54 protein-coding genes (1 of these 54 running past the window's edge) are annotated in these 56,223 nt (G+C 73.1%); 11 read left to right on the top strand and 43 right to left on the bottom strand.

Annotation, left to right across the window (positions count from 1 at the left end; translation table 11 throughout):
* The first annotated feature begins 70 nt into the window (after positions 1-70).
* Entirely contained in the window at positions 71-379 is a 309-nt protein-coding gene (locus CP973_RS11475) for a hypothetical protein (protein ID WP_030373296.1), read from the top strand.
* Between the two features lie 87 nt (positions 380-466).
* On the opposite strand, the gene CP973_RS11470 is transcribed toward CP973_RS11475, so the two are convergent.
* The 7 genes from CP973_RS11470 to CP973_RS11440 all read right to left on the bottom strand — a co-directional run bounded on the left by CP973_RS11470 (position 467) and on the right by CP973_RS11440 (position 11,219).
* On the bottom strand, positions 467-5,221 hold the full coding sequence (locus CP973_RS11470; RefSeq protein ID WP_150239884.1) for an FtsK/SpoIIIE domain-containing protein: 4,755 nt from the start codon (positions 5,219-5,221) through the stop codon (positions 467-469).
* Entirely contained in the window at positions 5,218-7,035 is a 1,818-nt protein-coding gene (locus CP973_RS11465) for a hypothetical protein (protein ID WP_150239882.1), read from the bottom strand. The genes CP973_RS11470 and CP973_RS11465 overlap by 4 nt, the downstream gene beginning before the upstream one ends.
* Entirely contained in the window at positions 7,032-7,643 is a 612-nt protein-coding gene (locus tag CP973_RS11460) for a sigma-70 family RNA polymerase sigma factor (protein ID WP_150239880.1), read from the bottom strand. Before CP973_RS11460 ends, CP973_RS11465 begins: the two co-directional genes overlap by 4 nt.
* Positions 7,644-7,885: 242 nt before the next feature.
* Positions 7,886-8,581 carry an alpha/beta fold hydrolase gene (locus CP973_RS11455; protein WP_150239878.1) on the bottom strand — a complete coding sequence of 232 codons (696 nt, stop codon included), beginning with the start codon at positions 8,579-8,581 and terminating at the stop codon, positions 7,886-7,888.
* Between the two features lie 152 nt (positions 8,582-8,733).
* Complete coding sequence (locus CP973_RS11450; RefSeq protein WP_150239875.1) at positions 8,734-9,516, bottom strand: MBL fold metallo-hydrolase; 783 nt, start codon at positions 9,514-9,516, stop codon at positions 8,734-8,736.
* Between the two features lie 95 nt (positions 9,517-9,611).
* Positions 9,612-10,715: a hypothetical protein gene (locus tag CP973_RS11445; protein ID WP_150239873.1), complete on the bottom strand. Its 1,104-nt coding sequence runs from the start codon at positions 10,713-10,715 to the stop codon at positions 9,612-9,614.
* 183 nt (positions 10,716-10,898) lie between these two features.
* Entirely contained in the window at positions 10,899-11,219 is a 321-nt protein-coding gene (locus tag CP973_RS11440) for a hypothetical protein (protein ID WP_244409386.1), read from the bottom strand.
* A 146-nt stretch (positions 11,220-11,365) separates the two neighbouring features.
* Between CP973_RS11440 and CP973_RS11435 the strand changes: the two genes are divergently transcribed.
* The gene (locus CP973_RS11435; RefSeq protein WP_150239871.1) at positions 11,366-11,836 is read left to right on the top strand and encodes a PPOX class F420-dependent oxidoreductase; all 471 of its coding nucleotides are present in this window, start codon (positions 11,366-11,368) and stop codon (positions 11,834-11,836) included.
* 88 nt (positions 11,837-11,924) lie between these two features.
* On the opposite strand, the gene CP973_RS11430 is transcribed toward CP973_RS11435, so the two are convergent.
* Entirely contained in the window at positions 11,925-12,653 is a 729-nt protein-coding gene (locus CP973_RS11430) for an SDR family NAD(P)-dependent oxidoreductase (protein ID WP_150239869.1), read from the bottom strand.
* Positions 12,654-12,722: 69 nt separating this feature from the next.
* Here CP973_RS11430 and CP973_RS11425 point away from each other — a divergent pair, with 69 nt between their 5' ends.
* Positions 12,723-13,262: a MarR family winged helix-turn-helix transcriptional regulator gene (locus CP973_RS11425; RefSeq protein ID WP_150239867.1), complete on the top strand. Its 540-nt coding sequence runs from the start codon at positions 12,723-12,725 to the stop codon at positions 13,260-13,262.
* A 125-nt stretch (positions 13,263-13,387) separates the two neighbouring features.
* Here the strand turns inward: CP973_RS11425 and CP973_RS11420 are convergent, their stop codons facing one another.
* The 14 genes from CP973_RS11420 to hisI all read right to left on the bottom strand — a co-directional run bounded on the left by CP973_RS11420 (position 13,388) and on the right by hisI (position 31,167).
* Entirely contained in the window at positions 13,388-14,848 is a 1,461-nt protein-coding gene (locus CP973_RS11420; RefSeq protein ID WP_150239865.1) for a glutamate synthase subunit beta, read from the bottom strand.
* A complete protein-coding gene (gene gltB / locus CP973_RS11415; RefSeq protein WP_150239863.1) occupies positions 14,841-19,469 on the bottom strand; it encodes a glutamate synthase large subunit in 4,629 nt (1,542 codons plus the stop codon). The genes CP973_RS11420 and gltB overlap by 8 nt, the downstream gene beginning before the upstream one ends.
* Before the next feature lie 311 nt (positions 19,470-19,780).
* Positions 19,781-20,512: a VIT1/CCC1 transporter family protein gene (locus tag CP973_RS11410; RefSeq protein ID WP_150243449.1), complete on the bottom strand. Its 732-nt coding sequence runs from the start codon at positions 20,510-20,512 to the stop codon at positions 19,781-19,783.
* A gap of 733 nt (positions 20,513-21,245) precedes the next feature.
* Positions 21,246-22,280: a prolipoprotein diacylglyceryl transferase gene (gene lgt / locus CP973_RS11405; RefSeq protein WP_150239861.1), complete on the bottom strand. Its 1,035-nt coding sequence runs from the start codon at positions 22,278-22,280 to the stop codon at positions 21,246-21,248.
* Between the two features lie 326 nt (positions 22,281-22,606).
* Positions 22,607-23,650, bottom strand: coding sequence for a DsbA family protein (locus CP973_RS11400; protein WP_150239859.1), 1,044 nt, complete (start codon positions 23,648-23,650; stop codon positions 22,607-22,609).
* A gap of 74 nt (positions 23,651-23,724) precedes the next feature.
* Positions 23,725-24,543 (bottom strand): tryptophan synthase subunit alpha, encoded by an 819-nt coding sequence (trpA, locus tag CP973_RS11395; RefSeq protein ID WP_150239857.1) that lies wholly within the window; start codon positions 24,541-24,543, stop codon positions 23,725-23,727.
* A complete protein-coding gene (gene trpB / locus CP973_RS11390; RefSeq protein ID WP_150239855.1) occupies positions 24,543-25,847 on the bottom strand; it encodes a tryptophan synthase subunit beta in 1,305 nt (434 codons plus the stop codon). The genes trpA and trpB overlap by 1 nt, the downstream gene beginning before the upstream one ends.
* Positions 25,848-26,145: 298 nt before the next feature.
* On the bottom strand, positions 26,146-26,379 hold the full coding sequence (gene trpM, locus CP973_RS11385; protein ID WP_032914522.1) for a tryptophan biosynthesis modulator TrpM: 234 nt from the start codon (positions 26,377-26,379) through the stop codon (positions 26,146-26,148).
* A 9-nt stretch (positions 26,380-26,388) separates the two neighbouring features.
* The gene (trpC, locus tag CP973_RS11380; protein ID WP_150239853.1) at positions 26,389-27,198 is read right to left on the bottom strand and encodes an indole-3-glycerol phosphate synthase TrpC; all 810 of its coding nucleotides are present in this window, start codon (positions 27,196-27,198) and stop codon (positions 26,389-26,391) included.
* Positions 27,199-27,451: 253 nt separating this feature from the next.
* Positions 27,452-27,895, bottom strand: a complete 444-nt coding sequence (locus tag CP973_RS11375) for a DUF2752 domain-containing protein (protein ID WP_150239851.1) — start codon at positions 27,893-27,895, stop codon at positions 27,452-27,454.
* Positions 27,896-28,086: 191 nt separating this feature from the next.
* Positions 28,087-28,332, bottom strand: coding sequence for an HGxxPAAW family protein (locus CP973_RS11370; RefSeq protein WP_150239849.1), 246 nt, complete (start codon positions 28,330-28,332; stop codon positions 28,087-28,089).
* Positions 28,333-28,417: 85 nt separating this feature from the next.
* Positions 28,418-29,071, bottom strand: a complete 654-nt coding sequence (locus tag CP973_RS11365) for a TIGR02234 family membrane protein (protein ID WP_425281957.1) — start codon at positions 29,069-29,071, stop codon at positions 28,418-28,420.
* A 196-nt stretch (positions 29,072-29,267) separates the two neighbouring features.
* Complete coding sequence (locus CP973_RS11360) at positions 29,268-30,791, bottom strand: anthranilate synthase component I (RefSeq protein WP_150239845.1); 1,524 nt, start codon at positions 30,789-30,791, stop codon at positions 29,268-29,270.
* A gap of 10 nt (positions 30,792-30,801) precedes the next feature.
* Positions 30,802-31,167 carry a phosphoribosyl-AMP cyclohydrolase gene (gene hisI / locus CP973_RS11355; protein ID WP_030681867.1) on the bottom strand — a complete coding sequence of 122 codons (366 nt, stop codon included), beginning with the start codon at positions 31,165-31,167 and terminating at the stop codon, positions 30,802-30,804.
* A 343-nt stretch (positions 31,168-31,510) separates the two neighbouring features.
* Between hisI and CP973_RS11350 the strand changes: the two genes are divergently transcribed.
* Positions 31,511-32,143 carry a TIGR03085 family metal-binding protein gene (locus tag CP973_RS11350; protein ID WP_150239843.1) on the top strand — a complete coding sequence of 211 codons (633 nt, stop codon included), beginning with the start codon at positions 31,511-31,513 and terminating at the stop codon, positions 32,141-32,143.
* Positions 32,144-32,189: 46 nt separating this feature from the next.
* Here CP973_RS11350 and CP973_RS11345 read toward each other — a convergent pair whose 3' ends face one another.
* The 6 genes from CP973_RS11345 to CP973_RS11320 all read right to left on the bottom strand — a co-directional run bounded on the left by CP973_RS11345 (position 32,190) and on the right by CP973_RS11320 (position 37,944).
* Complete coding sequence (locus CP973_RS11345) at positions 32,190-33,446, bottom strand: ATP-grasp domain-containing protein (protein ID WP_150239841.1); 1,257 nt, start codon at positions 33,444-33,446, stop codon at positions 32,190-32,192.
* Positions 33,427-34,362: an EamA family transporter gene (locus CP973_RS11340; RefSeq protein ID WP_150239839.1), complete on the bottom strand. Its 936-nt coding sequence runs from the start codon at positions 34,360-34,362 to the stop codon at positions 33,427-33,429. The genes CP973_RS11345 and CP973_RS11340 overlap by 20 nt, the downstream gene beginning before the upstream one ends.
* Before the next feature lie 9 nt (positions 34,363-34,371).
* On the bottom strand, positions 34,372-35,124 hold the full coding sequence (locus CP973_RS11335) for a YggS family pyridoxal phosphate-dependent enzyme (RefSeq protein ID WP_150239837.1): 753 nt from the start codon (positions 35,122-35,124) through the stop codon (positions 34,372-34,374).
* Positions 35,121-36,089: a cysteine synthase family protein gene (locus CP973_RS11330; RefSeq protein ID WP_150239835.1), complete on the bottom strand. Its 969-nt coding sequence runs from the start codon at positions 36,087-36,089 to the stop codon at positions 35,121-35,123. The genes CP973_RS11335 and CP973_RS11330 overlap by 4 nt, the downstream gene beginning before the upstream one ends.
* 109 nt (positions 36,090-36,198) lie before the next feature.
* Positions 36,199-36,771: a phosphoribosyltransferase family protein gene (locus CP973_RS11325; protein WP_150239833.1), complete on the bottom strand. Its 573-nt coding sequence runs from the start codon at positions 36,769-36,771 to the stop codon at positions 36,199-36,201.
* A gap of 270 nt (positions 36,772-37,041) precedes the next feature.
* Positions 37,042-37,944 carry a LysR family transcriptional regulator gene (locus tag CP973_RS11320; protein ID WP_150239831.1) on the bottom strand — a complete coding sequence of 301 codons (903 nt, stop codon included), beginning with the start codon at positions 37,942-37,944 and terminating at the stop codon, positions 37,042-37,044.
* A gap of 95 nt (positions 37,945-38,039) precedes the next feature.
* Here CP973_RS11320 and CP973_RS11315 point away from each other — a divergent pair, with 95 nt between their 5' ends.
* The 3 genes from CP973_RS11315 to CP973_RS11305 are packed head-to-tail and all read left to right on the top strand — an operon-like array spanning position 38,040 to position 41,439.
* On the top strand, positions 38,040-38,744 hold the full coding sequence (locus CP973_RS11315) for a succinate dehydrogenase cytochrome b subunit (RefSeq protein ID WP_150239829.1): 705 nt from the start codon (positions 38,040-38,042) through the stop codon (positions 38,742-38,744).
* Positions 38,745-38,746: 2 nt separating this feature from the next.
* Positions 38,747-40,696 carry a fumarate reductase/succinate dehydrogenase flavoprotein subunit gene (locus CP973_RS11310; protein WP_150239827.1) on the top strand — a complete coding sequence of 650 codons (1,950 nt, stop codon included), beginning with the start codon at positions 38,747-38,749 and terminating at the stop codon, positions 40,694-40,696.
* Positions 40,693-41,439, top strand: coding sequence for a succinate dehydrogenase/fumarate reductase iron-sulfur subunit (locus CP973_RS11305; RefSeq protein ID WP_150239825.1), 747 nt, complete (start codon positions 40,693-40,695; stop codon positions 41,437-41,439). Before CP973_RS11310 ends, CP973_RS11305 begins: the two co-directional genes overlap by 4 nt.
* Before the next feature lie 15 nt (positions 41,440-41,454).
* Here the strand turns inward: CP973_RS11305 and CP973_RS11300 are convergent, their stop codons facing one another.
* From CP973_RS11300 to hisD, 11 genes are all read right to left on the bottom strand, one after another.
* Positions 41,455-42,222: a M23 family metallopeptidase gene (locus CP973_RS11300; protein WP_208853169.1), complete on the bottom strand. Its 768-nt coding sequence runs from the start codon at positions 42,220-42,222 to the stop codon at positions 41,455-41,457.
* A gap of 162 nt (positions 42,223-42,384) precedes the next feature.
* Positions 42,385-42,759, bottom strand: a complete 375-nt coding sequence (locus tag CP973_RS11295) for a hypothetical protein (protein ID WP_150239823.1) — start codon at positions 42,757-42,759, stop codon at positions 42,385-42,387.
* Positions 42,756-42,974 (bottom strand): hypothetical protein, encoded by a 219-nt coding sequence (locus CP973_RS11290; RefSeq protein ID WP_150239821.1) that lies wholly within the window; start codon positions 42,972-42,974, stop codon positions 42,756-42,758. Before CP973_RS11290 ends, CP973_RS11295 begins: the two co-directional genes overlap by 4 nt.
* Positions 42,975-43,073: 99 nt before the next feature.
* Positions 43,074-43,829 (bottom strand): imidazole glycerol phosphate synthase subunit HisF, encoded by a 756-nt coding sequence (hisF, locus tag CP973_RS11285; RefSeq protein ID WP_150239819.1) that lies wholly within the window; start codon positions 43,827-43,829, stop codon positions 43,074-43,076.
* Positions 43,826-44,221, bottom strand: coding sequence for a Rid family hydrolase (locus tag CP973_RS11280; protein ID WP_150239817.1), 396 nt, complete (start codon positions 44,219-44,221; stop codon positions 43,826-43,828). Before CP973_RS11280 ends, hisF begins: the two co-directional genes overlap by 4 nt.
* Entirely contained in the window at positions 44,218-44,943 is a 726-nt protein-coding gene (gene priA / locus CP973_RS11275) for a bifunctional 1-(5-phosphoribosyl)-5-((5-phosphoribosylamino)methylideneamino)imidazole-4-carboxamide isomerase/phosphoribosylanthranilate isomerase PriA (protein ID WP_150239815.1), read from the bottom strand. The genes CP973_RS11280 and priA overlap by 4 nt, the downstream gene beginning before the upstream one ends.
* 11 nt (positions 44,944-44,954) lie before the next feature.
* Positions 44,955-45,608 carry an imidazole glycerol phosphate synthase subunit HisH gene (gene hisH, locus CP973_RS11270; RefSeq protein ID WP_150239812.1) on the bottom strand — a complete coding sequence of 218 codons (654 nt, stop codon included), beginning with the start codon at positions 45,606-45,608 and terminating at the stop codon, positions 44,955-44,957.
* Entirely contained in the window at positions 45,599-45,763 is a 165-nt protein-coding gene (locus CP973_RS39955) for a hypothetical protein (protein ID WP_003984417.1), read from the bottom strand. The genes hisH and CP973_RS39955 overlap by 10 nt, the downstream gene beginning before the upstream one ends.
* Positions 45,760-46,353, bottom strand: coding sequence for an imidazoleglycerol-phosphate dehydratase HisB (hisB, locus tag CP973_RS11265; RefSeq protein WP_003984418.1), 594 nt, complete (start codon positions 46,351-46,353; stop codon positions 45,760-45,762). Before hisB ends, CP973_RS39955 begins: the two co-directional genes overlap by 4 nt.
* On the bottom strand, positions 46,350-47,465 hold the full coding sequence (locus CP973_RS11260) for a histidinol-phosphate transaminase (RefSeq protein WP_150239810.1): 1,116 nt from the start codon (positions 47,463-47,465) through the stop codon (positions 46,350-46,352). The genes hisB and CP973_RS11260 overlap by 4 nt, the downstream gene beginning before the upstream one ends.
* A gap of 8 nt (positions 47,466-47,473) precedes the next feature.
* Complete coding sequence (gene hisD / locus CP973_RS11255; RefSeq protein ID WP_150239808.1) at positions 47,474-48,796, bottom strand: histidinol dehydrogenase; 1,323 nt, start codon at positions 48,794-48,796, stop codon at positions 47,474-47,476.
* 366 nt (positions 48,797-49,162) lie between these two features.
* Between hisD and CP973_RS11250 the strand changes: the two genes are divergently transcribed.
* The 4 genes from CP973_RS11250 (at position 49,163) to CP973_RS41925 (ending at position 52,614) form a co-directional block, all read left to right on the top strand.
* Positions 49,163-50,728: an oxidoreductase gene (locus CP973_RS11250; RefSeq protein ID WP_244409816.1), complete on the top strand. Its 1,566-nt coding sequence runs from the start codon at positions 49,163-49,165 to the stop codon at positions 50,726-50,728.
* A 234-nt stretch (positions 50,729-50,962) separates the two neighbouring features.
* Positions 50,963-51,781, top strand: coding sequence for an LON peptidase substrate-binding domain-containing protein (locus tag CP973_RS11245; protein ID WP_150239804.1), 819 nt, complete (start codon positions 50,963-50,965; stop codon positions 51,779-51,781).
* Between the two features lie 79 nt (positions 51,782-51,860).
* Complete coding sequence (ybaK, locus tag CP973_RS11240) at positions 51,861-52,391, top strand: Cys-tRNA(Pro) deacylase (RefSeq protein ID WP_150239802.1); 531 nt, start codon at positions 51,861-51,863, stop codon at positions 52,389-52,391.
* 148 nt (positions 52,392-52,539) lie between these two features.
* Complete coding sequence (locus tag CP973_RS41925) at positions 52,540-52,614, top strand: hypothetical protein (protein WP_465270599.1); 75 nt, start codon at positions 52,540-52,542, stop codon at positions 52,612-52,614.
* A 107-nt stretch (positions 52,615-52,721) separates the two neighbouring features.
* Here CP973_RS41925 and CP973_RS11235 read toward each other — a convergent pair whose 3' ends face one another.
* The 4 genes from CP973_RS11235 to CP973_RS11220 form a co-directional block, all read right to left on the bottom strand.
* Positions 52,722-53,459 (bottom strand): ABC transporter permease family protein, encoded by a 738-nt coding sequence (locus CP973_RS11235; protein ID WP_150239801.1) that lies wholly within the window; start codon positions 53,457-53,459, stop codon positions 52,722-52,724.
* 113 nt (positions 53,460-53,572) lie between these two features.
* Positions 53,573-54,412 (bottom strand): ABC transporter permease, encoded by an 840-nt coding sequence (locus tag CP973_RS11230; RefSeq protein WP_150243443.1) that lies wholly within the window; start codon positions 54,410-54,412, stop codon positions 53,573-53,575.
* 50 nt (positions 54,413-54,462) lie between these two features.
* Complete coding sequence (locus CP973_RS11225) at positions 54,463-55,470, bottom strand: ABC transporter ATP-binding protein (RefSeq protein WP_150243441.1); 1,008 nt, start codon at positions 55,468-55,470, stop codon at positions 54,463-54,465.
* Positions 55,471-56,104: 634 nt separating this feature from the next.
* Positions 56,105-56,223 carry the 3' portion of an NYN domain-containing protein gene (locus CP973_RS11220; protein ID WP_150239799.1) on the bottom strand. Its footprint extends 1,207 nt past the window's final position, so 119 of the gene's 1,326 nt are visible here — the last part of the coding sequence; its start codon lies beyond the right edge, outside the window — the gene reads right to left on this strand; its stop codon occupies positions 56,105-56,107.

Genomic DNA, 56,223 nt, shown 5'->3' with positions numbered 1-56,223 from the left:
ACGGCCCGGCGCGCCCCGGACCCCGTCCGGAACCCCATCCATCCCCACACCGACCCAGGGAGACAGCACCATGCCCGCAGGCAACATCAACCTCGACTACAACGAGATCCAGCGCGTCTCCGGCGTGATGAACCAGGCCGTCAACGACATCAACCCGCTGCTGCTGAGCACCAAGACCACGGTCGAGGGCCTGCTGGACAACGGCATGTTCATGCAGCAGAGCAGCCCGGCGCTGAAGGAGTCGTACAACAACCTCACCGCGTCGCTGCAGAAGGCCGTGGAGTCCATCAACTCCTTCGCCAACCAGTTCAACCAGATCAAGAACAACATCGAGAAGATCGACGCGGACATCGCGGCCGGCGCCAAGAAGGCCGGCTGACCCTCGGCCTTCCGCACCACGCGACGGTGCCCCGCCACCGGACTTCCGTCCGGTGGCGGGGCACCGTCGTTCGTACGGGCCGGCCGGTCAGCCCGCGTCCCCGTCGCGCAGCACCGTCTCCGGCACCAGCACCGACACCAGCGCGCCGCTGACCGGGTCGACGGTCAGGCCGCGCCCGGGGGTCGGGCGGCCGCGCAGCAGGTCGTACGGGACCCGTACGCCGAGGATGTCGCCCTCGCCCGGTGACTGCGGCGAGAGCAGCATGCCCTTGCGGACGCGCCGCACCAGGCCGAGCCAGCCGATGCCGACCGAGGTCAGCGTCTCGGCGGTGGCGGCGGCGACCAGGCCGATGCCGCGGTCCCGGCCGGTGGTGGCGACCTCGCGCAGCGCCGCGTCGGCGGCGGGCAGCTGGGCGAGCAGGTCGGCGTCGTCCACCAGGACCACGGCGGGCCCCGGTTCGGCGTTCAGCGCCGCGGTGACCTCGTCGGCCAGCGGGTCGGGGTCCTGGACGACCACGGCCCGCGGGTGCCGGGCCAGGCCGCGCAGCGGCGATTCGCGCGGGGTGAGCGCGACCACCCGGGTGCCGCCGGCCAGCAGGGACACCGCGAGCGTGGTCAGCGCGGTGGACCGGCCGCTGCCGGGCGGGCCGCTGACCAGGAAGGACGGCGCGTCGGCCGCGAAGTCCACGCCGATCGCGCCCAGTTCGTCGCCGCCGACGCCGAGCAGGCCCCACAGGGGACGCCGGTCGGCCGCCGGGACCTTCTCGTACGCGTCGGTGAAGGAGACCTGGCGCGGCAGGCTCATGACGCGCGCGGGGCGGCGGGCCGCGGGCAGGTCGCGGTCGCGCCGGGCGGCCCGCTCCCCGATCCGCTTGAGCGCCTCGGCCTGATCGCGGCCGGTGACCGGCCCCTCCGTCGGCTCGCCGAGCAGCGCCACCTGTATTTCGGTGCCGCTGCCGCCGCGCCAGCCGCGGCCCTGCGGGACGACGGCCGGCACCTGCTTGGGCGAGATGCCCGCCAGGCTGTACTCGTTGCGGTCGGACATCCGCAGCAGCAGCCGCTCGTCGTTGAGCGAGGCGACCTTGCCGGTCATCAGGGCCCGCTCGGACGTGGCGATGACGTGCAGGCCCATCGGCGCGCCCTCGCGGATCAGCGCGGTCAGCTCCTGGACCGGCCGGCCGTTGTCGTGGTCGCCGAGGAGGGCGGCCAGCGAGTCCCAGCCGTCGATCAGGACGACGATGTGGGCGGGGCGTTCGGCGGGCTTCAGGAGGGCGCGCAGTTCGGTGAGGTTGGCCGCGCCGTGCGAGGTGAGCAGTTCCTGGCGGGCGCTCATCTCGGCGGTAAGGCGGGTCAGCAGGCGGCCGAGCCGTTCCAGGTCGGCGCGCGGTACGACGGCGCCGCAGTGCGGCAGTTCGGACAGCGCCGCCAGCGCGCCGCCAGCCGCGTCGATGCCGTACAGGTGCACGTCCGCGCTGGAGTGCCGCTGGGCCAGGGCGCCGCCGATGGTGCGCAGGACCTGGGAGCGGCCGGAGCGCGGGGTGCCCAGGACGTACAGGTGCCCGAAGCGGGCCAGGTCCAGCTCCAGGGGCTCCTGGCGCTGGGCGCCCGGCAGGTCGGCCACGCCCCAGACGACCGGCGCGAGGCGCCCGTCGCCCGGGTCGGGCCGCTCGGGCAGTTCGGCCAGGCTGACCGCGGGCGGCAGCGCGGGCAGCCAGGGGCTGGGCTGCCGCTCGATCCCCAGCTGCCCGGCGGCCTCCTGGATCGCGTCGACCAGGGCCGTCAGGTCGGTGGCCGCGTCGCGTTCGTCCATCGCCTCCTGGATGGCGTCGAAGAGGTCCGCGGTCTCCTCGGCGGGCTCGGCCGCCGTACGGCCCAGCAGCGACCAGGTCAGTTCGCTGGTCCACACCTCCGCCTCGGGCTGCGGCCCGGCCGGGGTGTCCGCGTCGTCCGCGGGCGCGGCCTGCGCGCCGTCGCGTACGGCGCCGACGAAGGCGGTCTGGAACGGCAGCACCGAGCGGTGCCCGACCCGGGCCAGGGCACGGCCCGGGGTGTCGCTGGAGATGCTGACCGCGTCGTTGACCTCCAGCACGTCCTGGCTGTCGAGGGCGTCGGTGACGCGCAGCGAGATCCGCAGGTTGGTGTTGGCGCGGATGTCGGCGGTGACCACACCGGCCGGGCGCTGGGTGGCGAGCAGCAGGTGCAGGCCGAGCGACCGGCCACGCTGGGCGATGCCGACCAGGCCGGGCACGAACTCGGGCACGTCGCGGGCCAGGGTGGCGAACTCGTCGATGATGAGCAGCAGCCTGGGCAGCGGGGCCAGCGCGGGGTCGCGGCGGCGCATCGCCCGGTATTCGGTGTGGTCCTTGGCGCCCGCGTCGGCCAGGATGCGTTCGCGGCGGGTCAGTTCGGCGGTCAGCGAGGTCAGGGCCCGCTCGACCAGGTGACTGTCCAGGTCGGTGACCATGCCCAGCACGTGCGGCAGCCGCTCGCAGCCCGCGAAGGCGCTGCCGCCCTTGTAGTCGACGAGCACGAACGTCATCTCGTCCGGCCGGTTGACCGCCGCGAGGGAGGCCACCAGCGTCTGGAGGAGTTCGGACTTGCCGGCGCCGGTGGTGCCCGCGATCAGGCCGTGCGGGCCGTCCTTGACCAGGTCGAAGGTGACCGGGCCGGTGTAGCCGGTGCCGAGCAGGACACCGGTGGAGGCCGGGCGCTTGGTCCAGCGGGCGGCCAGTTCGTCGGCCCGCGGCGGCTCCAGGCCCAGCAGGTCCAGCAGCTTGACGCGGTCCGGCAGGCCGTCGGAGCCGTCCGGGGTGACGTCGCGTACGGGGGCCAGGGCGCGCCCGATCCGCTCGCACCAGCCGGTGTCCACCAGGTCGGGCCGGATGCCGGTGAGGTCGGCGCTGCCGGTACGGCGCAGCGTGACCTCGCGGGCGCCGACCGCGCATACGGTGACGCACTCTTCGGGGAGCATCCGCTCCTCCTGGTCGAGGCAGATCAGGAAGACCCGTACGGCCGGGCCCTCCTTGAGGACCTGCACCACGCCGGGCACGTCGCGCAGCCGCCGGGCGCCGTCGAGGACCACGACGAGGTCCGGTTCGGCGAGCAGCGCGCCGCCCATCGCGGACTCCCGCGAACGGGCCCGGGAGCGGATCGCGGAGACCAGTTCGGAGACCCGGTTGGCGACCGTCTCCGGGTCGTTGCCGACGGTGACGGTGGGGCCGCCGGAGGGCGGCGCGGCGACGCCGCCCTCGCCGGGGCGGGCGTGCGGCAGCCAGCGCACCCACTCCCAGGCCTGCGCGCCCGCCGCGTCGGTGAGCACGGTGATCCGTACGTCGCGCGGGCTGTGCAGGATCGCGGCCTGCGCCACGGTCCAGCGGGCCAGCGCGCGGGCCGCGTCGGTCTCGCCGGAGATGCCGACGACGCCGTCCCCGCACAGGTCCACGCCGATCGGCATGTCCGGTATCTGCCAGTTGACGGAGCGGTGGTTGTCCTCGCGGGAGGCGTCCTCGATCGTCAGCAGCGACGCCTGGCGGACCGTGCCGACGCGCAGCAGCAGGTGGTCCGGGTGGCCGCGGCGGCGCTCCCACAGCCGGGCGCCGGGGCCGACGGCCCACATGCCGGCGGCGGCCGGGTCGGGCCCGGCGGCGACCCGCAGGCCGCGCTCGCGCTCGACCATGCCCTTGACGTCCTCCTCCAGCGAGGTGCGCCGGGCGCGGTAGTTGGCGACCGAGGTCAGGAAGTCGCGCCAGCCGCTGCGCTTGGAGCTGATCCAGTTGCCGATGGCGAGCACCGGGCTGAAGAACGCGAACATCAGGTAGAAGTACGAGTGCAGGAAGACGACCATGCCGACGCCCATGAACATCGGCGCGACGACCACCAGCAGCGGGATGGTGCGCCGGGGCGGCGGCACCGGCGGCGAGGGCAGGGTGAACCGTTCCGGCACCAGCGGCGGCACGATCCGCGGCGGCCGGTTGAAGTCCAGGTAGGCGCCGTCCTCGGAGGTGGCCACGGCGGCGTCCGCCTCGGTCGGCTCGGCCACCCGCAGCAGGTATTCGCCCAGCCGCAGTTCACCGCCGAGCGGCCATTCCACCCAGCCCTCGGGAAGCGGCTCGTGGGTGTCGGCGTACGGGTCGGGCAGTTCGGGCGGCGGCGGGGGCGGCAGCGGGGTCGCGTCGGCGCGGGGCCGGGCGGGCGGCGGTTCGGGCACGGACAGGCACACGTCGGTGCGGTGGCCGGGCGTGGCGCCGGTGCCGCCGTCCGCGCCCGTACGGCTCGCGGGCCTGCGGGCCGCCGGGCCCGCGTCGAGCAGCACCGTGCCGTCCGCGCGCACCGTGACGCGCACGCCCGCCGCCGGCACGTCACGGCCGGTCAGACGTACGGAACTGCCCGCCGCCGGGCCGACGGTGTGCGTACCGACGTCCAGCGGCCAGACGCGGCCGGCGCCGCGCCCGCCGATCAGCTGGAGTTCCACGCGGGGCGCGCGGGGCAGCCGCTCGCCGTCGGCGGAGCGGGACGGCGGCGGCAGCTCGGCGCGCTCGGGCCCGTAGCCGCCGTCCGGGTCGGGCGGTACGGGGCCACCGAGGCCGAGCGTGGCGCCGTCGCGTATGCCGGTGGCGGATATCGGCAGGTTGGCGGGCAGTTCACGGTCGCCGAGGTAGAGCGCGGGCGGCGCGTCCTCGGTCGCGTCCTGGCCGGCCAGGCGCGCGGCCAGGGCGCCGACGGTGGTCGAGCCCGGGGTGTGCAGGACCAGGTCGCGCCGCTCCGGGGCGGCGTGCGGGGAGCCGGGCCGGGCCGGAGCGGAGGCTTCCGGGGCGGCCGGAGCGAGGGTGACGAAGAGTCTCACGGGGTTCGGGGAGTCCGTTCCTGGGGATCGCCGGGGGCGGGGTCGGAGTCGGCTTCGGAGGTGCCCGCGGCGGACACCCCGGCCAGGCCGGGCGGCGCGGCGGCGGACCCGGGCTCGGCCAGGTCCGGTTCCGCGAAGTCCGGCTCCGCGAAGTCGGCGCCGGGGGCGGGCGCGGTGCCGGAGGCGGACGCGGTGCCGGAGGCGGGCGCCGGGGAGGCTTCGGCCGGGCGGTGGGCGGGCGTGGTTGAGGGCTGCGCAGGGGCCGGGGACTGGGCCGGGGCCGGTGCGGAGGTGCCCGTGCCCATGCCCGGCTCGGGTTCGGGCTCGGCGAAGTCGGCGCTCAGTGCCGCGGATTCGCGCGGCGCGCCGTCCCTACGGGCTGCCTGCGGGGGCGCGGTGGGGCCGGTCTCCGGCTCGGGCGGGCGTACGGCGGCTGCCGGTTCCCGTACGGGCTCGGCGAAGTCCGGGGAGGACTGAGGACCGGTGGAGTCCAGGGAGGACTGAGGACCGGCGAAGTCCGGGGAGGACTGAGGACCGGTGGAGTCCGGGGCGGGTTCCGGTTTCCGCAGGTCCGGCGCGGGCTGTGCCTGCCGTACGGGGGCGGGCTCCGGCTCGGGTGCGGGCGCCGGCTTGCGCAGGTCCGCCTGCGCGGGTACAGGCCCAGTTGCCCCCGTACCAGTGTCTGTCCCCGGACCCGTAGCCATACCGGCCCCCGGCAGCACGCAGTACGGCGCGGGCTGCCGCCGCCGTACCGCGCGGGCCACGGCCGGGCCGAGCGCGGGCGACTCCACGTCCACCCGCGGCCCGGGGCCGAGCAGCCGCCCGTCCGGCTCGGCGTGCAGGACCCAGCAGGCGCCGGGCAGCCGGCCGCCGACGAGGGCGCGGGCGCGGCCCCGTGCGCACAGGTCCGCGAGCCGTGCCGCCTGTTCGGGTGCGGGCGCCCAGCAGACCACCACCGGCACCGCCGTCGCGTCCGGATCCTGAGCGTCCGGCCCCTGCGCTTCCGGCCTCTGGCCGGGGATTCCGGCGGCGAGTTCCGCGAGCACGTCGTCCAGCGGACGGCCCGGGAAGCGCGGGTGGACGCCCGCGGTGATCAGGACGGGCGGCCCGTCGGGCATCCGGTCCACCTGCGCGGCCAGCGCCTGGAGCACGCTGCGGGACACCTGGGGGTCGCCCTCGACGCCCAGCGCCGCGGGACCGCGCAGCCAGTCGACGAGCACCACGCCCGGCGTCCTGCGGTCCACGCCCAGCACGAGCGGCAGCCGTACGGCCCGGCCGTGGCCGGCGGGGCCCCGTACCGCGTCGGCCGGTGCGGACCAGGTCCACTCCCCCGGCTCGCCCGACGCGTCCGTCCAGGGCAGGGCCGGCCCGGCGGCACCGGCCGGGTCGCGGCCCGCCACGACGACGCGCACCCGGTCGCGGGTCTGCGCGAGCTGGACGGCCGGTGCGTAGCAGCCGTCGCCCGCGTCCGCGTCCGCGCGGTCCAGCGCGGCGCGCGAGGTGGCGTAGGCGGCCGGGTCGGCGAAGTACGCGGCGAGCGTGCGGGCGCAGCGCCGGTGGCGCCGGTAGGCGCGCAGCGGCGCGGTGAACGCGCGCGCGGTCATCCGGACCTCCCAGGCGATCCGGCGGCAGGCGCGGCGGAAGCCGCCCTGTTTGCGCACGGCACGGCCGATGAGCCAGAGGATCAGGACGAGCGCGACGAGGAAGCCGATGAGGATCAGCCAGGAGTTGCGGTCCGGCATGCCGAGGGCCAGCGGCAGCGGTGCGTGCGCCGCCGCCGGGCCCGGCGGCGCCGGGTGGCCGACGCCGCTCATCCGCGCTCCCCGGCCTCGGGCGCGGCCGCCCGCCGCAGGTGGTGCATGGCGTGGTGCAGCCGGGACTTCACCGTGCCGGGCGGTATGCCCAGCGCGTGCGCCGTGTCGGGGCCGGAACAGCCGAGCAGGTATGTGTACACCAGAACCTCTCGATGGGGGCGGGACAGTTGGGCGAGCAACTCGACGACGTGCGTCCGCTCCACGACGTGCGCGATCTCGTCCGCGGGGCCGGCCGTCTCCGGCGGCAGCCCGGTCGGCACGACCGGCCGGGAGCTGTCGCGCCGGCTCCAGTCGATCACGACGTTGCGGGCGACCCTGAACAGCCAGGGCAGTCCCGGTTCCCATCCGGCCTCGCGCCGGGTGTCCCGGACGCGCGAGATGTCGCTTTCCTGCCAGGCGCGCAGCAGCGTTTCCTGGACGACGTCCTCCGCGCGCTGCGGGTCGGCGGGCAGCAGGCCGGTGACGTACCGTAACAGCGGCTGACGGTAGGTCAGGACGAGGCTGGTGATGCGGTCCTCGGTGAACCGCCGCGCGGGCGGCGGAAGGGCCGGCCCGGGGCGCTCCGGCGCGGCGGCAGGGCCTCGGGCCGCAATCGCCGGTTCGGTCATCGTCGTGCTGCCTCAGGGGGATTCGGGACGCCGGTCCGCAGGCCGGGAGCGGGTGGTTGCTACTACCACGGACCACACCCTAATCAGCCGCCGTCGAGCGCGGCAAAACACCCCGGCGGCACACCCGCGCCCCGCACCGCGGGTGGCCGGACGACCAGTGGTACAACTTTGAACATTCGGCATCAATTCCGGCAAGCGCGCTCCGGGCCGGGCGACTTCCACCGGTTCCGGCCCTCCCACGACTAGATCCAGCCCTCCAGCGACTTCATGAAGCCGTCGAAGTCGTCCCGGTGGATGACGTGCCCGGCGCCCTCGACCGTGCGCACCTCGAAGCCGCGCGCCACCACCCGCTCCTTGTCCGCCTCCGTGAAGAGGAAGCCCTCCCCCGCCACCTGCACCAGGGAGGGCACGACCGCCCGCTCCGGTATGCGCTCTTCGCGGTGGCTGCCGGACAGGGCGTACGCGCTGGCCTCGTCCCAGGCGTCGATCGTCGCCAGTTCCAGCTGTACGTCGGCTTCCTCCCAGCACGGGTTGAAGCTGCGCACCATCTGCGGGGTGGCGCGCTTGAACTCCGCGAACAGCGCGGGATCCATCGGCAGCTGCGTGTTGCCGCGGGTCCAGGCCGGGTCCGAGTAGACCGCGCGCTTCGGGCGCAGCCGTTCCACGGCCAGCGACAGCGCCAACGCGCCGAGGGAGTGCCCCAGCGCCAGTTCCGCGCCCGCGGGCAGGGTCTCCACCAGGTCGTCGGCGAACAGCGCGTCACTGTAGGGGCCGCGCGGGCTCGCGCCGTGGCCGCGCAGGTCGACGGCGATGACCCGGTAACCGCGGTCGGCCAGCGCCGGGCCCACCCGGCGCCAGGTGCGGTGGTCCGACATGATGCCGTGGACCAGCACCGCGAGCCGGTCACCGGTCCCCCACTCGTGGGTGTGCAGCTGCATGACGGAACCTTTCTGTCACCTCCGGCACCGCGGTCGGGCGGCGCGCCGGCCTGTTCTCCCGTACGCGACATTCTGCCCGTACGCGACGGGCACGGACGGCCGGGAATCCGGCCCGCCGCCCGTGCCCGTTCGCGCGGGTCAGGTCACCCGCCTCACAGCCAGTCGGTCTCCGGCGCGGCCTCCTGGAGGGCGCGCGCCGCGCCGGTGCGGAGCGGTTCGCCGTGCGAGACGCACAGGGTGTCCACGCCGGGCAGCGCCGCGAGCCGCCGGAAGGAGGCGACGGCCTCGTCCCGGTCGACGTTGAACGGGCCGAGGACGAGGCGGCCGTCCGGCCCCAGGCCCATGGTGTCGCCGGTGAACAGCACGCCGGCGGCGGGCAGGTGGAGGACGATGCTGCCCGGCGTGTGACCCGGGACGTGCAGGACGCGGGTCCCCTCCGGCCAGCCGTCGAGGGTGTCGCCGTCGTGGAGTTCGGTGTCCACCCGGACGTGCCGGAGCGGCGGCGTGCCCGCCGCGGCGAGCCCCGCCAGGGCCTGTTCGTGCAGGGCCCGCTCCTTGGCGGTGAGGAGCGGCGTCGGCTCGGTGGCGGTGCCGCGGATGTACGGGGCGTCCGCCGCGCCCGCCAGGACCCGGGCGCCGGTGGCGGCCACCAGATCGGCGGCGGAGCCCATGTGGTCGATGTGGAAGTGGGTGATCACGATCTGCCGCAGCGCGTCCGGCCGGCCGCCGATGGCGGCCAGCGCGTCCAGGACGGCGGGGGCCGAGCCCGGCACGCCGGTGTCGACGGCCGCGAACCCGCCGTCGGAAAGCCGTACGAGGTAGACGTGTCCGACCGGGAACGGCACGTGCCAGATGCCGGGGGCCATCCGGCCGGGAGCGGCGGGGGCGGGCGCGGCAGTGGTTGTGGTGGGTGTGGTGTCCGAAGAGGCATCCATGATCGGGACGCTAACGGGCGGCCCTTCACGGGTCACCCGCTTTGCGCCCGGGGCGAATTGGGCCGACGGCGAACGTCCGCCGACCGCCGCCCCCGTTACCCCTGCCGCCCCCGCTCCTGGAAGGACGGCAGCGCGAACACCCGCTCCTTGGCGGGGTCGTCCATCAACTCCACCAGGGGCAGCACCGCGCCCCACAGGTCGCGCTTCTCCACGTCCAGCACCATCGCGTCCAGCTCCGCGTCCGGCAACTCCCCCGCCGCGTCCGCCACCGCCTTGCGCGACTCCGGCGGCAACACGCTCACCAGGGGCAGGAATTCCGCCCACAGCCCGGTCGCCACCACCGCCCGCACCACCCCGCCGAGCACCTGGGCGTCACGCAGCGACGGCAGCGCGGCCACCGCGCGCCGGTCCTCCTCGGACAGCAGCGCCACCAGCGGCAACAGCGCCTCCCACAGGCCCTGTTCGTGTGCGGTGCGCACCAGCCCGTCCAGCCGTACGGGGTCCTGGCGGGCGGCCAGCGCCGCCATCCGGGCGCGCCGCTCGGGCCCGGCCAGCCCGGCCACGGCCAGCGCCTCGGGCCAGAGCCCGTCACCGGCCGTGGCCACCACCGAGGTCAGCCGCTCCTCCCCCATCAGTTCCAGGATGGCGTCGAGGCGTTCGGGCATGTCGATGAAGAATCCGACGCGCAGCACCACATCGTCGTCGATGAGCTGGAGTATGCGCCGCAGGGCGCCCTCGCGCAGGTGGCCGACGAAACGGCCCATCGTCAGGTGGTCGCCGCGCTCGGCGAGGGCGACGGCGATACGGACCACCAGGTCCTCGTCCAGCCGGTCGACTATCGCGGCGATGCGGCGGGGGTCGAGGTGGCCGCAGGACTCGGCGGTGAAGGCGACCGGCAGCTTCTCGATGATGTCGGCGGCGCGCGCCGGTTCCAGCCGTCCGGCCACGGAGGCGGCGAGTCGCGGCCCGAGGGCCTTCTGCGAGATGGCGGCGGCGACCCCGGCCGGGACGAGCTTGGTGGCGGCGGCGATGCGGTCGAGCATGTCCGGCACGTCGTCGTGGAGCGCGTCGACGGTACGGGCGCGGAGCTGCCGCACGTCCTCGGCGGGCAGCCCGTGCAGGAAGTCCAGCTGTTCCGGCAGGACGTCGAGCAACTGGGCGATCTTCTGCGCCTCGGCGCGGTTGCTGAGCGTGTCCATGGGGGTCACCGTCCGGTCGGCGGGGTCAGCGGGATCGGCAGGGTCGATGGGTCAGTCGACGGACCAGCCGATGGATCAGTCGGTGGATCAGTCGGTGGATCAGTCGGTGGATCAGTCGGTGGATCAGTCGGTGGATCAGTCGGTGGATCGGTCGGCGGATCAGCCCTCAGGTCATTCCTCAGGTCAGCGGAAGAGAATGCGGCGTACGGGGCCGCGAGCGAGGGCGGGCACCAACTGCAAGGCCGCTTCGGCCGCGTCGTTGAGGCCGGCGGCGTGGCTCTCGCGGCGGGCGCGCACCGCGCGCGCCAGGAGGGCGAGTCCTTCGGGCGCGGCGGCGGCGAGGCCGGGCGGCGGCGGTGCGCCGAGCGCTTCGGCCAGTTCGCGCAGGGCAGCGGAGTCCGGACCCGCGCCGGCTTGTGCGTCCGTACCTGTATCGGAACCGGAACCTTTGCCGGCACCCGTTCCCGTTCCCGTTCCCGTGCCTGTGCCTATACCTGTACCCACCGGTCCTCCCGGGGTGCGGCTACGACGGCTGCCCAGCAGCGTCGTGCCACGCTGACTTTTAGTCAATAGCGTGGACGGCACGAACCGCCGCCCCCAGGAATGTCACACCCTCCTTGGAGCGCACTCCACCGCCTAGGCTCGCCCGTATGAGCCCTTCCATCGCCACCAACACCCGCGTGGATCTCGACGGCCTGCTGGACTTCGTCCGCTCCCGGCACCGCGCGGTCCTGCTCACCCGCCGCTCCGACGGCACCCCGCAGGCGTCCCCGCTGACCTGCGGCGTGGACGACTCCGGGCGCCTGGTGATGGCCACGTACCCGGAGCGGGCCAAGGTGCGCAACGCGCGCCGGAGCCCGTCGGTGAGCGTGCTCGTCCTGTCGGACGAGTGGAACGGCCCCTGGGTGCAGGTCGACGGCGAGGCGGAGATCCTGGACGCGCCGGACTCGGTCGAGCCGCTGGTCGAGTACTACCGCAACATCGCGGGCGAGCACCCGGACTGGCACGAATACCGTGCCGCGATGCTCACGCAGGGCAAGTCGCTGATCCGGGTGACGCCGTTGCGGTGGGGGCCGATCGCCAAGGGCGGCTTCCCGGCCCGCCTCGTCGAGGACTCGTAGAGGGCCCGCAGCGGAAGGAGAGAGGAAGGAGAGAGGGAGGGGCGAGGGAGGAGCGCGCGGGAACGGCTCCCCGGCCCGCCCCACTCGGTCAACGGCTCATGTACGCCCCTCCGTTGACGCCGATCACCTGTCCCGTGATGTGCCGCGCCCCCTCGGACGCCAGGAACGCCACCGTCGCCGCGATGTCCTCCGGACGGCCCGCGCGGCCGGTCGCGGTCTGCGCGATCAGCTGGGTGCGCCGCTCGTCGGCGAGGTGGTCCCGGAAGAACTCGGTGTCCTCGATGTAGCCGGGCGAGACGACGTTGGCGGTGATGCCGCGCGGGCCGAGCGTGTTCGCCAGGTCGAGGTTCCAGGTGGTCAGCCCGGCCTTGGCCGCGCCGTACGCGCCCAGGGAGCCGGCGCCCCGGTCCGCGGCGATCGAGCCGATGTGCACCACGGCGCCGCCGGGGGCGAGCCGGGCCTCGACGGCCTTGGTGGTGAGGGCGGCGGTGAGCAGGTTGGCGTCGAGATTGGCGCGGAAGGCGCGGGCGTACGAGGCCAGGTCGTCGCCCGGCGCGTCGTCCAGGTCGGTGTTGCCGCCGGCGTTGTTGACCAGGACGTTGATCGAGGCGGGCAGTTCGGCGAGCAGGCGGTCCAGCGCGGCGGGGTCGGTGTGGTCGCAGACGACCGCGCGGGCGCCGGTCTCCTCGGCGGCCTTCTCCAGGGGCGCGGGGCGGCGGCCGGTGACGGTGACCGCGTCGCCCTGCGCGGCGAAGTGGCGGGCGACGGCCAGGCCGATGCCGGTGGCGCCGCCGGTGACCAGGATGGTGCGTGACATAAGGTAGCTCCCGACGTCATTCATTCAGGTCTAAATTTAGGTCTGAACGTAACACCACCAGGAGGGCCCATGGCAAGTGCGGACACCCCGTACCCCGTCCAGGAGATCGCCGACGCCTGGGAACGCGAGCGCCCCGGGACCCCCGTCTCGGCCATCGGGATCGTCACGCCCGTCTGGCAGCTGGCGAAGCTGCTCGGCGACGACCGGCGCCGGGTGCTGGCCCGCGCCGGGGTGGACACCGCCACCCTCGACCTGCTCAGCGTGTTGCGCCGGGCCGGTGAGCCGTACACCCTCAGCACCCGCGACCTGGCGGCGCGCTCCATGGTGACGGCCGGCGCGATCTCCCAGCGCGTCGCGCGCGCGGAGCGGGAGGGGCTGGTGGTGCGCCGCGCGGGCGAGGGCCGCCCTCGTACGGTATGGGTGGAACTGACCCCGGCGGGTCATGAACTCGTCGAGCGGACCGTGGACCAGGTGCTGCACCGGGAGACGGAACTGGTCTGCTGTCTGACCCCGGACCAGCAGGAGCAGCTCGCCGGGTTGCTGAAGATCCTCCTCCAGGACGTGCAGGCGCGGCTGGGCGACGACCGGATCACGCAGGTGGGCGAGTAGCGCCCGGTCGGGAGAAGGAGTGCGGCCGGGGAAAAGAGTGCGGCGCCTGCGCTCCGGTCGGGGAGGGGGACAGGCGCCGCGGTGTTCCGCACGTCGTTGTGCGGGACATCTGGAGGCCGGGGCCGCTACACGGTCAGTGCGCGGTCCGTCGGCTTGATGGGGGCGGGCAGCGCGCTGGCGCCCGCGAGGTAGCGGTCCACGCCGCGCGCCGCGGAGCGGCCCTCGGCGATGGCCCAGACGATCAGCGACTGGCCGCGGCCCGCGTCACCGGCAACGTACACGCCGGGGACGTTGGTGGCGAAGTCCGCGTCGCGGGCGATGTTGCCGCGTGCGTCCAGCTCCAGGCCGAACTGCTCGACCAGGCCGTTCTCCTGGTCGGTGCCGGTGAAGCCCATGGCCAGGGTGACCAGCTGCGCGGGGATCTTCCGCTCGGTGCCCGGCTTCGGCTCCGGACGGCCGTCCTTGAACTCCACCTCGACCAGGTGCAGCCACTGGACGTTGCCGTCCTCGTCGCCCTCGAAGTGGGTGGTGGAGACGGAGTACAGCCGCTCGCCGCCCTCCTCGTGCGCGGAGGTGACCTTGTAGAGCATCGGGAAGGTCGGCCACGGCTGGTTCGGGTTCCGCTCGTCGCCGGGCCTGCCCATGATCTCCAGCTGGGTGACGGACTTCGCGCCCTGGCGGTGTGCCGTGCCGACGCAGTCCGCGCCGGTGTCGCCGCCGCCGATGACCACGACGTGCTTGCCCTCGGCGGTGATCGGGGAGACCGTCAGGTCGCCCTCCTGCACCTTGTTGGCGAGCGGCAGGTACTCCATCGCGAAGTGGATGCCGTTCAGCTCGCGGCCGGGGACCTTCAGGTCGCGGGAGGTGGTGGCGCCGGCGGCGATCACGACGGCGTCGTAGCGCTTGCGCAGCTTGGCGGCGTCGATGTCCCGGCCGATCTCCACCTCCGTACGGAACTTGGTGCCTTCCGCCCGCATCTGCTCGATGCGGCGGTTGATGTGGCGCTTTTCCATCTTGAACTCGGGGATGCCGTAGCGGAGGAGGCCGCCGATACGGTCCGCGCGCTCGTAGACGGCGACGGTGTGGCCCGCCCGGGTCAGCTGCTGGGCGGCGGCCAGGCCCGCCGGACCCGAGCCGATGACGGCGACCGTCTTGCCGGACAGCCGCTCCGGGGGCTGCGGGGTGACGTCCCCGTTGTCCCACGCCTTGTCGATGATGGTGACCTCGACGTTCTTGATGGTCACCGGCGGCTGGTTGATGCCCAGCACACACGCCGACTCGCACGGGGCGGGGCACAGGCGACCGGTGAACTCCGGGAAGTTGTTGGTCGCGTGCAGCCGCTCGCTGGCGGCCGTCCAGTCCTCGCGGTAGGCGTAGTCGTTCCACTCGGGGATGAGGTTGCCCAGCGGACAGCCGTTGTGGCAGAAGGGGATGCCGCAGTCCATGCAGCGCCCGGCCTGCTTGCTGATGATCGGCAGCAGCGAACCGGGGACGTAGACCTCGTTCCAGTCCTTGACGCGCTCGGCGACGGGCCGGGTCTTGGCGACCTCGCGGCCGGTGGTCAGGAAGCCCTTGGGGTCAGCCATTGATCGCCGCCTCCATCATCTTCTCGTGGGTCTCGGACTCGGAGAGCCCGGCTCGCTCGGCGGCGTCCTTGGCGGCGAGCACTGCCTGGTAGGTGGCCGGAATGACCTTGCTGAAGCGGGTCAGCGCGGCGTCCCAGTCGGCGAGCAGCTTCTCGGCGACGGTGGAGCCGGTCTCCTCCTGGTGGCGGCGCACGACGTCGTGCAGCCACGCGCGGTCGGCGGCGTCCAGCTCGGTGGTCACGGCGGCGGTCAGCTCACGGTTGACGTTGGCCGGGTCCAGGTCGATGACGTACGCGATGCCGCCGGACATGCCGGCCGCGAAGTTGCGCCCGGTCTCGCCCAGGACGACGGCGTGGCCGCCGGTCATGTACTCGCAGCCGTGGTCGCCGACGCCCTCGGAGACCACCGTGGCGCCGGAGTTGCGGACGCAGAACCGCTCGCCGACCCGGCCGCGCAGGAACAGCTCGCCGCCGGTGGCGCCGTAGGCGAGGGTGTTGCCCGCGATGGTCGAGTACTCCGCGAGGTGGTCGGCGCCGCGGTCCGGGCGGACCACGATCCGGCCGCCCGACAGGCCCTTGCCGACGTAGTCGTTGGCGTCGCCCTCCAGGCGCAGCGTGATGCCGCGCGGCAGGAACGCGCCGAAGGACTGGCCGGCCGAGCCGGTGAAGGTGATGTCGATGGTGTCGTCGGGCAGGCCCGCGCCGCCGAACTTCTTGGTCACCTCGTGGCCGAGCATGGTGCCGACGGTCCGGTTGATGTTGCGGATCGCCACCTGGGCCCGTACGGGCTGCGCGGCCTCGGCGGTGTCCGCGGACAGCGCGTCGGCGGCCAGCTTGATCAGCTCGTTGTCGAGCGCCTTCTCCAGGCCGTGGTCCTGGGCGGCGATCTGGTGGCGGACGGCGCCCTCGGGCAGCTCGGGCACGTGCAGCAGCGGGGCCAGGTCCAGGCCCTGCGCCTTCCAGTGGTGCACGGCGCGGCTGGTGTCGAGCAGGTCGGCGTGGCCGATCGCCTCGTCCAGCGAGCGGAAGCCCAGCTCGGCCAGCAGCTCGCGGACCTCCTCGGCGATGAACTCGAAGAAGTTGACGACGTACTCGGCCTTGCCGCTGAAGCGCTCGCGCAGCGTCGGGTTCTGGGTGGCGATGCCGACCGGGCAGGTGTCCAGGTGGCACACCCGCATCATGACGCAGCCGGAGACCACCAGCGGCGCGGTCGCGAAGCCGTACTCCTCGGCGCCCAGCAGGGCGGCGATGACCACGTCGCGGCCGGTCTTGAGCTGGCCGTCGGTCTGCACCACGATCCGGTCGCGCAGCCCGTTGAGCAGCAGCGTCTGCTGCGTCTCGGCCAGGCCCAGCTCCCAGGGGCCGCCCGCGTGCTTCAGGGAGGTCAGCGGGGAGGCGCCCGTACCGCCGTCGTGGCCGGAGATGAGGACCACGTCCGCGTGCGCCTTGGAGACGCCCGCGGCGACCGTGCCGACGCCGACCTCGGAGACCAGCTTCACGTGGATGCGGGCCTGCGGGTTGGCGTTCTTCAGGTCGTGGATGAGCTGGGCGAGGTCCTCGATGGAGTAGATGTCGTGGTGCGGCGGCGGGGAGATCAGGCCGACGCCGGGCGTCGAGTGCCGGGTCTTGGCCACCCACGGGTACACCTTGTGGCCGGGCAGCTGGCCGCCCTCGCCGGGCTTGGCGCCCTGCGCCATCTTGATCTGGATGTCATCGGAATTGACCAGGTACTCGCTGGTCACGCCGAACCGGCCGGAGGCCACCTGCTTGATCGCGGAGCGGCGCGCCGGGTCGTACAGGCGCTCCGGGTCCTCGCCGCCCTCACCGGTGTTGGACTTGCCGCCCAACTGGTTCATGGCGATGGCGAGGGTCTCGTGCGCCTCCTTGGAGATGGAGCCGTACGACATGGCGCCGGTGGAGAAGCGCTTGACGATCTCCGAGGCGGGCTCGACCTCCTCCAGCGGCACCGCCGGGCGGTCGGACTTGAACGAGAACAGGCCGCGCAGCGTCATCAGACGCTCGGACTGCTCGTTCACCCGGTCGGTGTACTGCTTGAAGATGTCGTACCGGCGCGAGCGGGTGGAGTGCTGGAGGCGGAAGACCGTGTCCGGGTCGAACAGGTGCGGCTCGCCCTCGCGGCGCCACTGGTACTCGCCGCCGATGTCCAGCGCGCGGTGCGCCGGGGCGATGCCGGTGGCCGGGTACGCCTTGGCGTGCCGGGCGGCGACCTCCTCGGCGATCACGTCGATGCCGGCGCCGCCGATCTTCGTGGTGGTGCCGTGGAAGTAGGCGTCCACGAAGGACTGGTCCAGGCCGACGGCCTCGAAGACCTGGGCGCCCCGGTAGGAGGCCACGGTGGAGATGCCCATCTTGGACATCACCTTCAGGACGCCCTTGCCGAGCGCCTTGATCAGGTTCCTGATCGCGGCCTCGGGGTCGGTGTCCTTCGGCAGGAACGTACCGGCCCGGACCAGGTCCTCGACGGACTCCATGGCCAGGTACGGGTTGACGGCGGCGGCCCCGTACCCGATGAGCAGCGCGACGTGGTGCACCTCGCGCACGTCACCGGCCTCGACGAGCAGGCCGACCTGGGTGCGCTGCTTGGTGCCGATCAGGTGGTGGTGCACCGCGGCGGTCAGCAGCAGGGACGGGATGGGCGCGTGCTCGGCGTCCGAATGGCGGTCGGAGAGCACGATCAGGCGGGCGCCGTCCTCGATGGCGGCGTCGGCCTCGGCGCAGATCCGGGCGATCCGGGCGGCCAGTGCCTCGCCACCGCCGGAGACCCGGTACAGGCCGGAGAGGGTGACCGCCTTCATGCCCGGCATGTCGCCGTCGGCGTTGATGTGGATGAGCTTGGCCAGCTCATCGTTGTCGATCACCGGGAAGGGCAGCGTGACGCTGCGGCAGGAGGCCGCGCTCGGCTCCAGCAGGTTGCCCTGCGGGCCCAGCGAGGAGATCAGCGAGGTGACCAGCTCCTCGCGGATGGCGTCCAGCGGCGGGTTGGTGACCTGCGCGAACAGCTGGGTGAAGTAGTCGAACAGCAGCCGCGGGCGCTCGGAGAGGGCGGCGATCGGCGAGTCCGTGCCCATGGAGCCGATCGGCTCGGCGCCGGCCTTGGCCATCGGCGCCAGGATGACGCGCAGCTCCTCCTCCGTGTAGCCGAAGGTCTGCTGGCGGCGGGTGACCGAGGCGTGGGTGTGCACGATGTGCTCGCGCTCGGGCAGGTCGGCCAGCTCGATCAGGCCCGCGTCCAGCCATTCCTGGTACGGGTGCTCGGCGGCGAGCTGCGCCTTGATCTCGTCGTCCTCGATGATGCGGTGCTCGGCGGTGTCCACCAGGAACATCCGGCCGGGCTGCAGGCGGCCCTTGCGGACGACCTTGGCCGGGTCGATGTCCAGGACGCCGACCTCGGAGGAGAGCACCACCAGGCCGTCGTCGGTGACCCAGTAGCGGCCCGGGCGCAGGCCGTTGCGGTCCAGGACCGCGCCGACCTGGGTGCCGTCGGTGAAGGTGACGCAGGCCGGGCCGTCCCAGGGCTCCATCATCGTGGAGTGGTACTGGTAGAAGGCCCGCCGCGCCGGGTCCATGGAGGTGCTGTTCTCCCACGCCTCCGGGACCATCATCAGCACCGAGTGCGGCAGCGAACGGCCGCCGAGGTGCAGCAGCTCCAGGACCTCGTCGAAGGAGGCCGAGTCGGAGGCGTCCGGGGTGCAGACCGGGAACAGGCGCTCCAGGTTGTCGGTGTTGCCGGTGGCGTCCGCGAAGAGCTTGCTGGCCAGCTGCGACTCGCGGGCCCGCATCCAGTTGCGGTTGCCCTGGACGGTGTTGATCTCACCGTTGTGGGCGACGAAGCGGTACGGGTGGGCCAGCGGCCAGCTCGGGAAGGTGTTGGTGGAGAACCGCGAGTGGACCAGCGCGATGGCCGTCGCGAAGCGGCGGTCGGACAGGTCCGGGAAGAACGGCTCCAGCTGCCCGGTGGTCAGCATGCCCTTGTAGACGATCGTGCGCGCGGACAGCGAGGGGAAGTAGACCCCCGCCTCGCGCTCGGCGCGCTTGCGCAGCACGAACGCCTTGCGGTCCAGCGCCAGGCCGGTGTCCTTGCCCTGCTTGTCGGCGACGAACAGCTGGGAGAACGCGGGCATCGTGGCGCGGGCGCCGTTGCCGAGCAGCTGCGGGGCGACCGGGACGACCCGCCAGCCGAGGACGTCCAGCCTCTCTTCGGACGCGATCGTCTCGATCCGCGAGACGGCGGCCGCGGCGTCCTCGGCCACGGAGGGCAGGAAGGCGATGCCGACGGCGTACGCGCCGGCCTCGGGGAGCGCGAAGGTGACGCTCTCGCGCAGGAAGGCGTCCGGGACCTGGAGGAGGATGCCGGCACCGTCACCGGAGTCGGGCTCGGAGCCGGTCGCGCCGCGGTGTTCCAGGTTGCGCAGGACGGTGAGGGCCTGCTCGACCAGCGCGTGGTCGGCCTCACCGGTCAGGGTCGCCACGAAGCCGACGCCGCAGGCGTCGTGTTCGTTGCGGGGGTCGTACATTCCCTGCGGGGCGGGACGCCCGTCCAAGGGCGACCAGGCGGCGCCGGCGCTGCCGGTGGTCGCGGAGTGCGTGGACGCGGAACGCATCGGCTCTCCCAACGTCGTCGTGGCATGTCATGTGCCGAGGGACGACGTTGGCCCTCCGCGAAATTTCGTGCAGGTTACAGGATGGCTCGCTTCTCGAAAAGCGGATGGAGCCTTCCAGCATGCGGACACCACTGGTGGCGGTGGACCGAGGACGCGGGCGGACGGATCGGCCTCCGCCGGCATCGTGAGCGTCGTTTTCGAGCAGGCGACATTGCCCGCAACGCTTGGGCCTTATGCCCGGCCCTCAGCGAAACGAAACCGCCAAGTAACGCGGTAATTATGCGCACGCCCGCATAGCGCCGCACGCGGCGTCACCCTACGGCCGTACCGAACAATGCGCCCAGGACGTACGTCACACCCGCCGCGGCGCCGCCGAGGGCCAGCTGCCGCAGCCCGCTGAACCACCAGGACCGCGCCGTCACACGGGCCACGACCGCCCCGCAGCCGAACAGCCCCACCAGCGCCAGCAGCACCGCGGGCCACAGCTGGGAGGCGCCCAGCAGGTACGGCAGCACCGGCAGCAGCGCGCCCAGCGCGAACGACCCGAAGGACGAGACGGCGGCGACCATCGGCGACGGCAGGTCGGACGGGTCGATGCCCAGCTCCTCGCGGGCGTGGATCTCCAGCGCCTGCTCGGGGTCCTTGGACAGCTGCTTGGCCACCTCACGGGCCAGCTTCGGCTCCACCCCGCGCGACTCGTACAGCGCCGCGAGTTCCTCCAGCTCGTCCTTGGGGTGCTTGCGCAGCTCGCGCCGCTCCACGTCCAGCTCGGCGAGGACCAGCTCGCGCTGGGAGGCCACCGAGGTGTACTCGCCGGCCGCCATCGAGAAGGCGCCGGCGGCCAGCCCCGCGAGGCCGGTGATGATGATGGTCTGCTGCGAGACCGCGCCGCCGGCGACACCGGTCATCAGAGCCAGGTTCGACACCAGCCCGTCCATCGCACCGAAGACGGCGGGGCGCAGCCAGCCGCCGTTCACGTCGCGGTGGGTGTGGTTGTCGCGGTGGGCTATGTGCGTGGGCGCCGAAGCGTCCATGGCTTCCATGACGGACATGTAGGGACCCGTTCCCTTCTCACGAGGTGTGGGCCGACTCCGGCGCTTCCCCCTCCAACACCTCGACGCTATGCGCCACTTGCCCGTTCGCGCTAGCAAGGAAGGCCGAACTTACCTCGCTGACCTGCGGCTTTGCGGAGCCGATGGCTGCGGGTGAGGGCCGGATCACAGAACGCGGACCGGCGGAATACGGAAAGCCGCAGACAAGACTGCGGGAAACCGCAATGCGGGTGGGGGTGTGGGGGCGGGAAGCTGTAAGCGGCTTCGGGGGCGGGGGTCGGGAGCTGGGAGCAGGACCGGAAGCCGGGGCCGGGGCGGGAACCGGGGTTAGGGCCGGGAACCAGGCCCCCGGGCTGGGGCCCGGAACCGGAAGCTGGGGGCTGGGGCCGGAAGCCGGGACCGAGCCGGGAATCGGGGCCGGGACGAGGGCCCGGGAGCAGGGCCCGGGAGCAGGGCCCGGGAGCGGGGAGCCGGGAGCAGGGCCGGAAGCCGGAAGCCTGGAGCCGGGGCGGGAAGGGGGTGGTGGGGCGGGGGGGGCGGGGCCCCCGGGGGCGGGGGGGAAGAGAGAAGCGCGGTGCCATCCCGCCGCCCCCGTACGGAACGGACCACCGGCCTCCGCCCGCGGCAGCGGCCACCCCGTCAGCCCGCCGGACGCGACGGAGGCCGCCCCGGCCCCGCTGGGTCAGGACGGCCTCCGTCGGGCCTGGGCGGCGTGCCGCCGGGGTCAGGACTCCTTGCCGCTCCGGGTTCCGCCGCCCGGGCTCCCGGATCCGGCGTCCTTCGTGAGCTTCGCGGCGCCGTTGGCCACGCTCTCCTTGCCGCTGCCCGCGGCCTTGGGGGCTCCGGCCTTCTCGGGAGTTCCGGCCTTCTTGGGGCTCTTGTCCCCGGCGCGCCCGGCGGCCTCGGTGTCCTTGTCCGCGCCGTCCGTGACCTCGTCCTGGGCCCCCGGCTCGACGACCTCCTCGCGGCCCGGCACCTTCTTCGCCGAGATGACGATGTAGAGGATGGAGAGCACAAGGCCGATGAGCGCGGTCCACACGTTCAGGCGCAGGCCCAGGATGTGGTGGGCCTCGTCGACCCGCATGTACTCGATCCAGGCGCGGCCGGCGCAGTAGGACGCCACGTACAGCGCGAAGGCCCGTCCGTGTCCGAGCTTGAAGCGCTTGTCGGCCCAGATGACGAGCAGCGCGACGCCGATGCACCACAGCGACTCGTACAGGAACGTGGGGTGGTAGGTGCCGCCGATCCGGCCGACGGACGGGTCGTCGCTGATCTTGAGCGCCCACGGGAGGTCGGTGGCACGGCCGTACAGCTCCTGGTTGAACCAGTTGCCCCAGCGGCCGATCGCCTGCCCCAGGGCGAGGCCCGGCGCCAGTGCGTCCATGTACGCGGGCAGCGGGATGCCGCGGCGGCGGCAGCCGATCCAGGCGCCCACCGCGCCGAGCGCGACGGCGCCCCAGATGCCGAGGCCGCCCTCCCAGACCTTGAAGGCGTTGAGGGGGTTGCCGCCCTTGCCGAAGTACGGCTCATACGTCGTGATGACGTGGTAGAGGCGGCCTCCGACGAGCCCGAAGGGCACGGCCCACACGGCGATGTCCGCGACCGTCCCGGAGCGGCCGCCGCGCTGGATCCAGCGCTTGTTGCCGAGCCAGACGCCGACGAACACGCCGATGATGATGCAGAAGGCGTAGCCGCGCAGGGGGATCGGGCCGAGGTGTACGACACCCGTCGAGGGGCTGGGAATGAATGCGAGGTCCATGGCAGGGATGACGCTACCGCGCCAGGTGGGCGCGGCGACAACCCACCCGGCTACGGCTGTGTAACGACCGTCACTGTCGACGGTCGGTTACGGGGATGGCTATGGGGACGGCCGTGGGAGCGGTCATGGGAGCGGTCATGGGAGCGACCACGGGAGCGGCCACGGGAACAACCACGGGAGCGGCTGCGCCGACGGCCACGCGATCTGCCGGAGCCGCCGCCGGACCGGGCCCGCCGGTCACGACCCCGCCCGTCATGGACGGGCCAGTCACGACCCCGCCCGCCATGGCCCCGCCGGTCACGGCCCCGCCATCTCGCCCCCACCCCTCACGGAGCCGGCGCCCGGCCGCCCGTACTCCCGTCCGCATCCCGCCCCGTGTGCCCGGCTCCCGAGTGCCCGGCCCCGGCACTGTGCCCCGTCCCGGCCCCATGCCCCGCCCCAGCAGCCGTCCCCGCGCCCGCGGAGTGCCCGGCCGCGTTGCCCGCCGAGGAACCCGCCGAGGAGCCCGCGGAAGCACCCGCCGAGCCGCCGCCGCTCTGCTCCGATCCGGCGGCCTTCGGTCCGGACGGCTTGTCCCCGGTGGCGCCGCCGCCCGCCTTCTTGTCCTTGGCCGCGTCCCGGACCTTCTGCTTCAGCCCGTCGGGGGTGAGGTTCTTGTCCTCCGCGAGGTTCTTGCCGTTCAGCAGGACCGTCGGGGTGCCGCGGTAGCCGGTGTTGGTGAAGGCGGAGTTGGACTTGTAGACGAAGTCCGTGTACGTGCCCTTTTCGACGCACTGGGTGAAGGTGTCGCTGACCAGTCCGTTCACCTTCCCGGCCAGCTGGATCAGGTACTTCTTGTCCGAGAACCGGTCCTGCTGCTCCGGCGGCTGGTTCTCGTAGAGCACGTCGTGGTATTCGCGGAAGCGGCCCGCGTCCTGGGCGCAGAGCGCGGCGTTGGCGGCGGTGACCGACCCCTTGCCGCCCATGCTGCCGTCGATGATCGTCGCGAGGTGGTAGTCGGTCTTGAGCTGCCCGGCGTCCTCCAGTTCGTGGATGGCGCCGCGGAAGCCCTTCTCGAACTGGGCGCACGCGGGGCAGCGGAAGTCCTCCCACACGGTGAGCGTGGACGGGGCCTCCTTCTTGCCGACCGGCACCGCGGGCTTGTCGCTGTCCTGCGCGCCCTTGGGCATGGCCACCTTGCCGCTGCCGCCGGAGTCGTCGCCCGAGGAGGCCGCCCATACGGCGATGCCACCGGCCACGGCCAGTACCGCCACCACCGCTCCCCCGACCTTCAGTTGCCGGCCGCGGCGCTCGCGCTGCTTCTCCTTCGCGCGCTGGGCCTGCAGCCGCTCACGGGCGCTGTTCTTTTTGTCTTGATTGTTCTGGCTCACGCCCCTGAACAACGAAGCGGAGGGGCGCCGCCGCACCCCTCCGCCGCGTTCTTCGTCCTAACGAGGGACGCGCGTCAGCCGCGCTTGCGCACGCCCGCCGCCAGTTCCCCCGCCAGCTCGCGGACGCCCGCGAGGCCGGCCGCCAGGTCGTCCCCGGCGTCCAGCAGCCGCTTGACGAAGGCCGAGCCGACGATGACGCCGTCCGCGAACTGCGCGACCTCGGCGGCCTGTTCGGCGTTCGAGACGCCGAGGCCGACACAGACCGGCAGTTCGGTGGTGGCGCGGGTGCGCCGCACCAGGTCCTGCGCCTCGCGGCCGACCGACTCACGGGTGCCCGTGACGCCCATCAGCGAGGCCGCGTACACGAATCCGCTGCCCGCCGCGGTGATCTTCGCCAGGCGTTCGTCCCGGCTGCTCGGCGCGACCACGAACACGGTGGCCAGACCGTGCTCTTCGGCCGCCGCGCGCCACACCCCGGACTCCTCGACCGGCAGGTCGGGCAGGATGCAGCCGGCGCCGCCCGCCGCGGCCAGGTCGGCGGCGAAGCGCTCCACGCCGTACGCGTCCACCGGGTTCCAGTACGTCATGCACAGCACCGGCGCGCCGGTCGCGGCGTGCACCTCGCCGACCGTGCGGATGACGTCCTTGATCTTGACGCCGCCGCGCAGCGCGATGTCGTCGGCGGTCTGGATGACCGGCCCGTCCAGGACCGGGTCGCTGTGCGGCAGCCCGATCTCGACGATGTCGCAGCCGCCCTCGATCATCGCGGTGACGGCCCGTACGCCGCCGTCCACGGTCGGGAAGCCGGCCGGCAGGTATCCGACCAGCGCGGCCCGGTTCTCCTCCTTGGCCGCGGCCAGGGTGCTGCCGAGCAGCCCGACGTTGCCCGCCATCACTTGCTCCCCTCGTGGTGCGCGCCGAGCGCGGTGTCCGTGGCGTCGGTGTCGTCGGCTTCCACCGTGTCGTCGGCGGGCGCCCCGTAGAGCCCGAAGTAGCGGGCGGCGGTGTCCATGTCCTTGTCGCCGCGCCCGGACAGGTTGACCAGGATCAGCCCGTCCTCGCCCAGTTCGCGGCCGATCTCCAGCGCGCCCGCCAGCGCGTGGGCGCTCTCGATGGCCGGGATGATGCCCTCGGTCCGCGACAGCAGCCGCAGCGCCTGCATGGCCGCGTCGTCGGTGACGGCGCGGTATTCGCCGCGTCCGGTGTCCTTGAGGTAGGAGTGCTCCGGGCCGATGCCGGGGTAGTCGAGCCCGGCGGAGATCGAGTACGGCTCGGTGATCTGGCCGTCCTCGTCCTGGAGGACGTAGGAGCGGGAGCCGTGCAGGATGCCGGGGGTGCCCTCGGTGAGGGTGGCGGCGTGTTCGCCGGTCTCGACGCCGTGGCCGCCGGGTTCGCAGCCGACCAGCCGTACGGAGGTGTCCTGGAGGAACGCGTGGAAGAGGCCGATGGCGTTGGAGCCGCCGCCGACGCAGGCCACCGCGGCGTCCGGGAGGCGCCCGGCGCGCTCCAGGATCTGCCGGCGCGCCTCGACGCCGATGACCCGGTGGAAGTCGCGGACCAGGGCCGGGAAGGGGTGCGGTCCGGCGACCGTGCCGAAGAGGTAGTGGGTGCGGTCGACGTTGGCGACCCAGTCGCGGAACGCCTCGTTGATGGCGTCCTTGAGGGTGCGGCTGCCGGACTTCACGGCGACGACCTCGGCGCCGAGCATCCGCATCCGGGCGACGTTCAGGGCCTGCCGCTCGGTGTCGATCTCGCCCATGTAGATGGTGCATTCGAGGCCGAACAGGGCGCAGGCGGTGGCGGTGGCCACGCCGTGCTGGCCCGCGCCGGTCTCGGCGATGACGCGGGTCTTGCCCATGCGCTTGGTGAGCAGCGCCTGCCCCAGCACGTTGTTGATCTTGTGTGAGCCGGTGTGGTTCAGGTCCTCGCGCTTGAGGAAGACCCGGGCGCCGCCGGCGTGTTCGGCGAACCGCGGCACCTCGGTCAGGGCGCTGGGCCGCCCGGTGTAGTTGACCATCAGGTCGTTGAGTTCGGCGGCGAAGGCCGGGTCCGCCTTGGCCTTCTCGTACTCGGCGGCCACCTCGTCCACCGCGGCGACCAGCGCCTCGGGGATGAACTTGCCGCCGAAGTCGCCGAAGTAGCCTCCGGCGTTCGGGACCTGACCCTCCGGGTCCGGGATGAAGAAGTCAGAAGACATCCGACGTACTCCTCGGTACGGGGCTCGCGCCCCGGAAGTGTGGACATACGGGCATCACGGTGTGCGGTGCGTCCCGCCGGCCCCGGGCGCCCGTCGCGCGCGTACGGCGAGACGGCGGCAGGGCGGGGACTGCGGAGCGCTGTGCGTGCCATGGCCTTGCGACGGTCCGTCCGGAACACCTGACCGCGTGGGCAGGGGCGGGACGGAACGGCACACGGGCCGACAAGACGCGAACGATCCGGCGCAAGGGGCGGAACCCCCGTACGGGGATCAATCACCCGCGCTCGGCAACGAGCGGCTACAGCGCGCCGTTACGACGCCATCGCCGGCCGTTGATCTGGCCCGGCTCCGCGCCGATGTGATACCTGACCCGCCGCCCGCGCACCCGGCGCGCCGGCGCGCGGCAGCCGCGCGGCCGGCACCCGCGCCCCAGCGCCGCGTGCGGGTCGCGCGCGGCACCGGCCGCGGCGAGCACGCCGGCCGGGCCCGGGAGCGGTCCCGGGCCGGGGCGGTGGAGGCGGGCGGTGGTCATGGGAGGAGGTCAGCCCCGTCCGTGCCGGATGGCGGGGTGCGAACCGGCCGCGACCAGGTCGGCGACGGCGGTCTTCGGGTCCTTGCCGGTGACCAGCGACTCGCCGACCAGGACGGCGTCGGCGCCTTCGTTGGCGTAGGCGATCAGGTCGTGCGGCCCGCGCACGCCGGACTCGGCGACCTTGACGATGTGGTCGGGGATCTCCGGCGCGATCCGCGCGAAGTTCCCGCGGTCCACTTCGAGGGTCTTCAGGTTGCGGGCGTTGACCCCGATGACGCGCGCACCGGCGTCCACGGCGCGCTGCGCCTCCTCCTCGTCGTGCACCTCGACGAGCGGCGTCAGGCCGATCGACTCGGCGCGCTCGATGAGCGAGACCAGCGCCTCCTGCTCCAGCGCGGCGACGATCAGCAGCGCCAGGTCGGCGCCGTACGCGCGGGCCTCCCACAGCTGGTAGGCGGTGACGATGAAGTCCTTGCGCAGGACGGGGATGTCGACCCGGGCCCGGACGGCCTCCAGGTCGGCGAGGGAGCCGCCGAACTTGCGCTGTTCGGTCAGTACGGAGATGACGGCCGCGCCGCCCGCCTCGTAGTCGGCGGCCAGGCCGGCCGGGTCGGCGATGGCGGCGAGCGCGCCCTTGGACGGGCTGGAGCGCTTGACCTCGCAGATCACCGTGACGCTGTCGCCCTTGAGGGCCGCGGCGCCGTCCTTGGCCGGGCGCGCCTTGAGGGCCCGCTCCTTGAGCTCGTCGAGGCCGACGCGCGCCTGCCGCTCGGCGAGGTCGGCGCGGACTCCCTCGATGATCTCGTCGAGCACACTCACGCGAGCGGCCTCCTTCTTGAGCGGTGGAGGGTGACAGCCTGCCTCGCGGCCGGTGTCGCCCTGTCAGGCTCTCCGATGGTATCCGGCAAGGGGCAAAGGTCTCACATCCGGTTGACGGCGGTCCCACCAGGTGGACGTCCCCGGCCCCGGAGCAGCCGTGAAGCAGCAGGTCAGAGGGGTTTCGACGGACATCAAAACCTCGCTCGTCACGCCCCGCGCACATGCCTCACCGCGCCCCCGTGCCGCCGTACCGCTACGGCGACAGTCCCGCCCCGAACGGAAGGTTGCGGACCGCCGTGAACACCAGCAGCAGCCCGCCCAGCGCCCACCAGTGGACCGCCCGGGGCCGGGGCCCCGCCGTCGGGAGGCCACGCGCGGCCCGTACGGTCCAGACCGCCCAGAAGAGCGCGCAGGCCGCGTAACCGGCGACCGCGAGGAGGTTCGCGCCCGCGGCCGTCCCCAGCTCGCCGTGTGCGACGGCGTGCGCGCTGCGCAGGCCGCCGCAGGCCGGGCAGTAAATGCCGGTCAGGTCGAGGAGCGGGCACACGGGGTAGTGGCCGGGTTCGTTGGGGTCGACGGCGCCCACGTAGGCGAAGGCGGCGACGACGGCCGCCAGCGTGCCGAGCGGCGCCCGCAGCCGCCGGACGGGGCGGGGGACGGAAACCGGCCCGCTGACCGGGCCCACCGGTTCACTCACGTGCCGATGGTGCTGCCGTACGGGAACCGGCGCAGCTTCGGGACGGCCGTCCGGGGGACGGCGCGGCCGCCGTACGCGAAACGGCGCGTCCCCCGGCCCCGTACGGATGGTGCCGCCGGCACCTGGCTCGTACGGGCCGGAAAGCCGCGCCGTCACAGGATCGCTGCCGCCGGGCCGGGCCCGGCGCGGGGTCAGCCCTCCTGGGGCCGGGCCTTGGCCTGGGCGCGCGCCGTCGCGCCCTTCTTGCCCGCCTGGCCCATGCCCATCGCGCTCATCACGCCGCCCGCCACAGCGCCGATGCCGATCAGCACGATGCCGGCCCAGAACCCGGTCACGTTCGCCAGCACGGTGAAGGCGCCGGCCACGCAGAAGCCGATGAACGAGATGATGACGCCGGTCCAGGCGGCGGGAGTGTGTCCGTGGCCACTGCTCGACATGAGTGCTCCTCGTAGCTTTTTCGCGCCCGGGTCGGGGCGCGGTGATCCCTCGGGTCCATTGTCCCCGATGGCCGGGGGGCGGCCACTACCGGGTCGGGTCCTCGCCCCGGTCCAGCGACTTCCACATCTCCTCCGGCCGGTCCGGGTCGGTGGCGGTCCGGCGGCGCGGGCCGCGGGGGGACGCGCCGGCGCGCTCGTAGCGCCCCGACATCGCGGGCCACCGGCGCCCGTACAGCAGCGCCAGCACCCCGGCGACCAGCAGCAGGAGGCCGCCGACGACCGCGGCCCAGGGCCAGAAGGTGTGCGAGACGTCCTGCACGCCGGCGTCGGACAGCCCGGTCGCGGTGGCGGCCTTCTCGCGCAGCGCCCCGGTGTCGGAGATGCCCAGGTACGCGCCGACGACGGTGCCCAGGCCGCTGAGGGCGAGCAGCGCGGCGACGGCGGTCCGGCCCGCCCCGCGCACCGCGAAGAGGGCGACCAGGGCGGCCAGGCCGACGATGGCGAGCGCGCCGGGCACGCCCGTCACGTCCTGGCCCGACGCGGTCTGCGGCAGCTCGCCCTGGGCGACGACGGCGGTGGCCCTGGCCCAGGTGCGGCCGGAGGCCAGCAGGACGACGGCTGCGCCGGCCGCGCCGGCGATCAGCGCGAGCGCCAGGCTCTTTCCGCTGCGCGCGGGCTTGGCCGGCGGAGCCGACGCGGAGGCGGTCGCGCCGGTACGGGGGTGGTCTACGGCAGTCACGCCTACCACTGTACGGAGACGGCGCGCCCGACCGCCGCGCGCGGTGCCCCCGCCGGGCAGCGTCCCGGCCCGGGCACCGGCCCGCGGGCTTCGGGAACCCGGCCCGGGCGCCAGCCCCACAGCACCACAGCGGCCCGGCCGCGAGCTTCGGGAACCCGGCCCGGGCGCCAGCCCCACAGCCTCGTAGCGGCCCGGCTCAGGCACCCAGCCCATTGGCCGTGTGCACCGCCCGCAGCACCGCCGCCGCCTTGTTGCGGCACTCCGTGTCCTCCGCCACCGGGTCGGAGTCCGCGACGACGCCCGCGCCCGCCTGGACGTACGCCGTGCCGTCGCGCAGCAGCGCGGTGCGGATCGCGATGGCGGTGTCGGAGTCCCCGGCGAAGTCCAGGTAGCCGACGCAGCCGCCGTACAGGCCGCGTCGGCTGGGCTCCAGTTCCTCGATGATCTGCATCGCGCGCGGCTTGGGGGCGCCGGAGAGGGTGCCCGCCGGGAAGCAGGCGGTGAGCACGTCGAAGGCGGTGCGGCCGGGCGCCAGCCGGCCGGTCACCGTGGAGACGATGTGCATGACGTGGCTGTAGCGCTCGATGGACATGAAGTCGACGACCTCGACGCTGCCGGGTTCGCAGACCCGGCCCAGGTCGTTGCGGCCGAGGTCGACGAGCATCAGATGCTCGGCGCGCTCCTTGGGGTCGGCCATCAGCTCGTCGGCCAGGGCCTGGTCCTCCGGGACGCTCGCGCCGCGCGGCCGGGTGCCGGCGATGGGGTGCAGCGTGGCCCGCCCGTCCTCCACCTTGACCAGCGCCTCCGGGCTGGAGCCGACCACGTCGACGCCGTCCTCGAAGCGCAGCAGGTACATGTACGGGCTGGGGTTGGTGGCGCGCAGCACCCGGTAGACGTCCAACGCCGAGGCGGTGCAGGCGGTTTCGAAGCGCTGGGACGGTACGACCTGGAAGGCGTCGCCCGCGCGGATGCGCTCCTTGATGTCCTCGACCGCCTCCTGGTACGACGCGCCGCCCCACTTCGCCGTGTACGGGGGCAGTTCGGACGGCGGCAGGGCCGCGGCGCTCGCGGGGGCCGGGCGGGCCAGGTCGTAGGCCATGGTGTCCAGGCGGGCCACGGCGTCCGCGTACGCCTCGTCCACGCCCGTTTCCAGGTCGTTGTGGTTGATGGCGTTGGCGATCAGCAGGACCGTGCCGTTCCAGTGGTCCAGTACGGCCAGGTCGGAGGTGAGCAGCATGGTCAGCTCGGGCAGCCCTAGGTCGTCCGCGGTACTGTCGCCGATCTTCTCCAGCCGGCGCACGATGTCGTAGCCGAGGTAGCCGACCATGCCGCCGGTGAACGGCGGCAGGCCCTGGCCCTCCATGAGGTCCCGGGGGGTGTGCAGGGCCTCGACGGTGGCGCGCAGCGCGGCCAGCGGGTCGCCGTCGGTGGGCACGCCGACCGGCGGGGTGCCCAGCCAGTGGGCCTGCCCGTCGCGCACGGTCAGGGTGGCGGCGCTGCGCACGCCGATGAAGGAGTAGCGGGACCAGGTGCGGCCGTTTTCGGCCGATTCGAGCAGGAAGGTGCCCGGCCGTTCGGCGGCCAGCTTGCGGTAGAGGCCCACCGGGGTGTCGCCGTCGGCGAGCAGGCGCCGGGTGACGGGAATGACCCGGCGGTCCTTCGCGAGCGTACGGAAGTTCTCCAGGTCCGGTGTGGCGGTGCCGGTGGTTCCCGAGGTCATGGCGCGGAGCCTACTGCCCTTCGCTGAGCACATCCTCATCGAAGCAGGTGCGGGCGCCGGTGTGGCAGGCCGCGCCGACCTGGTCGACCTTCACCAGGATCGTGTCCGCGTCGCAGTCCAGGGCGACGGACTTCACGTGCTGGACGTGGCCGGACGTGTCGCCCTTGACCCAGTACTCCTGACGGCTGCGGCTCCAGTACGTGCAGCGGCCGGTGGTGAGCGTGCGGTGCAGCGCCTCGTCGTCCATCCAGCCGAGCATCAGCACCTCGCCGGTGTCGTACTGCTGGGCGATGGCGGGGACCAGGCCGTCGGCGTCGCGCTTGAGGCGGGCGGCGACGGCGGGGTCGAGCTGGGAATCCAGGACGCGGCTGCTCATGGCCCCATTGTGCCGTGCGGCGGGCCACCCGTGCGCCGGGCCGCGTGCGCCGGGCAGTGTGCGCCGCCGGGGCTGTCCCGTCGGCGCACGCGAGCGGGCGGCGTACGGCATGCTGCACCCATGACCCGCCAGCCGCCGCCTCCGGACGCCGACCGCACGGCGAAGGTCGCGTCGGTGGTGCTGCTCGCGATCTTCGTCGCCGGGCTGGTGGTCGCCGCCGTCCTGCTGCTGCGGAGCTGAGGCGGTGCGGCCGCGGTGCCCGCGACGCGATCCGGACACATCCGGCGCGACAGGGCCGCGCGGCACCGTGGCACCGGTCGGCGCCCGCCCGTAGGCTGGCCCCATGTCGACCCATGCGAACCGTGAACGGCTGCTGCTGGCGGACCTGCTGGAGGGTGCCGGGCCCGACGCGCCGACACTGTGCGAGGGCTGGACGGCCCGCGACCTCGCCGCCCACGTGGTGGTGCGCGAGCGGCGCGCGGACGCGGCCGGCGGCCTGCTGATCAAGCCGCTGGCGGGCCGTCTGGAGCGGGTGCAGCGGGAGTTCGCCGCGAAGCCGTACGACGAGCTGGTGCGGCTGATCCGGACCGGCCCGCCCCGGATGTCGCCGTTCGCGCTCAAGCAGATCGACGAGGCGTCGAACACCGTCGAGTTCTATGTGCACGCCGAGGACGTACGGCGGGCGCAGCCGGACTGGACGCCGCGCGAGCTGGACCCGGTCTTCTCGGACGCGCTGTGGTCGCGCCTGGAGAAGATGGCGCGGGTGCTGGGCCGCAAGTCGCCGGTGGGGCTGGTGCTGCGCCGCCCGAACGGCCAGACCGCGGTGGCCCACCGCGGCACCCCGGTCGTCACGGCCACCGGCGGGCCGGGCGAGCTGGTGCTGTTCGTCTACGGGCGGCAGTCGGCGGCCGATGTCGAGCTGGACGGGGACAAGGACGCGGTGGCCAGGGTGCTGGAGGCCTCGCTGGGGCTGTGAGCCCGGGGCGCTGATCGCCGCACCCCGGGCCCTCCCCCCGGGTTGCTCACCTGGTCCGCGCGATCTCGTAAAGGCCGCCCGGCTCCTGGAGTTCCAGCGCGCGCAGCCGCCGGTAGTCCGCCTCGATCTGCCGCGCGTCCTCGTGCAGGAGGTAGCAGACGCCGGGCGAGGTCGTGGAGTCGACGGTGGGGCTGAGGTAGTCGCCCGCCCGGACGCCGAGGAAGTGATCGGCGTACGACGGCAGGTCGCGCAGCCGCTCGAACCCGTCCAGGGAGGTCAGCCGCCCGGTGAACGGGGAGATCAGCGAGACGTAGCGCAGCCCGGTGCGGGGCTCGGCCGGGACCGCGGTGCGGGCGGCGAAGGCGGCCGGGTCACTGGCGGCCAGGGCCGTCAGCTCCACGTGGTCGGTGCCGAAGCAGCGGCTGACCACGTGCGGCAGGATGCTGCCGGCCAGCCGGGCGCCGGTCTCGATCAGGACGGGCCCCTCGTCGGTCAGCATGACCTCGGAGTGGGCGGGCCCGTGCCGTACCCCGAGCGCGTCCAGGACGCCCAGGAGGTACGGCCTGAGGGCGGCGGCAGCGGGGTCGTCCGGGGTCAGCGGCTCCTCGTAGTCGTAGATCGCCGCCCCGCCGCGGCCGCGCCGCTTGTGGTAGCGCCAGATCTCCGCGATGTGGTGGCGTCCGTCGACGCTGACGGTGTTGGCGAAGTACTCGGTTCCGGCCAGGCGTTCCTGGAGGACGACGGTCTTGTTGCGGGCGCCCTGGACGTTGGGCGAACCGAGGATGTGGTTGAAGGCGGTGCACAGCTCGACCGGGTCGGCGCAGAAGAAGACGTTGTCGGTGCCCGCGCTGTCGGCGGGCTTGACCACCAGCGGCCACCGGCCGTGCGCCCGGGCCCAGGCGTAGGCGGTGTCGAAGCGGGAGGTGCGCAGGGTGTCGGGGGCACGCAGCCCGTGGGCCCGTACGGCCATGGCCATGTCGTACTTGTCGCGCCGTATCCGCCGCTCGTCCGGGACGTTGCCGGGCAGGCCGAGGCGGCGGGCGAGGGTGTCGGTGAGGTCGACGGCGGTCTCGTTGCCGGGGAGGACGAAGGCGGGGGCGGACGGGCGGACCGCCTCCAGCAGCGCCTCCAGGTCGCCGTCGTACATCAGGGTCTCGGTGAAGGCGCCCTGCGGGAAGGTGCGCCGGAGGAAGTCGGGGATGTCCGGCGAACTCTGCACATGGACGCACTTGACACCGCGTTCGGCGAGGGCGGCCGGCAGGAAGCGGCCGGTGGAGTAGGCGTCAACGATCAGACACTGCATGGGGTGTGCCTTCCTGGACCGCCGCGGCCGGGGGCGCGCCCCGCCGGGCCAGCAGCCCGAACGCGATGAAGACGGTGATCACGGCGATGCCGGCGGCCGACGGCACCGAGAACGTCAGCCGGTCGTCGGCCAGCTGGATCAGGAGGGTCAGGCCCGGGGCGAGCGAGCAGATCATGGCGGCGGTCATCGGGGTCACCTTCCGCACCCCGATCTGCACCAGGTACGCGGGGATCGAGACGCCGATGACGGCCACCACCGCGCCCGGCACCAGCGCCCGGCCCAGCTGCTCGGTGCCGGAGAACGCGGCCAGCGTCCAGCCGACGGCCGCCACCAGGGCGAACCGCAGGCCCATGACGGTGGGCACGTCCACCCCGGCGGCGCCCAGGCGGGCGGAGAAGACGACGTTGGCGGCCCCGCCGGCGCCGGAGGCGACCGCGGCGCACAGGCCCAGCGTCATGGCGAGCGCGGCGCGGTCCCCCACGCCGCTGCGGCCGTCCAGCGACGCCCAGACCAGGCCGGCCAGGGTGAGCAGGATGCCCAGCGCGGACAGGAGTTCGCCCGGCAGGACGCGGTCCCGCTTCCACCACAGGAACTGGAGGAGGACGGTGCAGGCCGGGCCGATGGCGATGGACACGACATTGGCGACGGCCGGTTCCATGAGCTTGAGGGCGTACAGCAGGGTCAGCCAGGTGACGGCGGTGGTGATGTTGAGGACGGCCAGGTCGGCGGCGTGCGCCCGGATGACGGCGCGGAGCCGGGCCGGACGCAGCCGTACGACGGTGAGCAGGCAGAAGAACGCCCCGGTGAGCGTGAAGGCGACCGCCGCCACGCTCCCCGGGTCCACGTGTTGCAGGCGCTCGGAGGCGAAGACGTCCACCAGCGCGGAGAAGAGACTGAAGACGAACAGCGCGGCCACGGTGGCTCCTCAGGGACGCGGGCGCGGCCCGAAGACCGCCTCGCCGACCCGGACCGTGGTCGCGCCCTCCGCCACCGCGGTCTCGAAGTCGGCGCTCATCCCCATACTGAGCTGCCGCAGGCCCTGTTCGGCGGCCAGGGCGCGCAGCAGCCGGAAGTGCGGACGGGGGTCGCCGCCGTAGGGCGGGATGCACATCAGGCCGACGACGGGCAGCCCGTACGTGCCCACGCACTCCTTGACGAACGCGTCCGCCTCGGCTGCCGGAACGCCGCTCTTGTGCGCTTCGCCGCCGGTGTTGACCTGCACGAAGCAGTCCGGGCGGCGGCCCGTGCGCTCCATGGCGGTGGCCAGGGCCGCGGCGAGGCGGGGGCGGTCCAGGCTGTGCAGGACGTCGAACGTCCCGACGGCCGCGGCGGCCTTGTTGGTCTGGAGCGGGCCGATGAGGTGGAGGCGGGTGCCGGGGTAGCGCTCCTGGAGCGGCGGCCACTTGCGCCGGGCCTCCTGTACGCGGCTCTCGCCGTAGTGGCGGTGGCCTGCTTCCAGGGCGGCGGTGAGCGCGGGCGTGCCGTGGAACTTGCTGACGGCGACGAACCGCACGTCCCGGGGCGCCGCCCCGGCCCGCTCGCAGGCCAGGCCGAGGCGGCGGGCGACGGCGGCCAGGCGCTCCGCGATGCCGCCGGGTTCCGCGGTGCCGCCGGGCTCCCCGGTGGCCCGGCGGCTCGCGGCGTCCGGGCCCCCCACGGCCCGGCGCTCGGCGGTCATGAGTCCGGCTCCGTACGGTAACGGTCGTACCGGCCGTCCCAGATGCTGAAGTACTTCCAGGCGGAGTCGAACAGCACGGTGACCACGACCTCTTCCGGCGGCAGCTTCCTGGCCAGCCGCTGGGCGGCGAAGACGTTGCCGCCCGCGGTGGGCCCGACGGGCAGGCCCTCCTCGGCGATGAGGCGTTTCATGGTGCTCCAGCCGTCGTCGCCGGTGATCAGTTCGACCTCGTCGACGAGTTCCTCGCGCAGGTTGGAGGGGACCTTGCCCGGGCCCAGGCCCATCAGGTTGTGGGTGTGGTGCTCGAAGGGCAGGCCGTTGCGCTTGGCGTGGAGGGCGGCCGAGCGGTCCACCTCGACGGCCCAGGTGCGCAGGCCGGGGTGGGCGTCCTTGAGGACGTCGGCGATGCCGGTGAAGGTGCCGCCGGTGCCGAGGGAGCAGATGAAGTGGCCGGGGGTCCGGCCGGCCGCGCGCAGCTCGGTGACGATCTCGTGGCCGCAGGAGCGCCACGCGCGCCAGTTGAGGTCATTGGTGGACTGGTCGAGGAAGTGGCTGCCGGGGTTTTCGGCCGTGTACCGCCGGGCGGTCTCCTCGCCCTCCAGCAGGAAGCCGTCCGCGGAGGTCTCGACGACCGTGCCGCCCCATGACGCGATCTGTTTCCTGCGTTCCTCGGTCATGCCTTCCGGCATGATGATGACGATGCGATATCCGCGTTGTGCGCCGACCCGGGACAGCGCGGCACCGCCGTTTCCGGTCGAGCATTCGACCAGGGTCATTCCGGGGCTGATCGTCCCGGCTTTCTCCAGCTCGTCGATCATGTAGGAGAAGACCCGGTCCTTGTGACTGCCGGTGGGATTGCGGAATTCACACTTGGCGAATATCCGGGCGGCTCCCGGCTCGGCGATGCGGCGTAGTTCGTACAATTCCGTGCGGCCGGTCTCGGCGCCGGGATCGGTCGTGCTCACACAAAACTCCTCGGGCGGGCGTGGACGGTTGTGCTCCGGCGTGCGGGAAAATGTGGGAACGCCGGGGAAAGGCGGTGCGCCGGTGTGCGGCGCTGTTTCCCGTACGGCCTCAGCCCAGGACGACGACGCGCCCGGTGCCCGGGTCGACGGCGATGCGGATGACCGAGCGGACCGCGATGCCGAAGCGGGCGGCGATCCGCTCGCGGCCGCCGTTCTCCGGCTTCTCCACCGCCACCAGGACTTCCTCGACCCGTGCGCCGGCCGCCCGGACGGCCTCGATCAGGGCGACGAGGGTGCCGCCGGTGCTGATCGTGTCGTCGACGATCGTCACCCGGTCCCCCGGTTCGACGCCGTTGATGTAGAGCGTGCCCGTGAAGTATTCGCTGTCGATGGGCACCGAGATGCCGTGGCCGCCCAGGTCGTAGGTGTACCAGCGGGCCACCGCGAGCGGCAGTCCCACGGCCAGCGAGACCGCGCTGCCGAGGATGGCGCCCTTGTCCTCCTCGACCAGGATCTTCCCGGCCTCGAAGTCCCCCAGTTCGACCAGCCGCCGGGTCGCCTCGGCGAGCACCTCGGGGCGGAGTGCGGGTGATTGGTCGGTGAATTCGTTGACGGTGGTGAGATGCCGTCCCGATTTTACGGTCGGCGCTCCCGCGTACACATCTTCCAGCAACATCGGCATTTTCGGATCTTCCCCCCGTAAATCCATTGCGGTTCCGCCGATTGGGCGAATGCAGCTTTTTTAGCGCCGCAAACGTAGAAAGCGCAATGGTCGCCCCTGCTTCTGCCCGAAAACGGTCTGTTCACCTTGGGACCACTGTGTCGCACGCCGGTTCGCGCCCCCTGCCACCTGCGCGCCGCTCCGTACGGACGCGCGCACCCCTGCTTCCGCGTGGCCGGAAACCGCCCCCTCGCAGGGGATCAGAAACCGCCACCGATGCGCCGGACACCGTCACTCACCGGGCATCTCCAGCCCCAGATGCCCCAGCAGAATGCGCCGGAGTTCGCGGGCGGCCCGCGGCGGCGAGACATCTCCCCGGTGGGCCACCGAGATCACCCGGTGCATGTCGGGGGTGGCGAAGCGGGTGACGCGCAGTCCGGAGCGTTCGGCGACCATGCTGGGCACCACCGCGACGCCCAGCCCGGCGCGGACGAACCCCAGTACCGCGTCCATCTCGCCGCCCTCGACGGTGAAGACCGGCTCGAAGCCGGCCGCGCGGCAGGCCGCCACGGTGAACTCCCGCAGGTCGTAGCCGCGCCGGAACATCGCCAGCGGGTGGTCCCGGAGGTCTTCGACGCGCAGCCGGCGCCCGCGCCGCGCCGGGGCCGGACGGTCCGGCGCCGAGACCACGACCAGTTCCTCCCGCAGCAGTTCGGCGGTGGCCAGCGCCGGGGCCTGCTCCGGGAGCGGGGTGATGATGAGCGCGAGGTCCAGTTCGCCGGCCGCCAGGACCCGTACGAGATCCTGCGAACCGTCCTCGTGGACGACCAGGTCCACGCCCGGGTACGCGGTGTGGAAGACGCTCAGCACGTCCGGGACCAGGCTCGCGCACAGGCTCGGCGGCGCGCCGAGCCGCAGCCGGCCGCGCCGCAGCTGCGCCACCTCCTGCACCTCGCGCCGCGCTGTCTCGGTGTCGGCGAGGATGCGGCGGGCCAGCGGCAGCAGCGTACGGCCCGCGTCGGTGAGGGTGATGTGGCCGCGCGCCCGGTGGAACAGTTCGGCGCCCAGCTCCCGTTCCAGGGCTCTGATCTGCTGCGACAGCGAGGGCTGTGCGACGTGCTCGCGTTCGGCGGCGCGGGTGAAGTGGCGGGTGTCGGCGACCGCCGCGAAGTAGCGGAGCTGCTGGAGCTGCATACGGCCGATGATAGGCGTCGATAGGCAGCGGCTATGGAGATGAGCTGTTCCATGTCTTGGACTGATGGGCCGGTCGGTCCCTACCGTCGGGACCCATGGCACTGGACACCCGGACGGATCGGCGGCCGTCCTTCGCGGGCCTGCTGTGGCGCTCGACCGTCGGCAAGAAGACCGCGATGGCGGTCAGCGGCGTGGTGATGCTGCTGTACCTGGTCGCGCACATGATGGGCAACCTCAAGATTTTCTTCGGCCCCGACGAGTTCAACGGCTACGCGCACTGGCTGCGGACCGTCGGCGAACCCTTCCTGCACCACGAGTGGTTCCTGTGGATCGCGCGGGTGGTGCTGCTGGCCGCCGTGCTGACCCACGGAGTGGCCGCCTTCCAGCTCAGCCGCCGCGACATCAAGGCGCGGCCGAGCGGGTACGTGCACAAGAAGGCGCGCACCAGCTACGCCACCCGCACCATGCGCTGGGGCGGCGTCATCCTCGCGCTGTTCATCGTCTGGCACATCCTCGACCTGACGACGCTGACGGTGAACCCGCACGCCGAGGCCGGACACCCGTACGAGAACCTGATCGCGTCCTTCGACCGCTGGCCCGTCACCACGCTCTACATCGTGGCGATGCTCGCCCTCGGCCTGCACGTCCGGCACGGGTTCTGGAGCGCCGCGCAGACGCTGGGCGTGGGCAGCGCCGCCCGGGACCGGGCGCTCAAGACCGTCGCCAACCTCCTCGCCCTGGTGCTGACGGCGGGCTTCGTCGCCGTACCGGTGGCCGTCGTGACCGGAGCAGTGAGCTGACCATGACCACGTACACCGATTACCGGACCGGGGAGCCGGTCGCCGACACCAAGGCGCCCGGGGGCCCGGTCGCCGAGCGCTGGGACACCCGCCGCTTCCGGGCCAAGCTGGTCAACCCGGCCAACCGCCGCAAGCACACCGTCATCGTCGTCGGCACCGGCCTGGCCGGCGGCTCGGCGGGCGCCACGCTCGCCGAACAGGGCTACCACGTGGTGCAGTTCTGCTACCAGGACTCGCCGCGCCGCGCCCACTCGATCGCCGCGCAGGGCGGCATCAACGCGGCGAAGAACTACCGCAACGACGGCGACTCGGTGCACCGCCTGTTCTACGACACCGTCAAGGGCGGCGACTTCCGGGCCCGCGAGTCCAATGTGCACCGCCTGGCGCAGATCTCCGTGGAGATCATCGACCAGTGCGTGGCCCAGGGCGTGCCGTTCGCCCGGGAGTACGGCGGTCTGCTCGACACCCGTTCCTTCGGCGGCGTCCAGGTCTCCCGTACGTTCTACGCCCGTGGCCAGACCGGGCAGCAACTGCTGCTCGGCGCCTACCAGGCACTCTCCCGGCAGATCGCCGCCGGCAACGTCGAGATGCACCCGCGTACGGAGATGCTCGACCTGATCGTCATCGACGGACGGGCGCGCGGCATCGTCGCCCGCGATCTGATCACCGGCCGGATCGACACCTACTTCGCGGACGCCGTCGTCCTCGCCTCCGGCGGCTACGGCAACGTGTTCTACCTGTCGACCAACGCCATGAACTCCAACGCCACCGCGATCTGGCGGGCGCACCGGCGCGGCGCGTACTTCGCCAACCCCTGCTTCACCCAGATCCACCCCACCTGCATCCCGCGCACCGGCGACCACCAGTCCAAGCTGACGCTGATGAGCGAGTCGCTGCGCAACGACGGCCGCATCTGGGTCCCGAAGGCCAAGGGCGACACACGTCCGCCCGCCGAGATCCCCGAGGACGAGCGCGACTACTACCTGGAGCGGATCTACCCCTCCTTCGGCAACCTCGTCCCCCGCGACATCGCCTCCCGCGCGGCCAAGAACGTGTGCGACGAAGGACGCGGCGTCGGCCCCGGCGGCCAGGGCGTCTACCTGGACTTCGCGGACGCCATCGCCCGGATGGGCCGCAAGGCCGTCGAGGAGAAGTACGGCAACCTCTTCGACATGTACGAGCGGATCACCGCGGAGAATCCGTACGAGGTCCCGATGCGGATCTACCCCGCCGTGCACTACACGATGGGCGGCCTCTGGGTCGACTACGACCTCCAGACCACCGTCCCCGGCCTGTTCGCCATCGGCGAGGCCAACTTCTCCGACCACGGCGCCAACCGGCTCGGCGCGTCCGCGCTCATGCAGGGCCTGGCCGACGGCTACTTCGTCCTGCCGTCGACCATCAACGACTACCTGGCCCGCAACCCGCACCACGACGAGGTCACCACCGACCACCCCGCCGTCCAGGAGGCACTGGCCCGGACCGAGGACCAGCTCAACCTCCTCCTGGCCGTCGACGGCGACCGCACCCCCGACTCCTTCCACCGCGAACTGGGCGAGCTGATGTGGGAGCTGTGCGGCATGGCCCGTACGGAAACCGGTCTGCGCAAGGCGCTGGACCGCATCCCCCAGATCCGCGAGGAGTTCTGGCGCCGCATCAAGGTGCCCGGCACCGGCCGGGAGCTGAACCAGTCCTTGGAGAAGGCCAACCGCATCGTCGACTACCTGGAGCTGGCCGAGCTGATGTGCCTCGACGCGCTGCACCGCACCGAGTCGTGCGGCGGCCACTTCCGCGAGGAGTCGCAGACCCCCGACGGCGAGGCCGCCCGCCGCGACGAGGAGTTCTCCTACGCCGCCGCCTGGGAGTTCACCGGCACCGGCACCGCTCCCGTCCTGCACAAGGAAGACCTGGTCTTCGAGTACGTCCACCCCACCCAGCGGAGCTACGCATGAAGCTCACCCTGCGCGTCTGGCGCCAGCGCGACGCCGGCGCCGACGGCGGCATGACCACCTACGACGTGGACGGCATCTCGCCCGACATGTCGTTCCTGGAGATGCTCGACACCCTCAACGAAGAACTCATCCTCAAGGGCGACGACCCGGTCGCCTTCGACCACGACTGCCGCGAGGGCATCTGCGGCGCGTGCAGCCTGGTGATCAACGGCGAGGCACACGGCCCGGAGCGCACCACGACCTGCCAGCTCCACATGCGCTCCTTCCGGGACGGCGACACCATCGACGTCGAGCCGTGGCGCGCGGCGGCCTTCCCCGTCGTACGGGACCTGGTCGTGGACCGCTCCGCCTTCGACCGGATCATCCAGTCCGGCGGCTACATCACCGCGCCGACCGGCGCCGCGCCCGAGGCGCACGCCACACCCGTACCGAAGCCGGACGCGGACACCGCCTTCGAGCACGCCGAGTGCATCGGCTGCGGCGCGTGCGTGGCCGCCTGCCCGAACGGCTCGGCCATGCTGTTCACCTCGGCCAAGGTCAACCATCTCAACGTGCTGCCCCAGGGCGCGCCCGAACGCGAGTCGCGGGTCCTGGACATGGTGTCCACGATGGACGAGGAGGGCTTCGGCGGCTGCACCCTCACCGGGGAGTGCGCCACCGCCTGCCCGAAGGGCATCCCGCTGTTCAGCATCACCAGGATGAACCGGGAGTACGTACGGGCGGCCCGCAAGGGCAGGCGGTGAGGCGAGAGCCACCGCCTAATCGAACGCGCCGTGCCGGCGCAGCCAGGCCATCGGGTCCACCGCGGACCCGTAGTCCGGGGTGGCCCGGACCTCGAAGTGCAGGTGCGGTCCGGTGACGTTGCCGGTGGCACCGGACCGCCCGATGCGCTCACCGGCGTCCACGGAGCTGCCCACCGGCACCCGGATCTGCGAGAGGTGCGCGTACTGCGTGTACGAGCCGCTGTGATGCCGGATGACGACCTCGTACCCGTACGCGCCGCCCCAGCCGGCCTTCACCACGGTCCCGCCGCGGGCGGCCCGTACGGCGGTCCCCACCGGCACGGCGAAGTCCTGCCCCGTGTGCCCGCGTGCCCAACGGCCTCCCGAGGCCCCGAACCCGGCGGTGAGCGTGCCGCCGCTGACGGGCCGTACGGCGTCACCGGCCGCGGCACGCACGGCGGGCCGGTCGGCGGAGCGCGAGACGTGCCGCTGCGGGGTGGCGGCCGTACCGCTCAGCTTCAGTTTCGTACCGACCTTGACCAGGTCCGGATCACCGCCGACCGCGGACCGGTTGCTCGCGTAGAGCTTCGTCCAGCCGCCCTTGACGCCGTGCTTCGCGGCGATCTCGGAGAGGCTGTCGCCGGGGGCGACGGTGTACGTCCCGCCGTCCGCGGCGGAGGCGACGGACGCGCCGACGACCGGCAGCGCGAGGGTGGCGGCCGCGGTCGAGGCGCGGGTGAGTAATCGGCCCGCACCGCTGCGGCGACGCGGGGCTCGGTGGCGGCCTGTCGGGGAAAACATCATGGCGGGTTCCCTTCCGGTGGGCGTCCGGGATCCGAACGCGAGAACGGTAGGGAGCCCCCGACCATGAACACAAGCACCACGGGGGAATCGGGCAGCGACTGTCCCGATAGGCCCGTTACGCGCGGCGGCCCGCGCGGTCACTTACCACGCGGGCCGCACCTCCTAAGATTTCCAGCTCCGCAGCCGACGCGCGGCATCCAGCAGGTCCGTCCGCTTCTCACGGAGGTCGCGTACCAGTTGCGACATCGCGCCTGGGGGTGGCGCAATGTCCTCGCCGGAATCCTCCATGTACGTCCAGGCGCACGCAGCTCCGATGATGCCGTTGTAGTCCTCGAACGGCCGCAGGAGCACCATGGTTTCGAGTAGCGTGGCGGCGCGTGTCGGAGTCTCCTCGTAATAGACCTCGCCTGCGAACCTCTCGAACCGGTGCCTTTCCACGACGGCGTGCAGCGCGCCCCAGTCCCGCAGACGCGGGTCGCTGGGGACGTGGCTGGCCTGGATTCCCAGGATCCAGCCGGCGTCGATGGCAAGGATCATCGGTCCCCCGCCTCGAAGGAGTCGAGGAACTCGGGCGCCAGAGCCGCGAACTTGTCGCTCGCGCCTTCGACGAACTTCTGCCGCTGCCGCCGCCGCACCACGCTCTCGGTCAGTATCCCGTGCGCCAGCCGTTTGATCGCGACGCCCTGCTCCTTGGCCTCGGCGCGCAGCTCGGACAGCTCTTCCTCGGTGAACTCAATCGTGATTCCAGGCATATGCGCAGGCTAGACCCGGCGCCACCTTGATCACTACCAGATTCACTACCAGGAGTGAACCGGACGTGCGCCACCCCACGCGCGCCCCGCGCACGCCCCTCACCGCACCGGATGCCCCGCCCCCCGCAGCGTCTCCTTCACCTCGCCGATCCGCAGGTCCCCGAAGTGGAAGACGGACGCGGCCAGCACCGCGTCCGCGCCGGCCTCGACGGCGGGCGGGAAGTCGGCCAGGCGGCCCGCGCCGCCGCTGGCGATGACGGGGACGGTGACGTGTTTGCGGACGGCGGCGATCATCTCCGTGTCGTAGCCGTCCTTGGTGCCGTCGGCGTCCATGGAGTTCAGGAGGATCTCGCCGGCGCCGAGGTCGGCGGCGCGGTGGGCCCATTCGACGGCGTCGATGCCGGTGCCGCGGCGGCCGCCGTGCGTGGTGACCTCGAAGGAGCCGGTTCCGGTGCGGCGGGCGTCGACGGACAGGACCAGGACCTGGCTGCCGAAGCGTTCGGCGATCTCGCGGATCAGGTCGGGGCGGGCGATGGCGGCGGTGTTGACGCCGACCTTGTCCGCGCCGGCGCGCAGGAGTTTGTCGACGTCCTCGGGGGTGCGGACGCCGCCGCCGACCGTGAGCGGGATGAAGACCTGTTCGGCGGTGCGGCGGACCACGTCGTAGGTGGTCTCGCGGTTGCCGGAGGAGGCCGTGATGTCGAGGAAGGTCAGCTCGTCGGCGCCTTCCTGGCCGTAGATCTTGGCCATTTCGACGGGGTCGCCGGCGTCGCGCAGGTTCTTGAAGTTGACGCCCTTGACGACCCGGCCGTTGTCCACGTCCAGGCAGGGGATGACTCGGACCGCCAGGGTCATGTGCTCGTGGCCTCTCTGAATGCTTCCAGTTCGACTTCGACCAGTACGCGCGAGTCGGCGAAGCCGGAGACCACGACCAGGGTCGCGGCGGGCCGTACGGCGTCGAAGAGTTCCTTGTGGGCGCGGGCCGCCGCGTCCACGTCCCGCGCGTGGGTCAGGTACATGCGGGTGCGGATGACCGCGCCGGCGCCCAGCCCGAAGGGCTCCAGGGCGGCCAGCGCGTTGGAGAAGGCGACCTTGGTCTGCTCGTACGGGTCGCCCTCCCCGTACAGCACGCCGTCGACCAGTGGCATCGTGCCGGCGACCAGGACGCGGTCGCCGGCCGCCACGGCGCGCGCGAATCCGATGATCTCTTCCCAGGGACTGTCGGTCTGCGCGCGCTCGATGGTCATGACGACACGGCCTCCAATGCCTCTTCCAGGGTGAACGCCTTGGCGTAGAGCGCCTTGCCGACGATGGCGCCCTCGACGCCTTCCGGTACCAGGGTGGCGATCGCGCGGAGGTCATCAAGGGAGGAGACGCCGCCGGAGGCGACGACCGGCTTGTCGGTCGCGGCGCACACGTTGCGCAGCAGCTCCAGGTTGGGGCCCTGGAGGGTGCCGTCCTTGTTGATGTCGGTGACGACGTAGCGGGCGCAGCCCTCGGAGTCCAGGCGGGCCAGCGTCTCGTAGAGGTCGCCGCCGTCGCGGGTCCAGCCGCGGCCGCGCAGCGTGGTGCCGCGGACGTCCAGGCCGACCGCGATCTTGTCGCCGTGCTCGGCGATGACCTTGGCGACCCACTCGGGGGTCTCCAGGGCCGCCGTACCGAGGTTGACGCGCGTGCAGCCGGTGGCGAGCGCGGCCTCCAGGGAGGCGTCGTCGCGGATGCCGCCGGACAGTTCGACCTTGATGTCCATCGAGCGGGCCACCTCGGCGATCCGCGTGCGGTTGTCGCCGGTGCCGAACGCCGCGTCGAGGTCGACCAGGTGCAGCCACTCGGCGCCCGCGCGCTGCCAGGCCAGCGCGGCCTGGAGCGGGTCGCCGTAGGAGGTCTCGGAGCCGGACTCGCCGTGCACGAGGCGGACCGCCTGGCCGTCGCGGACGTCGACGGCGGGGAGGAGTTCGAGCTTGCTCATCGCGGAGGGTCCTAGAGGGTCTGGGTCCAGTTGGACAGCAGCTGGGCGCCGGCGTCGCCGGACTTCTCGGGGTGGAACTGGGTGGCCCACAGCGGGCCGTTCTCGACGGCGGCCACGAACGGCTCGCCGTGCGTGGCCCACGTGACCTTGGGCGCGCGCATGTTGGGGTTGCCGACTTCCAGCTCCCAGTCGCGTACGGCGTAGGAGTGCACGAAGTAGTAGCGGGCGTCGGCGGGCAGCCCGGCGAACAGGCGCGAGTCCTCCGGGGCCTGGACGGTGTTCCAGCCCATGTGCGGGACGACGTCGGCCTTGAGGGGGCCGACCGTGCCGGGCCACTCGTCCATGCCCTCGGTCTCCACGCCGTGCTCGATGCCGCGGGAGAAGAGGATCTGCATGCCGACGCAGATGCCCATGACGGGGCGGCCGCCGGCCAGGCGGCGGCCGATGACCCAGTCGCCGCGGGCCTCGCGCAGGCCCTTCATGCAGGCGGCGAAGGCGCCGACGCCGGGGACGAGCAGCCCGTCGGCGTTCATCGCCTTGTCGTAGTCACCGGTGATCTCCACGTCGGCGCCGACGTGGGCGAGGGCGCGCTCGGCGGAGCGGACGTTGCCGAAGCCGTAGTCGAAGACGACGACCTTCTTCGCGGGTGCGGTACTCAATTCCACACATCCAGACGGAGAATGCCGGCGGCCAGGCACATGGCCGAGCCGATGCCCAGCAGGACGAGCACGCTCTTGCCCATCCCCTGCTTCCAGAAGGAGTAGAGCCCGCCGAGCAGGAAGAGGCCGAGCACGATGAAGACGGTGGACAGGCCGTTCACAGCGCTCCCTTGGTGGACGGGAGGATGCCGGCGGCGCGCGGGTCGCGCTCGCTGGCATACCGCAGCGCGCGGGCCAGCGCCTTGAACTGGCACTCCACGATGTGGTGGGCGTTGCGGCCGTACGGGACGTGGACGTGCAGGGCGATCTGCGCCTGCGCCACGAAGGACTCCAGGATGTGCCGGGTCATCGTGGTGTCGTACGTGCCGATCATCGGCGCGATGTTCTCCGGCTCGGTGTGCACCAGGTAGGGACGGCCGGAGAGGTCGACGGTCACCTGGGCCAGCGACTCGTCCAGCGGGACGGTGCAGTTGCCGAAGCGGTAGATGCCGACCTTGTCGCCGAGGGCCTGCTTGAAGGCGGCGCCCAGCGCGAGGGCGGTGTCCTCGATGGTGTGGTGGGTGTCGATGTGCAGGTCGCCGTCGGTCTTGACCTTGAGGTCGAACAGACCGTGCCGGCCGAGCTGGTCGAGCATGTGGTCGTAGAAGCCGACGCCTGTCGACACATCGACCTGCCCGGTGCCGTCGAGATCGATCTCGACCAGCACCGAGGTCTCCTTCGTGGTGCGCTCCACGCGCCCAACGCGGTTCATCGGTTCTCCTTCAGTACTGCACGGACCGCGTCGAGGAACGCGTCGTTCTCGGCCGGGGTTCCCGCGGTGACCCGCAGCCAGCCCGGTACGCCGTTGTCACGGACCAGGACGCCCTGGTCGAGGATGGCCTGCCAGGTGGCGTGCTGGTCGTCGAACCGCCCGAACTGGACGAAGTTCGCGTCCGAATCCACCACCTCGCAGCCGATGGCGCGCAGCTCGTCCACCAGCCGGTCGCGCTCGGCCTTGAGCTGCTCGACGTACTTCAGGAGCGTGTCGGTGTGCTCCAGGGCGGCGAGCGCGGTGGCCTGGGTGACGGACGAGAGGTGGTACGGCAGGCGGACGAGCTGGACGGCGTCGACCACGGCGGGGTCGGCGGCCAGGTAGCCCAGGCGCAGGCCGGCGGCGCCGAACGCCTTGGACATGGTGCGCGAGACGACCAGGTTGGGGCGGCCCTCGATCAGCGGGAGCAGCGAGGGGCGGTGGCTGAACTCGCCGTACGCCTCGTCCACCACGACCAGCGCGCCGCCGGTGTCCGCGCGGGCCGCCTGCGCGGCCTCGTACAGCGCGAGAACCGTTTCGGCGGCGACGGCGGTGCCGGTGGGGTTGTTGGGCGAGCAGATGAAGACCACGTCGGGCCGGTGCTCGCCGATGGCCGCCACGGCCGCCTCGACGTCGATGGTGAAGTCGTCGTTGCGCGGGCCGGAGAGCCAGCCGGTGCCGGTGCCGCGGGAGATCAGGCCGTGCATCGAGTACGAGGGCTCGAAGCCGATGGCGGTGCGGCCAGGGCCGCCGAAGGTCTGGAGCAGCTGCTGGATGACCTCGTTGGAGCCGTTGGCGGCCCAGACGTTCGCGAGCGTGACCTCGTGGCCGCCGGTGCGCGTCAGATAGGCGGCCAGCGCCGTGCGCAGCTCGACCGCGTCCCGGTCGGGGTAGCGGTTCAGCTCGCGGGCGGCCTCGGTGACCCGCTCGGCGATGCGCCGCACCAGCGGCTCGGGCAGCGGGTACGGGTTCTCGTTGGTGTTCAGGCGTACGGGCACGTCCAGCTGCGGCGCGCCGTACGGGGACTTGCCGCGCAGCTCGTCCCGGATGGGAAGGTCGTCGATCTTCGTCACGTGCTCGCTCACTCGCCCTGCGGGATCTTCCAGTCGAACCTGGCCTTCAGCGCCGCGCCGTGGGCCGGGAGGTCCTCGGCCTCGGCGAGGGTCACCACGTGGTGGGCGACCTCGGCCAGCGCGTCGCGGCTGTAGTCCACGACATGGATGCCGCGCAGGAAGGACTGGACGGACAGGCCCGAGGAGTGGCAGGCGCAGCCGCCGGTGGGCAGGACGTGGTTGGAGCCGGCGCAGTAGTCGCCGAGCGAGACGGGGGCGTACGGGCCGACGAAGACCGCGCCGGCGTTGCGGACCCGGGCGGCGACCGCGGAGGCGTCGGCGGTCTGGATCTCCAGGTGCTCGGCGCCGTACGCGTCGACCACCTTCAGGCCCTCGTCCACGCCGTCCACCAGCACGATCGCGGACTGCCGGCCGGCCAGCGCGGTGCTGATCCGCTCGGTGTGCTTCGTGGCGGCGACCTGGGTCTTCAGCTCGGTCTCGACGGCCGCGGCCAGTTCGGCCGAATCGGTGACCAGGACGGCGGCGGCCAGCGTGTCGTGCTCGGCCTGGCTGATCAGGTCGGCGGCGACGTGCGCGGCGTCGGCGGTGGCGTCCGCGAGGACCGCGATCTCGGTGGGCCCGGCCTCCGCGTCGATGCCGATGCGGCCCTTGAGCAGGCGCTTGGCGGCGGCGACGTAGATGTTGCCGGGGCCGGTGACCAGGTTGACCGGGCGGCACTCCTCGGTGCCGTACGCGAACATCGCGATCGCCTGGGCGCCGCCGGCCGCGTACACCTCGTCCACGCCGAGCAGGGCGCAGGCGGCGAGGATGGTCGGGTGCGGCAGGCCGCCGAACTCCGCCTGCGGCGGGGAGGTGACGGCGACCGCGTCGACGCCCGCCTCCTGGGCCGGGACGACGTTCATGACCACGGAGGACGGGTAGACCGCCAGGCCACCGGGTACATACAGGCCGACGCGCTCGACCGGGACCCAGCGCTCGGTGACCGTGCCGCCGGGCACGACCTTGGTCGTGACGTCGGTGCGGCGCTGTTCGCGGTGGACGATCCGGGCGCGCCGGATCGACTCCTCCAGGGCGGCCCGTACGGCCGGGTCCAGCTCCGCGAGCGCCCGCTGGAGCGCCTCGGCGGGCACCCGTACGCGCTCGATGGCGACCCCGTCGAACCGATGGGCGTACTCGATCAGCGCGGCCGTCCCACGATGGCGCACGTCCTCGCAGATGGGCCGCACCTTCTCCAGGGCGGCTTCCACGTCGAACTCGGCACGGGGCAGCAGGTCGCGCAGGGCGGCGCCCTCGGGGAGGGCGTCACCGCGCAGATCGATTCGGGAGATCACCCCTCCAGTGTCTCAGACCCGTTCCCGGGCGCGGCCGCCCGTATCAGTCGGTGATACACAGCACGCGGACCGCGCCGGATCACGGCGGACCGCACCGGACCTGGCGGAAGACCGGCCGGAACCGGTCCTCACGGATCGTGTTGAGACGGTCACGCAGCGGGCATGGGGTTCGTACGGGCGTACGGAGTGACGGGGCTGACGCACGGGGCGCCGGGCGTACGGGAAACGGCTGGACGCGGGCGCCGCACACGCGGGACCGTACGGACCCGCCCCGGGGCGCGGGAGGCGCGGGGAACAGCGGGGAGCAGCGGGGAAAGGGGGAATCAGGTGGCCACGCCGGAGGAGGGCGACGCGCCTGCGGAGCTGATGCTCAACCCTGCCGAGTGGAGCATGTGGCAGGCGTTCCGCAACGGCAGCACCTGCGATCTGCGCACCGGCGATCCGGCCAGGGACGACCCGCACGGGCAGTTCCGGTGGGGCCCGGAGCGGCGGGTGCGCGCCCGCATCCTGGCGCTCCTGCTGCTGGAAGGGCCGCCCGCGCAGCCCGGCCGGGTCTCCGCACTGAAACTGGCGGGTGCGTACATCACCGACACTCTCGACCTTGCGGGCGGCACGATCAAGCCATTCGTGGAGCTGCGCGACTGCCGCTTCCAGAACGAGGTCGTGCTGCCCGAGAGCCGCTTCACCACGCTGCGCGTGGTGGGCTGCGCGATACCCCGGTTCGAGGCGGCCCGCCTGCACACCGAGGGCGATCTGCACCTGCCGCGCTGCGTCGTGCGCTCCGGCATCCGGCTGACCGACGCGCACATCGGCACGGACCTGCTGCTCAACCAGACGGTGGTGCACAAGGACCGGCAGGGCCGGTCGGTGATGGCGGACGGGCTCACCGTCGCCCAGGACCTCCAGGCCGAGATGATGGAGTCCTACGGGGAGCTGTCGCTGCGCGGCGCGACGATCGGCGTGTCGCTGAGCCTGCGCGGCAGCCGGCTCAGCAACCCGTACGGCCGCCGCGCGCTGAACGCCCCGCAGATGACGGTCGAGCGCACGCTGTACCTGACCGGCGCGGGCCTGGCCAACTCGCCGTTCTCCAGCACGGCCGCCACTCCCCCGTACGGCATCGCCCACACCCCCACCCGCGGCACCCGCATGCAGCGCTTCGAGTGCGAGGGCGGGATGCGGCTGGACGACGGGCGGTTCGGCGACGCCGTCGACTTCGAGCAGGCCCGCTTCATCATGGAACCCGACCAGGAGCTGTCGCTGCGCCGCATCCAGACCCCTGAGCTGCGCTTCCTGGGCGAGCGGCCGCAGCGGGGGCGGGTCATCCTCTCGGGCGCGCGGGTGGTCAACCTGGTCGACAAGGCGGCGAGCTGGCCGGGGCTGGGCGGTCTGTGGATGGCGGGCTTCGCCTACGAGACGCTGATCCCGCGCGGGCACTTCCCGCTGTCCCGGCGGCTGGAGTGGGTGGCCGCCGCCACGCCGGAGTACGCGCCCGAGCCGTACGAGATGCTGGCCGCCGCCCTGCGCCGCAGCGGCGAGGACTCCGACGCGCGCGAGGTGCTGCTCGCCAAGCAGCGGCGGCGGCGCGAGACGCTGCCGCTGGCCGCCAAGGCGTGGGGCGTCCTCCAGGACTGGACGGTGGCGTACGGCTACCGGCCGGGGCGGGCCGCGGTGTGGATGGCGATCCTGTGGGCGCTCGGCACGGTCTACTTCGCCCAGTCCCCGCCCCCGGCCCTCAAGCCCGGCGAGGCGCCGCCCTGGAACCCGTACCTCTACTCCCTCGACCTGCTGCTGCCGGTGATCGACCTCTACCAGGGCTCGTCGTGGAAGCCGGACGGCGCGTCCCAGTGGGTGGCCGCGATCATGATTCTGACGGGCTGGGTGCTGGCGACGACGGTCGCGGCGGGCGCGTCGCGGCTGCTGCGGCGGCAGTAGCGGGGGGGGGGCGCAGCCGCGGCGGCGGGAGCGCGTGGGGGCGCGTGGCGGGGGCGGGCTTCCGGACGCCCGGCCCGGGCGCCGTCCCCGCTCGTGGGGGCGGGCGCCCCGGGTTTCCGGCGCCCGCTCCGGGGCCACCCGGCCGTCGTACGGGGGCCGTCCGCCCCCGGCGCCGGGCGCCGGATCGCGGGCCGCGAACCACACCCGTCTCCACAGGCTCTAGGCTTACGGGCTGTGACCTCCGTGCGCCTACCGCTCTTCCCGCTGAACTCGGTGTTGTTCCCGGGACTCGTCCTCCCGCTGAACGTCTTCGAGGCGCGGTACCGGGCCCTGATGCGCGACCTGCTCGCGCTGCCCGAGGACGAGCGCCGGTTCGGGGTCGTCGCGATCCGCGACGGCCGCGAGGTGGCGCCGTCCGCCCCCGGCCTGCCGGACAGCACGGCGATGCCCGTCGGCGGGCCCGGCGCCGGTTTCGGCCCCGACCCGATCAGCGCCTTCCACACGGTGGGGTGCGTGGCGGACGCGGCGACCATCCGCGAGAAGAGCGGCACCCCCGGCTCCGCCCCCGCGTCCGACGAGGACGCCGACGCCGAGGCGGCGGGGACGGCCCCCGGCGGCGGGCCGGAGGCGCCCGGTTACGAGGTGCTGGCCACCGGCACCACCCGCTTCAAGCTGCTGTCGGTGGACGCCTCGGGTCCCTACCTGATGGGCGAGGTGGAGGAGCTGCCGGAGGTCGAGGGCGAGGGCGCCGGCGCGCTGGCTTCCGGTGTCGTACGGGCGTTCCGTACCTACCAGAAGCGGCTGGCCTGGGCGAACGAGCGCACGCTGGCCGGCGGCCAGGACCTGCCCGCCGAGCCGTCGGTGCTGTCGTACCTCGTCGCGGCGGCCGCCGTGCTCGACATCCCGGCCAAGCAGCGCCTCCTGGAGGCGCCGGACAACGCGGCCCGGCTCACGCAGGAGCTGGAACTCCTTCGCCGGGAGACGGCGGTGATCGGTAAGCTCCCGTCGCTGCCCGCGGTGGACCTGACCCGCCACCCGACCAGCCCGAACTGAGCGCGCGGGCGGCCGTCCCGCCCGTACCCCCACCGACCCGTGCCCGTACCACCCCGATACGTCTTACGAGGGCGACGACATGTCCAAGAAGCCGAAGCGGACCAAGCAGGCGAAGAACGGGAAGCAGCCGGCCGGCGCCGGGGGCACGCCCGCGACGGTCGCCCTCACCGAGGCCGGCGTCGACTTCACCCTGCACGCGTACGAACACGACCCGGCCGCCCCCTCGTACGGCGAGGAGGCCGCCGAAGCGCTCGGCGTCTCCCCCGACCAGGTCTTCAAGACACTGCTCGCCGAGGTGGACGGCGCCCTGACCGTCGCCGTCGTGCCGGTCTCCGGCTCCCTCGACCTCAAGGCCCTGGCCGCCGCGGCCGGCGGCAAGCGCGCCGCGATGGCCGACCCGGCCGCGGCGGAACGCAGCACCGGCTACGTACGCGGCGGCATTTCGCCGCTCGGCCAGCGCAAGCGGCTGCCCACGGTCATCGACGCGTCGGCCGCCGCGCACTCCACGGTGTGCGTGTCGGCCGGGCGCCGCGGGCTGGAGGTCGAGCTGGCCCCCGACGACCTGCGGGAGCTCACGGGGGCGACGCTCGCGGAGATCGCGCGCGGCTGAGCGGGTACGGCCGGGCGCGGGCGGCCGAGGGCGGGCGCGCGCTTCGCAGACCCGCGCGGCCGAATGCGTCCCGTACGCCCCGGCCGTCACCGTGCGGGGCCTTTACGCCCTCCGTTTCCTCCGCTACGACCCGTGGAGGAGGTACGCCATGTCGAAGAAGACCCGCAAGCGGAAGTGGCGCATCAAGAAGGGCAAGGCCAACCACGGGCGTCGGCCCGCCTGAGTGACCGGGGCGGGCCCGTGCGCGCCGCGGGCCCGTTCCCCCGGACGCGTGAACCCGCCCGGGGCTTCCCGCGGGGCCCCCGCCCGATGCTCGTCCGGGGCCGTCCGTCAGCTGTCCGACGACGACGGCGGGGGCGGTGCCTGATGCGGCCCGGTGGCCCAGTCCGGCTGCGGCGGCTCCGGGTCGCGGGGGCCGAAGAAGCCGGTCACGAGCAGATGGGTGACCATGGCGCCGACCGGCCAGGCGAGCAGCGCGCCCTTGGCCTGGAGACGCAGCGGCGCGTCGAACGTGACGCCCTTGCCGACCTCGGCGGCCCGGGCCGCCAGGTCCGACGTCGGCCCCATCCACATGCCGAGCCGCCAGGCCACCACTGAACCCAGCAGCCCGCCCACCGTCAGCGCCACCACCAGCGGGATGCCGCCGCCCTTGCGGTAGAAGAAGGCCGCCAGCGCGCACAGCACCCCGAAGCCGAGCCCCAGCAGGACGAACGTGCCGTCCCCGCCGATGGACTCCTCGCCCTCGCTGTTCTTGAGGTAGACATTGCCGCGGCCGTCCGCGACCAGCGGAACGTGCGGTGCCAGCCACGCCCACAGGACGCCCAGCAGCACGCCGCACACCGTCGCCACGATCGCGATCAGCACCGCCTCGCGCAGCTCCCGGCGGAACTCGGCCCGGTCGTGCACGGCAGTCCCCTCGGTGGTCGAAGCGGCGTACGCCCCCTGGGCCGTCCCGGCCCCGGTCCAGGGGGCGTACGCACGCTCGGGCGGCTGGTGGTCGTGCGGCCGGCCGTCGGCCGGCTGGTCATGGGGCGGCTGGTCGTTGGGCGGCGTCTGTGGTGCGGTCACCCCGTCATCGTGCCAGGTGGACACGGTGCGGTCGGCGGGAGGCCGGGGCCGCGACCGGTTCCCGCCGGTCTGCCCGCACCCGTCCGGCCGGGCGCGGTGGCCCGCCGGGTCCGTCACCGTACGGCCGCCCGGCGGTACGCCCAGGTCGCCACCATCAGCGACAGCACACCGACAGCCGCGCAGACGCCCAGGTCCGCGACGACCGCCAGCCAGTCCGGGTGGGCGTCGAAACCACGCGCCAGGGCCTCGACGCCGTACGTGGACGGCAGCAGATCACGCGCGTACGAGATCGGCGCGGGCAGCCCGGAGGCCGGCAGCACGCCCAGCAGCAGGGCCGCCGACATGCCCAACTGGCCGCAGAGCGTGGCCAGTTCAGGGCGGGGCGCGAGCAGGCCGAGCGCGGCGCCGAGCCCGGCGAGGGCGGCCCCGGCCAGCGGGATGACCGCGATCAGCACCCACAGGTTCGCCATCGGCAGCTGGAACAGCAGACAGCCGGTCACGGCCGTGACCACCGTGCCGGGCGCGGTGAACGAGGCGTACGCCCCCGCCGCGCCGAGCACCACGGCGGCGGGCGGCACCGGCAGCGTGGCGTAGTGGTCGAGCCCGCCGCCGGCCCGCAGCTGCCCGAAGTACTGGGCCAGCAGGTTCAGCGCCACGAACGCCACGACCAGCACGCTGGAGCCCGAGACGACGGCCCGGGCGGCGTCGCCGCCGTCGACCACGCCGCGCATCAGGACCATGATCCCGATGGACTGGAAGGTGGCCACGAACAGCAGCGGGATCCGGGCGACCCGGGCCCGCGACAGCTGGGCCCGGTAGACGGCGCCCAGCGCCGGCAGCAGGCGCGCCCGGGGCGCCAGCGGCGCGGCGGCGGTACGGGGCGCGTCCTCGACACCGGGTGCGCCCGCCGTACGGGTCGCCTCCCCGGCCTCGGCGGTCGCGGCCCGCGCCACCGTCTTCGCCGCCGTCTCCGGCACCGCGTCCGCCTCGGCGGGAACCACGCTCACGCCTTCACCAAGCCTTCCTCCGTACGGCCCCCCAGCGCGAGATACACATCTTCCAGGCTCGGCGTCGCGAGCGTGAAGTCGTCCAGCGCGGCGAAGGCCGGGCCGGCCGTCACGGCGGCCACCGCCTCCCGCGCGCGGTCCGGCGGCAGCCGCAGCGTCCAGCGGCGCCCGCTGGTCCGCGCGGCCTCGCCGAGGGCGGCCACCTCGGGCACGTCCAGCGGCGCCCGCTCCCGCCACACCAGCTCCAGCCGGACCTCCTCGCCCACCAGGCCCTTCAGGCCACCGGGCGTGTCGCAGGCGATGACCCGGCCGCGGTCGATCACCGCGACCCGGTCGAGCACGCTCTCGGCCTCGATCACGTTGTGCGTCACGAGCAGCACGGTGGCGCCGCGTTCGGCCCGGCGGCGGTCCACGGCCGCCCACACGGCGCGGCGCGCCACCGGGTCCATGCCGGTGGTCGGCTCGTCCAGAACGAGCAGCGGCCGCTCGCCGACGAGTACGGCGGCGAAGCATGCGAGGCGGCGCTGGCCCCCGGAAAGGCGTTTGAGCGGGCGCCCGGTGATGTCGCCGAGCCCCAGCTCCTCCACGACCGCGTCCCGCTCCGCGCGCGCGTCCCGTGCCGTCAGGCCGCGCAGGCGGCCGGTGGTCTCCACGGCCAGCGCGACGGTCATCTCGTCCAGGGCGCTCGACTCCTGCCCCAGGTAGCCGAGCAGCCGCGCGGCGCGCTCCGGATACCGGACGAGGTCGTGGCCCAGCACGGTGACACTGCCGGAATCGGGGCGCAGCAGGCCGGTCAGCTGGCGCACCAGGGTCGATTTGCCGGCGCCGTTCGGGCCGAGCAGCCCGAAGATCTCACCGCGCCGTACGTCCAGACTGATCCCGTCACTCGCCCGGACGGCCGGCGCCCCCGCCGCTCCCCGTCGCCCGCGCACCGCGGGGTACGTCTTGACCAGGTCCCGCACGGCACACACCAGCTCGCCGCACTCCACCTGCTTCGCACCCATCCTCACGACCCACGAGCCTACGCGTCCCTGCGGCTTGGCTCTCGTTCACCCCCTGTGGGTGGGGTGGGTATGTCTTCGTGGAGCGTTTGCGTGGCGGGGGTGCGGGTGCTGCGCGGGCTGTCCGGTGGGTGGGGGTGCGCGTTTCGCGCCTAGGGTTCGGTGGGTGGGGGCTCGGGGCCCCGCAGGGGTCACTCCTCGGCGCCGGGAGTCAACCGTGTGGTCATTCGTGACCGGGGTCTCGGTCGTCCTGCGGGGAGACCCCTACGTGTCCCCGAGCCCGCGCCGTTCGCGGCTTTCCCGCCGCCGTGGCTGGGGTCTTTACAGACCCCGGCAGCGGCTTACGCACGACGCGGAGGCGCCCCCGGCCCTGCGCTTACGTACCGTGAATGTGACCACAGGGTGGGCGCGCACCAAGGTCATCTTTTTCCTCCCCCCACCGGCCCGCACTCGCCAAACCGGCGGGAGGGGGTGTGCAGGGGGACACTCCCCGCAGGACGACCGTAGCCCCGGTCACCAACGAACACTGGTTCACTCCAGGCGCCGAGGAGATGGCCCCCTGCGCACCCCCGCCCCACGACGCAACCCATGCGAACCAGCGCGCAAGCGCGATCCGCGCGAAGCGCGGGCCAGTACCTCACTCCCCCACGGGAACCCCCGCCGCGGTACGCAGATCCACCTCCCGCCAAAACCCGGCCCGAATCGCATATCGATCATGCTCGTCGATCTGATCGTCCTTATGGGCGAGCAGCCCGA

Origin of the sequence: Streptomyces albofaciens JCM 4342 (genome assembly GCF_008634025.1) — a bacterium.
GTDB classification, from domain to species: Bacteria; Actinomycetota; Actinomycetes; order Streptomycetales; family Streptomycetaceae; genus Streptomyces; species Streptomyces albofaciens.
Note: the sequence above shows the minus strand (reverse complement) of the source record. Positions and strands in the feature narration are given on the sequence as shown.

Coding starts and splice junctions, on each gene's coding strand:
- CP973_RS11475 (WP_030373296.1), top strand. CDS start 71: ATGCCCGCAGGCAACATCAACCTCGACTACAACGAGATCCAGCGCGTC.
- CP973_RS11465 (WP_150239882.1), bottom strand. CDS start 7,035: ATGAGCGGCGTCGGCCACCCGGCGCCGCCGGGCCCGGCGGCGGCGCAC.
- CP973_RS11460 (WP_150239880.1), bottom strand. CDS start 7,643: ATGACCGAACCGGCGATTGCGGCCCGAGGCCCTGCCGCCGCGCCGGAG.
- CP973_RS11455 (WP_150239878.1), bottom strand. CDS start 8,581: ATGCAGCTGCACACCCACGAGTGGGGGACCGGTGACCGGCTCGCGGTG.
- CP973_RS11450 (WP_150239875.1), bottom strand. CDS start 9,516: ATGGATGCCTCTTCGGACACCACACCCACCACAACCACTGCCGCGCCC.
- CP973_RS11445 (WP_150239873.1), bottom strand. CDS start 10,715: ATGGACACGCTCAGCAACCGCGCCGAGGCGCAGAAGATCGCCCAGTTG.
- CP973_RS11435 (WP_150239871.1), top strand. CDS start 11,366: ATGAGCCCTTCCATCGCCACCAACACCCGCGTGGATCTCGACGGCCTG.
- CP973_RS11430 (WP_150239869.1), bottom strand. CDS start 12,653: ATGTCACGCACCATCCTGGTCACCGGCGGCGCCACCGGCATCGGCCTG.
- CP973_RS11425 (WP_150239867.1), top strand. CDS start 12,723: ATGGCAAGTGCGGACACCCCGTACCCCGTCCAGGAGATCGCCGACGCC.
- CP973_RS11420 (WP_150239865.1), bottom strand. CDS start 14,848: ATGGCTGACCCCAAGGGCTTCCTGACCACCGGCCGCGAGGTCGCCAAG.
- gltB (WP_150239863.1), bottom strand. CDS start 19,469: ATGCGTTCCGCGTCCACGCACTCCGCGACCACCGGCAGCGCCGGCGCC.
- CP973_RS11410 (WP_150243449.1), bottom strand. CDS start 20,512: ATGGAAGCCATGGACGCTTCGGCGCCCACGCACATAGCCCACCGCGAC.
- lgt (WP_150239861.1), bottom strand. CDS start 22,280: ATGGACCTCGCATTCATTCCCAGCCCCTCGACGGGTGTCGTACACCTC.
- trpA (WP_150239857.1), bottom strand. CDS start 24,543: ATGGCGGGCAACGTCGGGCTGCTCGGCAGCACCCTGGCCGCGGCCAAG.
- trpB (WP_150239855.1), bottom strand. CDS start 25,847: ATGTCTTCTGACTTCTTCATCCCGGACCCGGAGGGTCAGGTCCCGAAC.
- trpM (WP_032914522.1), bottom strand. CDS start 26,379: ATGACCACCGCCCGCCTCCACCGCCCCGGCCCGGGACCGCTCCCGGGC.
- CP973_RS11370 (WP_150239849.1), bottom strand. CDS start 28,332: ATGTCGAGCAGTGGCCACGGACACACTCCCGCCGCCTGGACCGGCGTC.
- CP973_RS11360 (WP_150239845.1), bottom strand. CDS start 30,791: ATGACCTCGGGAACCACCGGCACCGCCACACCGGACCTGGAGAACTTC.
- hisI (WP_030681867.1), bottom strand. CDS start 31,167: ATGAGCAGCCGCGTCCTGGATTCCCAGCTCGACCCCGCCGTCGCCGCC.
- CP973_RS11350 (WP_150239843.1), top strand. CDS start 31,511: ATGTCGACCCATGCGAACCGTGAACGGCTGCTGCTGGCGGACCTGCTG.
- CP973_RS11345 (WP_150239841.1), bottom strand. CDS start 33,446: ATGCAGTGTCTGATCGTTGACGCCTACTCCACCGGCCGCTTCCTGCCG.
- CP973_RS11335 (WP_150239837.1), bottom strand. CDS start 35,124: ATGACCGCCGAGCGCCGGGCCGTGGGGGGCCCGGACGCCGCGAGCCGC.
- CP973_RS11325 (WP_150239833.1), bottom strand. CDS start 36,771: ATGCCGATGTTGCTGGAAGATGTGTACGCGGGAGCGCCGACCGTAAAA.
- CP973_RS11320 (WP_150239831.1), bottom strand. CDS start 37,944: ATGCAGCTCCAGCAGCTCCGCTACTTCGCGGCGGTCGCCGACACCCGC.
- CP973_RS11315 (WP_150239829.1), top strand. CDS start 38,040: ATGGCACTGGACACCCGGACGGATCGGCGGCCGTCCTTCGCGGGCCTG.
- CP973_RS11310 (WP_150239827.1), top strand. CDS start 38,747: ATGACCACGTACACCGATTACCGGACCGGGGAGCCGGTCGCCGACACC.
- CP973_RS11305 (WP_150239825.1), top strand. CDS start 40,693: ATGAAGCTCACCCTGCGCGTCTGGCGCCAGCGCGACGCCGGCGCCGAC.
- CP973_RS11300 (WP_208853169.1), bottom strand. CDS start 42,222: ATGATGTTTTCCCCGACAGGCCGCCACCGAGCCCCGCGTCGCCGCAGC.
- CP973_RS11295 (WP_150239823.1), bottom strand. CDS start 42,759: ATGATCCTTGCCATCGACGCCGGCTGGATCCTGGGAATCCAGGCCAGC.
- CP973_RS11290 (WP_150239821.1), bottom strand. CDS start 42,974: ATGCCTGGAATCACGATTGAGTTCACCGAGGAAGAGCTGTCCGAGCTG.
- hisF (WP_150239819.1), bottom strand. CDS start 43,829: ATGACCCTGGCGGTCCGAGTCATCCCCTGCCTGGACGTGGACAACGGC.
- CP973_RS11280 (WP_150239817.1), bottom strand. CDS start 44,221: ATGACCATCGAGCGCGCGCAGACCGACAGTCCCTGGGAAGAGATCATC.
- priA (WP_150239815.1), bottom strand. CDS start 44,943: ATGAGCAAGCTCGAACTCCTCCCCGCCGTCGACGTCCGCGACGGCCAG.
- hisB (WP_003984418.1), bottom strand. CDS start 46,353: ATGAACCGCGTTGGGCGCGTGGAGCGCACCACGAAGGAGACCTCGGTG.
- CP973_RS11250 (WP_244409816.1), top strand. CDS start 49,163: ATGCTCAACCCTGCCGAGTGGAGCATGTGGCAGGCGTTCCGCAACGGC.
- ybaK (WP_150239802.1), top strand. CDS start 51,861: ATGTCCAAGAAGCCGAAGCGGACCAAGCAGGCGAAGAACGGGAAGCAG.
- CP973_RS11225 (WP_150243441.1), bottom strand. CDS start 55,470: ATGGGTGCGAAGCAGGTGGAGTGCGGCGAGCTGGTGTGTGCCGTGCGG.